The sequence below is a fragment of the Microbacterium sp. NPDC086615 genome, assembly GCF_040686055.1.
Taxonomy (GTDB): domain Bacteria; phylum Actinomycetota; class Actinomycetes; order Actinomycetales; family Microbacteriaceae; genus Microbacterium.
Genome location: NZ_JBFBJJ010000007.1, coordinates 56,249 through 112,347 on the forward strand (window position 1 = coordinate 56,249; position 56,099 = coordinate 112,347).

Genomic DNA, 56,099 nt, shown 5'->3' on the forward strand with positions numbered 1-56,099 from the left:
CGGCTTCGGCTCGCTCTCGACCGTCATGCAGCGGCTGCTCACCCCGAGCGACTTCGACATCCTCTCGGCCCGCCTCTTCGGCAACCTCTCCAACTCGGATGCCGATTACCTGCCGTGGGGTGCCCTGGTCGTCGCCGTGGTGCTCGTGCTCGTCTGGCGCGCGCGACACCGACTGGATGTCCTGGCGCTCGGCCGCGAGGCATCCGTCAATCTGGGACTCGCCTACCGGCGCGAGGTCGTCGCGATGCTCGTGCTCGTGGCCGTGCTCATCTCGGTGTCGACCACGATGGTGGGTCCGATGACGTTCTTCGGCTTCATCGTCGCGACCCTCGCGTACCAGCTCGCGGGCTCGGCGCAGCACCGCGTGGTGCTGCCGTTCGCGGTGCTGCTCGGCATGGCGACCCTGCTCGGCGGCTACTTCGTGCTGCGGCACGTGTTCTACGCCGCCGGGATGCTCTCGATCATCATCGAGTTCGTCGGCGGCCTGTTCTTCCTCGTCTATCTGCTTCGAAAGGGCAGCCTGTGATCTCGCTCACCGATGTCACCATGACCTACGGCGACCTCACCGTCCTCGGCCCCGTGACCCTCGACATCCCCGCCGGTGGGGTCACGGCCCTCGTCGGCCCGAACGGTGCGGGCAAGTCGACCCTCCTCACGATCGTCGGTCGTCTGGCGACGGCGACGAGCGGTCGCGTCACCATCGCCGGTCACGACGTGACGACCACGCCCGGTCGGGCGCTCGCGAAGATCGTGTCGATCCTCCGCCAGGAGAATCACTTCGTCACCCGCCTCACCGTGCGCGAACTCGTCGGCTTCGGACGCTTCCCGCACTCGCAGGGCCGTCTCACCGCCGACGACCACGCGAGGATCGACGAGGCCATCGCCTTCCTCGACCTGACCGAGCTGTCGGGTCGGTACCTCGACCAGCTCTCCGGCGGACAGCGCCAACGGGCCTACGTCGCTATGGTTCTCGCGCAGGACACCGACTACATCCTCCTTGACGAGCCGCTGAACAACCTCGACATGAAGCACGCCGTCGCGATGATGGGCCAGCTCCGGCGGGCTGCCGACGAGCTCGGCAAGACCATCGTCATCGTGGTGCACGACATCAACTTCGCGGCGGCCTACGCCGACCGCATCGTCGCGCTGTCGGACGGGAGGGTCGCGCACGTCGGCACGCCGGACGACCTCATGACCTCATCGACGCTCGAGAACGTCTTCGGCACGCCGGTAGAGGTGCGCCGAGACGGCCCGTACCCCTTGGCGGTGTACTACCGATGAGCCGTCATCGTCACAACTGGATGCCGTTGTCCTCGTCGTTCACGCCGACGTTCCGCCCGCGGCTCGACTCGTACGCGATGAGCCATCCCACCGACACGGCGGCGGCCAGGATCAGGCCGAGCCACACGTTCTGCCACACCAGGCCGAACACGATGCCGACGATGAACAGCACCACGCTGCCGAGGACCCAATACGTGCGTCCGCGCGGCCAACCCGTTCCCGTCTGCGTCATGCGCCCAGCCTAGGGGCAGCCCCCTCCACCCCGACCCGCACGCGAAAGAAGACCATGGCACGAACGAACGCCGCGCAGACGCGGCAGAAGCCCGAGAAGAGCGAACTCCTCACCCTCCGCGTGCGGGAGCGGCGACGCCTCTCGCCCTCGTTCGCTCGCGTGACGGTGATCGGTGACGATCTCGAGCGCTTCTCACCGCTGGGGCGGGACCAGTGGTTCCGGCTGTTCCTCCCCGTGTCCGAGGGCTCGCTCTCGCGCCTGCCGAGCAGGCTCGACACCCTCACGTACTTCCGATATCTCGCGATCGCCAAGACAGAGCGTCCGGTCCTGCGCAACTACACCGTCGCGGGGTTCCGTCCCTCGGGTGAGCACGGCCCGGAGCTCGACATCGACTTCGTGCTGCACGGCTCCGCCGCCGACGGGACCGCCGGCCCCGCGGCGACCTGGGCGGAGACCTGCCGCCCGGGTGACGCGGTCGCGATCCTCGACGAGGGCATCCTCTTCACCCCGGCCGCCGGTCTCACGGGACCCTACGCTCTCGTGGGCGACGAGACGGCGCTCCCCGCGATGGCCGGCATCCTGGCATCCCTCCCCGCTGACGCCACCGGCACCGCGATGATCGAAGTCCCGGATGCAGGGGACGTGCGCGACCTCGTCGCTCCCGCGGGTGTCGAGGTGCGATGGGTCGTTCGCGCGGACCCGCGCGCGACGCCCGGGACCTCGATTCGCGACGAGGCGATCGCGGCGGCTGCGGAAACACCCGCCTACGCGTGGGTGGCGGGGGAGCAGTCGCTCGTGGCCGCGATGCGCCGGCAGTGGGTGCGCGTCGGCGTCGACAAGCGTGCGATCTCGTTCACCGGGTATTGGCGGGCGCCGCGGGGTCACTGACGTCGCCGGGTCCTCGGTTCGCATCGCCCGGGCCCGCCCTTACCTCGCCGATGTCGGTGGGGCACGCGCTCGCTTCTCCCGGCGATACGGAGGCCGAAGCGGTCAGCGGTCGCGATGGTCCTCGGGGTGCAGTCGCGGGCCGCGGCGCGGTTCGAGTGCCGAGCCGAGGTAGATGAGCCGGATCACGCGCTGGCGGTGTCCCGCGAAGGGCTCGAGGAGCTCGAGCATGCCGTCGTCGTCGGTGCGGTGGCCGGTGAGGGCGTATCCCACCTGGTGCGCGAGGTGGTAGTCGCCCACGCTGACGGCATCCGGGTCTCCGAACGCGCGGATGCGGGTTTCGGCACTGGTCCAGATGCCGACCCCGCGAAGGCTGATGAACACGCGGTCGCGCGCTTCGCCGTCGGTGGCGGCGCTCGCCGCGCGCACGACGGACTCGCCGCGTCGCGCCGTCTCGACGATCGTGCGGGACTGCGGAGGCTCGAGCCCCGCGCGATGCCACGCCCACGACGGGACGTGACGCCACCCGTCGATGTCGGGCGGGGCGAACAGCGGCCGCGGGGTGGGACCGGGGGCGCGTTCGCCGTACCAGGTGACGATGCTGCGCCAGGCCGAGAACGCCTGGAGGCTCGTGACCTTCTGCTCCATGATGGCGCTGACCAGCGCGTCGAAGACGAGATCGGTGCGTCCGATGCGGAGGTCGGGGTGCCGCCGGTGCCACTCAGCGACCGAGGGATGCCGCGAGGCATCGAATCCGTCGGGATCGTCGAGCTTGCCGCAGAGCGCCGGCAGCTGGTCGAGCGCCCATTCGGCACCGGGGCCCCACGCCGCCGCGCGCACCGCGCCCCCGATGCTCTGGCGCAGGGCGAGTGTCGCGACGCCGAGCGGGGTGCGGCTGACGCGCCAGACGACGCCGCCGTCGCGCAGCGGCATCGACGAGAAGTAGGTCGGGTCGTTGCGGCCGTGCCGTTGGGCGGCGACGGCGCGACCGATGTCGACGGGCTGCGCGGGACGGTACTCGCCCTCGATCGGGCGATCGGCCGGGACCGGAAGCTCGCGCGGCGTCTGCCGCGTGCGCACCCCGGTCGATCTCATGCCGACACCCTACGTCGCCCCGCCGACATCGCGGCATCCGGGGCTTTTTCGCGCCCGCTGGAACGCGTGAGGTGCGGGGTGATCGATCAGAAGCGGTCGGGCGAGGGGGTGCCGTGACCGTAGCGGATCGAGACGTCGGCGTGACGGTCGAAGCGGTACCCCACGCCGCGCACCGTGCGCACGATGTCTTCGTACGCGCCGAGCTTGGCGCGCAGTCGGCGCACGTGCACGTCGATGGTGCGCTCGCCGGGGGCGTCGTCGTCGGTCGAGCCCTCCCAGAGGGATGCCACGAGCTCGGCGCGTTCGATCGTGCGACCCTCGCGCAGCACGAGGTACTGCAGGAGCTCGAACTCCTTGAAGGTGAACGCGGCCGACTCACCGTCGATGAGCACGCGCTTGCGCGAGATGTCGACGACCACGCCGCCGGGCGCACGGTCCTCTTCGGCGGGCTCGTCCTTGGTGCGGGCGACAGCGGACGGCTCGTGCAGGGCGAGGCGCACCACGTCGACGTCGCGGCCACCGGCTCCGGTCGGGGCGAGGGCGACCGTGGCGTACGTCTCGGCGGCGGGGGCGAGCTCGCCCAACGTGCGGCGCAGTGCCTCGACGAGCGTGCCGAGGCTCACTCCGGCGGCCGCGGCTTTCGCCTCGTCGATGCCGACGTAGAGGGCGAAACCGCGCGGGGCGGAACCCGCGGGGAGCGCGGGGCGGGCGGCCGGGGCGGCGGGGGCGGCTGCGGGGGCGGGCGCCGCGGCAGCCGGGGCCGGTGCGACGGCGGGACGCGCGGCGGGGTTCGCGGCGGGGTTCGCGGCGGCGGGGTGGATGACGGAGGTGGCGGGGCGGTCGAGAACAGCGGAGATCGACATGAGGATGAAGTCCTTGGGTGTGTGAACCCGGGCGTCGTCACGAGGCGGGGTTCTACGGGAGGTGAGAGCCGAGAGGCCGGTGCGCGGTGTCCGGACACGCGTGATCGACGCGCGACGCAGACGACCGGTGGACGATGTCGGCGTTCAGAAGCTCGAGATCGTCGGAGCGAGGGTCGCTGTTAGCGGCACATTCGACAACACATGACAACGCGGCCGGGCATCATCATGCCGGCAGTCCCGTTCGCCTCCCGGGCGGACAGAGAACGCGCATTGACAGTCATGGGGGGATTATGACGCAAGAAGTCCGGCGACGTCAAATCGCCCCCGATGTCGAGACCCGCGCATTCTGCTCAGTCGTGCGGGGTGAAGGTAAGAGCGGACCGTGCATTCTGCGCCAACGACGCCCGCTCCCCGTGGGCGGCGTAGCCTCTCGTCATGGCTGACCTGCTTTTCGCCGACGACAAGGCCGCGTCCCGTTTCACCCTGCATCGGGGCGACGATCTGGTCTCCGTTCTCGACTACCGCGACGACGGTCGCACCATTGCCCTCACCCGGGCGTTCACCATCCCGACCTTCCGCGGACACGGCTACGCCGCCGTCATCACCGAACGGGCTGTCGATGCCATCGAGGCGATGGGCGACCGCGAGATCCTTCCCGTCTGCTGGTACGTGGGGGAGTGGTTCGAAGCCCACCCCGAGCGTGCCGGCATCCTGAAGCAGCGCACCTGACTACGCAGTGCCCCGGCGGGCGTCAACCCCTGCCCGCGTGACGCGCGATGCCGGGATGCTGGAGGCGTCGAAAGGGGAAGTCATGACCGACGACCGCGACCTGCCCGAAGGTGTCATCAACGCCGACCCGCCCGGCGGGTGGGAGAGCGGCGCCGTCGCCGACGGCGAGACCGTAGAGCAGAACGAGAACGCGAAGGGGTCGTCGCGCCTGAACGACGCCGCTCCTTCAGACCCCATCGAGGGGGATGCCGCCAGCCAGGGCATCGACCCCGATATGAGCACGGAGGACTGACATGTCGGACGAGACCCGAGCCCCGGAACCTTCCACCGGCCCCGACGGCGGCGCGTCGCCCGCCGATTCGGTCGGCGGAGCCCTGCACGACGAGGGCAAGCGCGCGGCGCGCCCCGACGAGCAGTCGGAGCCGATCATGGACACGCACGAGACCGACGACGAGGCCCGCATCGCCGGAGTCGTCGTACAGACCCGTGCCGACGTCGGCGGCAAGAGCGACGAGCGCGTCGCCGAGGTGCTGCGTCAGCGCTTCGCACAGATCGGACTCGAACTCGGCGACGACCGCATCCGCGCCCTTGCGGCTGAGGTCAACGCCTCCTGAACCTCCCCCCGACGACGCCCCGGCCGATTCACGCGGCCGGGGCGTCGTCGCATGCGGACGAAAGGCCGTCGGCCCCGTGATTCCGCGGTCGGGGCGTTTGCTGCGAGCCGATGTCGGAGGGTCGACGTACCGTGTCTGCATGCGGATCCTGCACACCTCCGACTGGCACATCGGGCGCTCCTTCCACGGGCATTCGACTCTCGATGCGCTCTCCGGCGTGCTCGACGCCCTCGTCGCGCAGGTGCGCGAGCACGAGGTCGACCTCGTCATCGTCGCAGGCGACGTCTTCGACTCCGCCACACCCGCCGCGGCCTGCTATCCGCTGCTCTCGCGCACGCTCGGGGCGCTCGCCGATGCCGGTGCCCGCGTCGTGGTCACCAGCGGCAACCACGATTCCGCGGCTCGGCTGGGGTTCCAGTCCGCTCTCCTGCGTCCCGAGATCTCGGTCGTGACCGACCCGCTCTCGGTCGGCGTTCCGGTGACGGTGCACGACGAGCACGGTCCCGTCCACGTCTACGGCATCCCGTATCTCGAACCGGCGATCGTGCGCCACGCGTGGGAGGGGGTCGAGCTGCGAAGCCAGGCCCAGACGATGCAGCACGCCCTCGACCTCGTGCGTGCCGATCTCGCCGAGCGGGGCGGGCGATCGGTGGTCGCGGCACACTGCTTCGCCGCGGGCGTCGAATCCACGCCGGGGGTCGAGCGAGAGATCCGTCAGGGCGGGCTCGACGTCGTTCCGCTCCCCGCGTTCGACGGGCCCGACTACGTCGCCCTCGGCCACATCCACGGCCGTCAGCAGCTCTCCGATCACGTGCGCTACGCGGGCGCGCCGCTGCACTACAGCTTCGGCGAAGCGGGGAAGCCGCGGGGGTCGTGGCTCGTCGAGCTCGACGCCGAGGGACTCTCGTCCGTGAGCTGGATCGGCCTGCCCGTGCCGCGCCCGCTGGTGACGCTCCGCGGGCCGCTCGACGACCTGCTGACCGATCCCGCCTTCGACGGGAACGACGAGCACTGGGTGCGCGCCGAATACACCGACAGCACACCGCAGCCCGACCCGATGCGGCGCTTGCAGGCACGGTTCCCCTGGTGCGCCACCGTGGTCCATGCGCCGGCGGCGACGCGGCCCGACGAGGGGATCGGGTACGCCCAGCGGGTGCGCGCAGCGCGTGACGACGCCGAGGTCATCGACGCGTTCCTCGTCCACGTCCGCGAGGGCGAGGGCGCGTCCGAGGCGGAGCGTGAGCTCATCCGCGAGGTTCTCGACGCGCGCGCGCTGTCGGAGGCCCGGTCATGAAGCTTCACCGCCTCGAGCTCGAGGGGTTCGGCCCCTTCCTCGACACGCAAGTCGTCGACTTCGACGCCTTCGCCGACGACGGCATCTTCCTCATCACCGGGCGCACCGGTGCCGGGAAGTCGAGTGTGCTCGACGGTGTCTGTTACGCGCTGTACGGCGGTGTGCCGCGCTACGACGGCGCCGAGCGCCGCTTGCGCAGCGACCATTGCACGCCCGACGACCCCACCCGAGTGACGCTGGAGTTCAGCGCCGAGGGCGAGCGCTGGCGGGTGACGCGGTCGCCGGAGTTCGAGCGGCCCAAGCGTCGGGGCGGTGGCACGACGAAAGAGCCGCACCGCGCACTGCTCGAGGTACGCACCACCGAGGGATGGGAGGGGGTCGCCGCGCGTCCGGTCGATGTCGGCACTCGGCTCGACGAGATCCTCGGCCTCAGCCAGCAGCAGTTCCTGCAGGTGATCCTCCTGGCGCAGAACCGCTTCGCGCGGTTCCTCCTCGCCAAGAACGACGAACGGCTCAGCCTGCTGCGCACCCTCTTCGGAACGCGGTCCTTCGAGGACTACGCCGCGCAGCTCGACGAGAGGCGCAAGCGCTCTCAGGAGCGCCTCGCCGCCGAGGGGGTCGAGGTCTCGACCCTTCTCGACGAGGCGGAGCGCCTCGCGGGCGAGCTCGAGGCCGATCTCGCGGTGTCGCCGGGTCCGCTCTCGGCGGGCGACGAGCGAGCGGGTGAGGAGCCCGGTGGGAGCGAGGCGACGATTCCGGAGGCCCTCGCTCACCCGCCCGCCCCGCCGCCGCCCGTTGGGCCGCCTTCGGTGAGCGAGCGCTTGGCGCACGTCGTCCGGGCCGTCGAACGAGCCGACTACCGCGTCGAGACGCGTGAGCGTGAGCGCGATGCCGCCGACCTGCTGCTCGACAGTGCTCTCGCGGCCGAGCGCGAGGCGCGCACCCTGCGCGATCGCCAGCTCGACCGACTTCGGGTCCGCGAGCAGCTCGCGGCGCTCGAGGCCGAGACGGAGCGCGTCGCCGCGGCTCGTGCCGAGGCGGAGGCCGCCGGCGAGGCCGAAGCCCTGCGCGCAGCCCTCGACGCCGAGAAGCGGACGACGGCTGACCTCGCGGCGGCAGAAGAACGTCTCGCGACGGCGGTCGCTCGGGCGGAGGCCGTCGGTGAAGAGTCGGGCCTCGATGCGGATGCCCTCACGCGTCGCGATGACGAGCTCACAGGGTTGCTGGCCCGCGGGGAGGCGGCACTCGCCGCCGAGACCGCCCTGGCCGAGGCCGACGGCGATCGGGTCCGCGCCGCGACCCGGATCGCGAGCCTCGAGACCGAGCGGGACACCCTCGTGGAGGGGCGCGCCGACGTTCCGGGGCTCCTGAAGGCGCTCGACGATCGGCTCGCCGAGCTGGCGGGGGCGACAGCTCATCGCGAGGCCGCGGAGTCGCGGTGCGCCGAGACGCGGTCTCGCCTCGACGCGGCGCGAGAAGCCGAACGACTGCTCGCTCATCGGGAGCAGGCCGACATGGCGGCGTTGGTGCGCGGGGAGGACATGCGTAACGCGACGGACACGTGGACGGCGCTGTTACGCCGCCGCCTCGCCGGCGCCGCCGCCGAGCTCGCCCACGAGCTGGTCGACGGAGAGCCGTGCGCGGTGTGCGGTTCGCGCGAGCACCCGCACCCCGCGACCGGCGACGACGTCCCGGTCACCGACGAGCAGCTGGCCGCGGCAGAGACGCGCAAGAACACCGCGATCGAAGAAGACCGTCTCGCGTCCGACGCGGCCCGGATCGCCCGGGACGACTATGCCCTGGCCGCGGCTCGGGCCGGTGGAGAGAGCGTGGAAGCCCTGTCCTCCCGCCTCGAGGACGCGGAGCAGGCGCTCATCACGGCGCGGTCCGACGAAGCCGAGTACGCGCGCGTGCAAGCCGAGCGGACCCGTGCGACCGATCTCGATGCCGCGATCGCCGGCCGCCTCGACAAGCTCGCCGCCGACCTCGCTGCCGTTCGTCAAGAGGCGGCTCTGGCGATCCAGAGGGCCGACTCGCTCCGCGATGAGGTCGAGGCCGCGCGCGGCGCGTTCCCCACGGTCGTGGCGCGTCAGGCCGACCTGACCGCTCGCCGCACCGCCGTGCGAGCGCTGACGACCGTCCGCGCCGAGGTCGCGACCGCGACAGCGGCCCATCGGGAGGCCGCCGAGGCTCTGCGCCGCCTCGTGGCCGAAAGTCCGTTCGACACCGTCGACGCCGTCATGGCCGCCCTCCGTCCGGCTCCGGAACGGCGCCGACTCGACGAGACGATCGCCGCGCACGATGCCGCCGTCGCGTCCGCCCGCCAGCGGCTGCTCGACCTGGAGCTGCTCCTCGTCGACGCCGCTGACGAACCCGTCGACATCGCCCCGCTCAGCGCGGCGGTCGCCGCCGCCCGCGAAGACGTGCAGCGGGCCGCCGCCGCACACGCCTCGGCTCTGGCACTCGCCGACCGCCTGCGCGGTCTCGCCCACCGCGCCGACGCGGGGCACTCGGCGGTCGCGACGCTGGCCGACGAACACGCTGTCGTCGCGCGTCTCGCCGACACCCTCGCGGGGCGCGCGCCCAACACCCGGCGGATGACGCTCGAGACGTTCGTGCTCGCCGCCGAGCTCGAAGAGATCGTGGTGGCCGCGAACCTCCGCCTCGAGCAGATGTCGTCCGGGCGCTACCGCCTTCAGCACACCGACGCGCTCGCGGCTCGAGGAGCTGCCAGCGGTCTCGGTCTCGAGGTGATGGACGCGTTCACCGGCCAGTGCCGACCCCCGCAGTCGCTCTCCGGGGGAGAGACGTTCCTCACGTCGCTCTCCCTGGCCCTCGGCCTCGCCGAGGTCGTGACGGCGCGAGCGGGCGGCATCCGACTCGACACGCTGTTCATCGACGAGGGGTTCGGATCGCTCGACGACGAGACTCTCGACCTCGCGATGCGCACCCTTGACGAGCTCCGCCAGGGCGGGCGGACGGTCGGCGTCATCAGTCACGTGGCGTCGATGAAAGACCAACTGCCGGCGCAGCTGCGCGTCGTCGCCACACCGAGGGGGCCGAGCGTGATCACGCAGGATTCCGCGCTGCAGATCGCGTGAGAGCGTCTCCCTCGTCGTCCGCCTAGGCTGGAGACATGCGTAAGAGCACCCTGTGGACCGTCCTCGGTGTCGTCGCTGCCGTCATCATCGCGTGGATCATCGTGAACGTCGTGTTCTCGCTCATCACCTTCGTGTTCCGCGTCGTCGCTGTCGCGGTGGTGGCCGTCATCGTCTTCTTCGTCCTGCGCGCTGTGTTCGCTCGCCGCGACGTCGACTGACGCCGACACACCGAGAGAGCCCCGCCGGCGGCGCATCGTCGCTCTTCGTGCGGTTTACCCTCGACGCGAGCCCGCCACGCAACCCGGCGCGCGTCGCGATCCCGGTCTCCGTGCCGCCCGTTTCGCGCAAGCCCACCCGCGGTGTCCGACGTCAGGAGTAGCGTCGGCCTCGATGCCTGATCACGCACCCTCGTCGAACGCCGCTCATCCCCCCACACGCGACATCGTGCTGTCTCCGAAGCACCGGTGGCGCGCCTACTGGGTCGCGGTCTCGGTCGCCGCGCTCACCATCCTCGACCTCACGAAGGTCAACGTCGCTCTCCCGTCCATCGAGTCCGCCTTGAACGCGGGACCCACCGAGCTGCAGCTCGTCGTGTCGGGTTACATCCTCACGTTCGGCCTCGTGCTCGTGCCGGCGGGGCGTCTGGGTGATCTGCGCTCCCGGCGCGTGCTGTTCCTCGTCGGGCTGTCGCTCTTCCTCGTCACGAGCCTCGTCTGCGCGCTCGCCCCCAACACCACCGTGCTGCTCGTGGCACGCCTCCTGCAGGGCGTGGCGGCCGGCATCCAGATGCCCCAGGTGCTGGGTCTCGTGCAGCAGCTCTTTCAGGGCAAGGAGCGCGGTCGGGCGTTCGGGCTCTTCGGTGCGACCGTGGGCATCGCCACCGCGTTCGGGCCCACCCTCGGAGGGCTGCTGATCGCTCTCGGCGGCGATACCGACGGATGGCGATTGATCTTCTGGATCAACATCCCCCTTGTCGCGATCGTCATCGTTCTTGCCGCGTGGCTCCTGCCGAACACCCGGACCAAGTCGCGCCGTCGGCTCGACCTCGACCCCGTGGGCGTGCTTCTCTTCGCGCTCACGATCCTCGCGCTGATGTGGCCCTTCCTGTTCACCACGGGCTCGCCCGACGACGATCCCCGCCGGTGGTGGTTCCTCGTGGCATCCGTCGTCTTCGCCGCGATCTTCGTGTTCTGGGAGCGCCGCTACGCCGACCTCGGACGCACGCCGCTCATGCCGTTCTCGATCTTCTCGCTGTCGTCGTACCGCAACGGCGTGCTCATCTCGACCGCGTACTTCTCGGCCATTCCGGCGATGTTCCTGCTGGGCACGCTCTTCCTGCAGGGCGGGCTCGGACTCGAACCCGTGTTCGCCGGCATGGTCACGATCGGCTTTGCCGTCGCGTCGGCGTGGAGCTCGTGGATCGGCGGCAACCTCGTCACGCGCCTCGGCCGCCCGCTCGTCGTCTGGGGGATCGTCGGCATGGTCGCCACCGCCGGTGGTCTCGTCCTGGTTGCGCTGTTCACCCCGCCCGAGTGGACCCCGTGGGCGATGGCGGGAGTCATGGTGGTCGGCGGCTTTGCGGGCGGTCTCGTGATCTCGCCCAACCAGACGCTCATGCTGGCCGACATCCCGGTGTCGAGCGGCGGGGTGGCGGGGTCGGTCGGGCAGCTCGGCCAGCGCATCGGCACGGCGGTGGGCACGGCCATCGCCCTCGCGCTCTTCTACGCCACGATCTACCGCGAGCAGGCCGATGTCGACACCGTCGTGGTGTACCACGACGCCTACGCGTCGGGCATGATCACCGTCGGGATCTTCCTCGCGCTCGCCCTCCTCGTGGGCGTCGCTGACCTCGCGGGTCGGGCGCGCTCGGGCTCTCAGACCCCGTAGCGCTCGCGGAACTCCGCGCGCAGCTCGTGGCTGCACCGCTCAACGACGACGTCCCACAGTTCGGTCGCTCCGTCCTGCGCGCGGTCGGAGACGGCGCGCAGGATGCTGATCGGCACGTCGAACTGCTGGGCGACCCAGATGAGCGCGTACGTCTCCATGTCGACGAGACCGGCGCCGAGGCCTCGGATCAGCCGAACCGCGTCGGGGTCGTCGACGAAGTGGTCGCCGGTGGCGATGATCCGCCCCTCGTGGCCGGTGTCGACCCGGGTCGGCAGCGACACGTGCTCGCCGAACGTGCCGTCGAGCCCCTTCACGTCGTGCTGGATCGCCGCGGCGATGTCGTAGATTCCGCCCTCGATCTCGTCGTCGATCGCCCCGGCGGTGCCGACGACGACGATCTCGTCGTACTCGCCCTCGCAAAGCGCGCGCGTGAGCGCGTAGGCCGCGGGGATCTTCCCGACGCCGGTCAGCAGACGCCGGAAACCGGGGATGTCGTCCTCGAAGGCGACGAGTTCGGACGCGTGGGCGGCGACGAGAAGCTTCACCCTCTCATTGTCCCCGATGGTGCGGGCCCGCACGTCCCGGGCGCTCGGGCACGGAACGCCTCGGGGCGAGCGGAGGGCGTGGGATGAGCGGAGGATCGAGCCTCGGCATCCGCCCTCCCTCGGCCCCTGCTCCTCCGCTCGTCACAGAACGCGCGGCGCTGAGTGAGCGCCGTGGCCCCGAGCGCGACTCGGGGCCACGGGACGAGTCAGCTCTGCGCGGCCTCCGAGGCCTGCGACAGACGCGCGATCTCGTCGGCGCTGAGCTCGAGCGAGGTGCTGGCGAGCAGATCGGCGACCTGTTCGACCTTCGACGCGCTCGCGATGGGGGCGGCCACGGTGGGCTGAGCGCGCAGCCACGCGAGAGCGGTCGTGGCGATCGAGGCGCCGTGCGCCTGACCGATCTCGTCGAGGGCGTCGATCAGCGCGATGCCCGCGGGCGTCGCGAGCTTCGCGGCCCCCTCGGCGCGCGGCGAGTCGCCGGCGGCATCCGGAGTGCGGTACTTGCCCGTGAGGAAGCCGCTCGCGAGGGCGTAGTACGGCACGAGCGACATGCCGTACTGCTCGGCGACGGGGACGATGTCGCGCTCCACCTCGGTGCGGTGGACGAGGTTGTAGTGCGGCTGGATGGCGACGGGGAGGTCGAAGCCTCCGGCTTCGGCCAGCGATATCCACTCGCGGATGCGCTCGGCGGTGTAGTTCGACACGGCCACGTATCGCACGAGTCCGTCGGAGACGAGATCGGCGAAGCCCGCGACGGTCTCTTCGAGAGGCGTGTCGGCGTCGTCGAAGTGCGCGTAGTACAGGTCGATCGCGTCGACGCCGAGACGCGTCAGCGACGCTTCCGCGGCGGCGCGGACGTTCTTCGCGCTGAGCCCGCGGAATTCGGGGTGCTGGCTGACCTTCGTGGCCACGACGACGTTCTCGGGCTTGCGCGAAGCGAGCCACTCGCCGATGAGAGTCTCGCTCTCACCGCCCGAGTTGCCGGGCACCCAGGCGCTGTAGGCGTCTGCGGTGTCGATGAAGTTTCCGCCGCCCGCGTGGAAGGCGTCGAGCACGGCGAACGAGGTGTCGCGGTCGGCTGTCCATCCGAAGACGTTGCCGCCGAGCGAGAGGGGGACGATGTCGAGGTCGCTGCGTCCGATGCGCGTCATGAGAGCCCTTCCGTTGTGGTGTGGTACCTCAGGGTCAACGACGGGTCTCGGCTCGCATTCCCGCGACGCGCGCGTCGCATGTTCGTCCGCACTCCGCGCGGGGGAGTTTTGCCCGAACGCTGGGACGTGGTGACGTCGGCGTGGGTCAGGATCCCCCGGACAGGATGCCGATGAGCCCGCTGATCAAGAACCACAGGCCGATGCCGGCTCCGGCGATCCAGATCACGACCGTTCCGGCGGGGTACTTCTTCTTGCCGTTCGGGTCCTTGCCGTCGGCGTTCTCGCCACTGGGCCCGTTGGGCGCGGTCACGAACGCACCATCATGACGATCGAGGCGATGAGCACGGCGAGACCTCCGACGACGGCGATGGCGGCGATGATGGGCCCCCCGCCCGTGAGGAAGGCGACGACGCCGAGAGCGATGAAAAGGACACCGACGACGATGCCGACCACCTGGTACACGCGATATCGCGCCGTACCCTCTCGGACTTCCTGTTCGCTCACGACGACCCCCTCCCTCCAACCTAGCGAAAAGCTGGGTGTCTCCTGAGACAGTCAGTGCACGATCAGATCTCGATCCGAGGACGTTCTGCGCGGCGTAGCGTAAGCGCATGGCACGCCCCGATCCCGACCCCGTCCGCCCCGGCCAGGAGTCCGTCTGGGGCTATCCGCGGCCTCCCCGCGTCGAGCGCGTCCGGAAAAGGGCGCAGATCGACTTCGGCGGTGTCCGCATCGCCGACACCGACGACGTCGTCCGCGTGCTCGAGACGAGTCACCCGCCGGTGTACTACCTGCCGATCACCGCGTTCGGCGACGCGCTGACCCTCGGTGAGGGGGCGTCGTTCTGCGAGTTCAAGGGTGGCGCCCGCTACTTCGACGTCCACGGCGGCGGGGGAGCGGTGGCCCCGCGTGCGGCCTGGAACTATCCGAGCCCCATGCCGGGTTACGAGGTGCTTGCCGACCGTGTGGCGGTGTACGCCGGCCCGATGGATCGCGTGATCCTGGGCGGCGAGACCGTCGAGCCACAGCCGGGCGGCTTCTACGGGGGCTGGGTCACGAGCGACCTCGCCGGTCCCTTCAAGGGTGTGCCGGGGTCGATGGGCTGGTGAGTGCGCGGAACCCCGCGTGCCGGGCGGCCGCGTCAGCTGTGTGTCGCCTCGCCGAACGCCTCCGGGACGGCCGCGTGCAGGTCGGCCAACCAAACGCGAGCGTTTCCGTCCGATGGCGCGCGCCAATCTCCGCGCGGTGACAGTGAGCCCGCCGGCGACACCTTCGGTCCGTTGGGGATGGCCGTGCGCTTGAACTGCGCGAACCCGAAGAACCGCTGCAGGAAGACCTCGAGCCACCTTGCCACGGTGACGAGGTCGTACGAGGGTCTTTCATCCTCGGGGTAACCCGGCGGCCAGGCCCCGGCATCCGGATCCGACCAGGCGTGCGCGGCGAGGAAGGCGATCTTGGACGGGCGGAAGCCGAACCGCAGCACGTGATAGAGCGTGAAATCGTGCAGGTTGTAGGGGCCGATGCGGTCCTCGGTGGACTGCATACGCCCGTCTTGGCCGGCGGGCACGAGCTCGGGGCTGATCTCGGTGTCGAGCACCGCCTGCAGCACCTCGACGGTGTCGGCGCTGAGCTCGTCCGAGGCGATCACCCAACGGATGACGTGCTGGATGAGCGTCTTCGGCACGCCGGGGTTCACCGAATAGTGGCTCATCTGGTCGCCCACGCCGTAGGTCGACCATCCGAGCGCGATCTCGGACAGATCGCCCGTGCCGACGACGATGCCGCCGTTCTTGTTCGCGAGGCGGAAGAGATAGTCGGTGCGCAGCCCCGCCTGCACGTTCTCGAACGTCACGTCGTGCACCGGCTCGCCCGCCGCGAAGGGGTGACCCATGCGGACGAGCATCTCGGATGCCGCGGGCCGGATGTCGATCTCCTCGATCGACGCGCCGACGGCTTCGGCCAGAGCAATCGCGTTGCGCTTCGTTCTCTCGCTCGTGGCGAAGCCGGGCAGGGTGTACGTGAGGATGTCGCTGCGCGGACGGCCCATGCGATCCATGGCGCGCGCGATCACGAGCAGGGCGTGGGTGGAGTCGAGGCCTCCGCTCACCCCGAGGACCGGCTTCGGGTTGCCGATCGCCTGGAGGCGCTGAACCAGCCCCGACACCTGGATGTTGAACGCCTCGTAGCAGTCCTGCGCGAGACGGGCGGGGTCGTCGGGGACGAAGGGGAAGCGGTCGAGGGCGCGGCGCAGCCCGATGTCGCTCGCCGGCGGGGCGAGTTCGAACGGCACCGTGCGGAAGGACGGCGCCGTCGTTCGGCGGTTGTCGTCGAAGGTGCCCTGGCGGATCCGGTCTTGCCGCAGACGATCGAGATCGACATCGGCGACGCTGCGGCGCGGGCCGTCGGGGAAGCGCTCGGTCGTGTCGAGGAGCTGCCCGCCCTCGTAGATCATCGTCTGGCCGTCCCACGAGACGTCGTTCGTCGACTCGCCCTGACCAGCGGCCGCGTAGATGTAGGCCGCGAGGCATCGCATCGACTGCGACTGCGAGAGCAGGTTCCGGTCGTCGGCGCGCCCGATCGTGATCGGACTGCCCGACAGGTTCGCCAGCACGGTCGCACCGGCCAGGGCCGCACCCGATGACGGGGGGATCGGCACCCAGACGTCTTCGCAGACCTCGGCGTGCAGCGTGAGCCCGGGCACGTCGACGGCGTCGAACAGCAGGTCGGGACCGAAGGGCACGGTCTCGCCACCGATGAGGATGTGCTGACCCGCCTGGTCGTCGCCGCGCGCGTACCAGCGGTGCTCGTAGAACTCGCGGTAGGTCGGCAGGTGCGCCTTGGGCGCCACCCCGAGAACGCGCCCTCGATGGACGACGACGGCGCAGTTGTAGAGGCGGTTGCCGTGCCGGAGCGGAGCCCCCACGAGCAGCACGGGAAGAAGATCGACGGATGCCGCGACCAGACGCTCGATGCCGGCCTCGACCGCGTCCAGCAGGGGGTCCTGCATGACGAGATCATCGATCGCGTACCCCGTGAGGCACAGCTCGGGGAAGACGGCGATCGCGACGCCCTCCGCGTCGCACGCGCGGGCGGACTCGAGCACGGCGTCGACGTTGATCAGGGGGTCGGCGATCGCGACGGGAATCGTGCACGCGGCGACGCGCGCGAAGCCGTGCCGGTAGACGCTCTCGAACGGCAGGTCGGTGATCACCCCTCCAGTCTGGCAGGCCCCTCCGACACCGGGCAGTCGGATCGCGAACCGGGGTCGGCCTGTGGATGGCCACCCGGCGATGTCGGGGGTCCCGGTTAGCGTGGAGGCATGCGGTACATCGAGCGCGACGCGCGCATCGTCTGGAGCGCCAGCGACCTCAAGGCCGCGGCCGAGTGCGAGTTCGCGTGGCTGCGCGCCATCGACGCGAAGATCGGGCGCATCGCCGCAGTCGACGATCCCGAAGACGCGACTCTCGAGCGGGCCGCGCGCCTGGGCACCGCTCACGAGCTCCGCGTGCTCGACGACTACCGCGCGCTCTTCGGCGCCGCCGTTCGCGAGATCCCCGCGGCCCGCTCCTCTGACGCCGCAGCGCTCGCCGAGGCCGTGCGCCTGACCGACGAGGCGCTCGCCGACCCCGAGGCCGAGGTGGTCTACCAGGCCGCGTTCGCCACTGCCGAGTTCGTGGGGTTCGCCGACTTCCTCGTGCGCGAGAAAGAGGCACGCATCGATGGGTCCCGTCCCTGGATCGTGCAAGACACCAAGCTCGCCCGCCGGGCCCGCGTCACCGCGCTCATGCAGCTGGCGGCCTACGTCGACCAGCTCGACCGACTCGGCGTGCCGCGGTCGGGCGAGGTCCAGCTTCTCCTGGGTGACGGAACGACGAGCACGCATCGCGTCGACGATCTCCTGCCCGTCTTCGGTCTACGTCGCTCGCGGTTGCGCTCGCTGATCGCCGACCGCCGGGTCGACCTCCGGGTCGCGGGACCGGTGATCGCGTGGGGCGACGCGCGTGGCGACCTCGACGTCGTCGCGTGCGGGCGCTGCGCCACGTGCGAGATCGAGGTCATCGCTCATCGCGACCTGCTTCTCGTCGCAGGCATGCGGCCGGTGCAGCGCGATCGACTGCGGGCGGGCGGCATCCTGACGATCGACGATCTCGCGCGATCATCCGAGGCGCCCCCCTCGATGAGCGCCGACACCTTCGCGTCGCTGCGCACCCAAGCGCGGCTGCAGCTCGACAGCCCCGCCGGTGTGCCCTCCGACGACGCGCCCGCCCACGCCGTCCCCACCTTCGAGGTGGTGGCACCCAAGTCCCTCGGCGTGCTGCCCCGCCCCGACCACGGCGACCTGTTCTTCGACTTCGAGGGCGATCCGCTGTACACCGAGGGCGTCGGCGAGCACTGGGGGATCGACTACCTCTTCGGCTGGGTCGACACGAGAGAGACCTACGGCGCGATCTGGGCCCACACCTTCGCCGAGGAGCGTGTCGCCCTCGAGCGCTTCCTCGACATGGTGGCTCTGCGTCGCCAGCAGTACCCCGGCATGCACATCTACCACTACGCCCCGTACGAACCGACGCACCTTCTGACGATGGCCGCGCGTTACGGCGTGCGCGAGGCCGACGTCGACCGCCTCCTGCGCGACGGCGTCTTCGTCGACCTCTACCCGGTGGTGCGGCGTGCGCTCCGCGTCGGCTCCCGCTCGTACTCGATCAAGAAGCTCGAGCCGTTGTACATGGGCGACGAGGTCCGCACGAGCGACGTGCAACGCGGAGACGACTCGATCGTGAAGTACGTCGAGGCCCGGGCGCTCGCCGCCGACGGCGAAGCCGAGGCCGCTCAGCGCGTGCTCGACGATCTGGCCGACTACAACCGGTACGACTGCGTGTCGACCCGGCGACTGCGCGACTGGCTGGTCGACCGCGCACGCGAGGCCGGGGCCGTGCCCGCGCGCGGAGCAGAGCCCGACGAGCAGTCGTACGAGCCGTCGCCGCGCGCGACGGCCCTGCAGCGGTGGGCGGCGGATGCGCCCGAACCCGACGCCACCGCGCTCCGCCTCGCCGCCGCCGCGATCGACTACTACCCGCGCGAAGAGAAGACCTACTGGGCGATGCACTTCCTGCGCCTGCGCGAGCCGGTGTCGGTGTGGGAAGAGACGCGCGACGTCGTGGTCGTCGACGCCGCACGATCGCGGGTCGTGGCAGATTGGCACATCCCCGAGTCGGGGCGCGGCTCCGAGCGCCGCCTGGTTGAGCTGCGCGGCGAGCTCGCTCCCGGTACGCGCCTGAGTCCGGATGCCGAGCCCTTCGCCGTCTACGATCTGCCGGCGCCGTTCCCGCTCGAGACCCGTCCGCGGTGGATCCACGGCGCACGCCGGGTCACGGTGCGCGAGGTGCTCGACGACGGAGCGATCGTCGAGGAGATCGCCGCAGACGGCGTCACCTGGGACGAGCTGCCGCTCGCCCTCACTCCTCCCGCGCCGCCCCGCGCCGGTAACCAGCAGAAAGCGATCGATGCGTGGGCCGACGCCGTCCTGGCGTCGGCCCCGACGATGCCGTCCGGCCCCGCCGCCGACATCCTGCGCCGCGTTCCGCCGCGCACCCGTTCGGGGGCGCTCGCGCCCGTGACCGCCGTCGACGGCAGTCCGGGCGATGACGAGGTCACCGCGATCGCACGCAGCGTCGCCGACCTCGAGCACAGCTACCTCGCCGTCCAGGGCCCTCCCGGGACGGGCAAGACGTACGTGGGCTCCCACGTCATCGCCCGGCTGGTCGCCGAACGCGGCTACCGGATCGGGGTGGTCGCTCAGTCGCACGCGACGATCGAGCACATGCTCGACCAGGTCATCGCGGCCGGGGTCCCGGCATCCCGTGTCGGTAAGGCGCCCAAAGACCCGAGCGCTCCGCACGCGTTCACGGTGCTGCCGAAGAACGGGGTGGCCGCCTTCACCGCCGAGAACGCCGCCCACGGATTCGTCGTCGGCGGCACCGCGTGGGACTTCAGTCACGAGACCCGCGTTCCACGCGGCAGCCTCGATCTCCTCGTCATCGACGAGGCGGGGCAGTTCTCGCTCGCGTCGACCATCGCCGTCTCGCTCTCGGCGCAGCGGTTGTTGCTCCTGGGCGATCCGCAGCAGCTGCCGCAGGTGAGTCAGGGCACGCATCCTGAGCCGGTCGACACCTCGGCGCTCGGGTGGATCATCGACGGAGCCGAGGTCGTGCCCCCCGAGCTCGGCTACTTCCTCGCCCGTACGCGGCGGATGCATCCCGCGGTGGCGGGCCCGGTGTCGCGGCTGTCGTACGAGGGCCGGCTCGCGGCGCACCCCTCGACCGCGCTGCGTCGGCTCGACGGTGTCGAGCCCGGTGTGCACGTGGTGCCGGTGCGGCACCGAGGCAACTCGACCTGCTCGAACGAAGAGGCGGCCGAGGTCGCGCGTCTCGTGGGCGACCTCGTCGGACGCGAGTGGACCGGTGCCGAGGGGGGAGCGGGCGACTCCGCGACCGTGCACGAGCCGCGACCCCTGCGGGCGCAAGACATCATCGTCATCACCCCGTACAACGCTCAGCAGGTCGCGGTCGAAGAAGCCCTCGCCACGGCTGGTTTCGGCGACGTGCCCGTCGGGACGGTCGACCGCTTCCAAGGGAAGGAGGCCGTCGTCGCCATCCTCACCCTCGCCGCGTCCTCCGGGCGCGAGGCTCCGCGCGGCCTGGAGTTCCTGCTGTTGCGCAACCGCATCAACGTCGCGATCTCACGCGCGATGCAGACGGCGTACGTCGTGTACTCGCCGTCGCTGCTCGACGACCTTCCCCGCACACCCGAGGGGGTGGCTCGGCTCAGCGGCTTCGCGCGGCTGGTCGCCGAGGCCGATTGAGCCCGAAGCCGGCCTGTCGTGCGGGGTCTGGGGCGCGGGTTTCCGTTCGGGGCGCGGTTTTTCACGCCCCAAACGCGGAATGGCGCCCCAACCGTGAGATCGGGCCCCGGCCCTGGGCGGGACCGCGCCGCCCGAGGGTGTGGCGCGGCTCAGCGGCTTCGCGCGGCTGGTCGCCGAGGCCGATTGAGCCCGAAGCCGGCCTGTCGTGCGGGGTTTGGGGCGTGGGTTTCCGTTCGGGGCGCGGTTTTTCACGCCCCAAACGCGGAATGGCGCCCCAAACCGTGAGATCAGGCCCTTGCCGCGGGGGTGCGGTCCTGCCGCGGGTGCGGCCCCGCCGCGGGCGTGACCCCGCGTCAGGCGGTGCCGTACAGGCGGTCGCCCGCGTCGCCGAGACCGGGCACGATGTAGCCCTTCTCGTTGAGGCGCTCGTCGAGAGCACCCAGCACGAGCGTGACGTCGTGGCCCTCGACCTGCTTCTCGATCGCCGCGACGCCCTCGGGGGCGCCGAGCAGGCAGATGGCGGTGACGTCCTGCGCGCCGCGCGCGAACAGGAACTTGATTGCGGCACCGAGCGACCCGCCGGTGGCGAGCATCGGGTCGAGCACGAAGCACTGACGGTCGCTCAGGTCGTCGGGCAGGCGCTCGGCGTACGTGGTGGGCTGGAACGTCTCCTCGTCGCGCACCATGCCGAGGAAGCCGACCTCGGCGGTGGGAAGGAGCTTCACCATGCCCTCGAGCATGCCGAGACCGGCGCGCAGGATCGGCACGACGATGGGGCGGGGCTCGCTGATCTTGACGCCCTCGGTGAGGGTCACCGGGGTCTTGATCTCGATCGTCTCGACCCGGACGTTGCGCGTCGCCTCGTAGGCCAGCAGGGTCACGAGCTCTTCGGTCAGCTGACGGAAGACGGGCGACGAGGTCTGCTCGTCGCGCAGCACGGTCAGCTTGTGGGTGATGAGCGGGTGATCGGCGACGTGGACACGCATAGGCTCAAGGCTAGTCGCTCGATCGCGACGACTCCGCCTGCAAAATCCGGAAGCCCGCGTGATCCCCACCGCCCTCGACATCTCGGCCATGCGCCGCGCACTGGTGCTCGCCGACGCCGCCGCCGCCGAGGGCGACGTCCCGGTCGGTGCCGTCGTGATGGACGCATCGGGGACCGTGCGCGGGGAGGGCCGGAATCTCCGCGAGGCGACCCACGACCCGACCGCCCACGCCGAGGTGGTCGCGCTGCGCCGCGCGGCGGAGGCCCTCGGCACCTGGCACCTTGCGGGCTGCACGCTCGTCGTCACCCTCGAACCCTGCGTCATGTGCGCGGGAGCCGTGCTGCAGGCGCGCGTTCCGAGGGTCGTTTTCGGAGCGTGGGATGCCAAGGCCGGCGCCGCCGGATCCATGTACGACGTCCTGCGCGACAGGCGTCTGCCGCACCGGGTCGAGGTGGTCGGCGGGGTTGCCGAGCGGGAGGCATCCGAGCGCCTGCAGTCCTTCTTCGACGTGCGGCGCGACGCCGACGGACGCGTCGACTGACGCCCTGGCTGACGCGGCCGCCCGGGCGTCAGCGCGGAAGATGCGGGACGACGTCGGTGCCGATCTGATCGGCGTGATCGACGTCGCGGAGGTCGAGCAGCTGGAAGTACACGCGGCTCGCTCCGAGCTCGCGGAGACGGCCGACCTTCTCGATCACCGCGTCCGGCGTCCCGATGATGTTCGCCCCGTTGTCGAACTGCTCCCGGGACTGGCCGATCGCCGCCAACCGTCGCTCGATCTCGGCGTCGTCCGCCCCGACGATCGTGGGCAGCGCGACCGACAGCTTGAGCGACGCGGGGTCGCGATCGATGTCCTCGCACGCGGCGCGGACCACCGTGAACTTCTCGGCGACGACGTCCTCGGCGACGAAGCCGATGTTGAACTCGGTCGCGTAGCGCGCCGCGAGCGCCGGCGTGCGCTTCGGCCCGCCGCCGCCGACGATCACGGGCACCCGCTCCTGCACGGGCTTCGGCAGGGCAGGCGCCTCATCGAGGCGGTAGTGCTCACCCTCGAAGGTGAAGGTCTCGGCATCCGGAGTCGCCCACAGGCCCGTGACGATCGCGAGCTGCTCCTCGAGCAGATCGAACCGCTTGGCGGGGAAAGGGATGCCGTACGCGGCATGCTCGCGCTCGAACCACCCCGTGCCGAGCCCCAGCTCGGCTCGTCCGTCCGACATCGCGTCGACCTGCGCGACCTGGATCGCGAGGATCCCGGGGACCCGGTAGGTCACCGACGACACCAGGGTTCCGAGCCGGATGCGCGAGGTCTCGCGCGCGAGACCGGCGAGCGTCGTCCAGGCATCGGTGGGACCGGGACGCGGGTCGCCGTCACCCATGCGGAGGTAGTGGTCGGACCGGAAGAACCCGTCCAGGCCGTGCGTCTCCGCGGAACGCGCGAAAGCGAGCTGGTCCTCGTACGAGAAGCCCTGCTGGGGTTCGGTGAACAGGCAGTATTCCACGGTGGCCTTTCGGGGCGAGTGTCAGTCGGCGGAGCGCAGGATGATCGCCTCGGTGGGAGGCGCGGGGTCGGCGGGGCGCCCGACGTAGCCGATGTGCGTCAGCAGGGCTTGGCGGAACGCGGCCGGGCGCTCGAGGTGGGCGGCGTGACCGGCTCCCTCCACCGGAACCTCGGTGACCTCTCCGCCCTTGGCGGCGTACGCGGCGAGCACGTCGCGGGTCTGCGACACCATCGGCTGCGCGGGGGCGACGTCTTCGCCGGGCCAGTCGGGGATGACACCGAGGGCGCCCAGGTGGTTGAGGTCGTAGAACGACGCGTCGGAGACGATGGCATCCGCGGTGCCGTAGATCCAGAGGATCGGCGGCTTCCGGGCGAGGTCGACGATTCCCGACACGTCGAAGTAGCGGGGGGCCATGGTGTTGAGCACGCCGATGGTCCCGGGGGCGAACCCCGGCCAGTTCGGACTCGCCACGGCATCGCCGGGGTAGTTGCCGCCGGCGGTCGAGGTCGACAGCATCGACTCGATCCACACGTCCTCGTTCTCGCTCGCGTAGCCCGCAGCGACGTATCCCGACCGGAACACCGACCGCGGCGATGTGGGTGCCTCGTCGGTGGTGTCGCGGTCGGTCAGGCGCTGGACGAAGTCGGGGTTGGCGCCGCCCGCACCGGTGCCGGCGTCGTCGTCGGTGAGACGCGAGCCGTCGCGGCGCGTGCCGCCGAAGCCGAACGGCGAGACGGGGGACTGCAGCGTCAGCGACAGCACGGGGTGGTCGAGCGCGTACTGCATCACCACTCCGCCGCCCATCGACCATCCGACGAGGTGCGCGGTGGGGATGCCGAGGGCCTCGAGGGCGGCGTGGACGTCGTCGCTGAAGTCGCGGACGCCGCGCGTGGCGTCGACGGGCATGTGCTCGGTGCCGCCGAACCCGCGCAGGTCGATCGCGAGCACGCGCAGGTCGCTGGGGAGGTCCTGCATGATCTCCTGCCAGAACAGCGACGACGACACGTTTCCGTGCACGAACACGACCGTGTGCTCGGGCGACGTCGCGGGGTCGTCGCCGGTCCTCTCGAGCACGTTCACGCTGAGGCGGTCGGTGTCGACGAGACGCGCGCTGATGCCGTCGAAGAGTGTCATGAGAGGGTCCTCCGTGTCGCTCGCGGGTGCCCCGGTACGCCCGCGATCCGACTCTAACGCCCGCCCCTCTCGGTCGCACTCGGGGTTGCCTGGGAGCGGATCGACGCCCTTCGTAGACTGTCGGACATGACGGATGCCACGACCTCTCTGCCCCCGACCGCGATCCTCGGCGCCGGCTCGATGGGAGGAGCGATCCTCCGCGGTCTCGTCGCGGCCGGGCTGACGGGCGGTGGCGTCACCGCGACGAACCGCTCGATCGCGAAGGCCGCGGAGCTCGCCGAGCTCGAGGGGGTCACGAGTGTCGCCCTCGAGGCGGCTCCGGGTGGCAACACCGCGGCCGTGGCATCCGCCGACATCGTCCTCATCGGCGTGAAGCCGGTCATGGTCCCCGACCTGCTCGACGAGATCGCTCCTCACCTCCGTCCGGGCGCCGTGGTGGTCAGCCTCGCCGCCGGGGTCACTCTCAACACGTTCGCGAAGCACCTCGGCGCCGAGGTGGCCACGCTGCGCTCGATGCCGAACACGCCGTCGCTCGTGGGGAAAGGCGTCACCGGCCTCGCTGCCGGCCCGGCGGCATCCGCCGACGACGTCGCCGTCGTCCGCGCGCTGTTCGAGACGGTGGGGGCCGTGCTCGAGGTTCCCGAGGCGCAGATCGACGCTCTGTCGACGATCTCGGGCTCCGGGCCCGCCTACGTCTTCCTCCTCGTCGAGGAGTTCACGAGGGCAGCCGTTCGCATGGGGTTCGACGACGCCCAGGCGCGGATGCTCGCCGAAGAGACCTTCATCGGAGCCACCGCGCTGATGGCCGCGTCGGATGTCGATCCCGCTGAACTCCGCCGCCGCGTGACGAGTCCCAAGGGCACGACGGAACGGGCCATCGCGGTGCTGCACGACGCGAGGCTCGACGACACCTTCACGACGGCGGCCGAAGCGGCGCTCGCTCGTGCGAAAGAGCTCGCGGCGGGCAACTGACGCGCGATAAACACCGTTCGCTCACAGAAACGCGTGCAGCACGTGTTTCTGTGAGCGGCGAGCGTTTATGTGTGGGGGTGGGGCGTCGTCGCGGCGCGGACCGGCCGCGCCGTTGCGCCCTCGCTCCCGCCGCGTTTACGACGCCGGAGCGTCAGCGGTCGAGCGCGGCGAAGCGCTCGATGTCGGAGTTCGTCCCCGACACGATCACGAGGTCATGGTTGGTGACGACGGTGTCGGCCTCGGCGTAGCGGAACGGGCGGCCGGGACTCTTCACCCCGACGACCGTCACGTTGTACTTCGTGCGGACACCGGACTGATTGAGACCGACGCCGCGGATGAGCTTGGGCGGGTACATCTTGGCGAGGACGAAGTCGTCGTCGAAGCGGATGAAGTCGAGCATGCGTCCGCTCACCAGGTGCGCGACGCGCTCGCCGGCCTCTGCCTCGGGGTAGATGACGTGGTTCGCGCCCACGCGAGCGAGGATCTTGCCGTGCGACTGCGAAACGGCCTTCGCCCAGATCTGCGGAACCTTCAGGTCGACGAGGTTCGCGGTGATGAGGACGGATGCCTCGATGAGCGAGCCCACGGCGACGACCGCCACCTGGAAGTCCTGCGCACCGATCTGACGCAGCGCGTCGATGTTGCGGGCATCGGCCTGGACCGCGTGGGTCACGCGCTCCGACCACTTCTGCACGAGCTCGAGGTTGCCGTCGACCGCGAGCACCTCGCGGTCCAGGCGATCGAGCTCTCCGGCGCACGCGGCACCGAAGCGCCCGAGCCCGATCACCAGGACGGGGGCGTCACTGCGGATGCGTTCAACCAACGATGGGCCTTTCGACGGGCAGCGCGTACAGCTGCGATCGAGACGAGGCCGCGACCGCGGCGGCGAGTGTCACAGTACCAATGCGTCCCATGAACATGGTCACGGCGAGAACGTAGACGGCGGGGTCGGGAAGCTCGGCGGTCAGGCCCGTCGACAGGCCCACCGTGGCGAACCCCGAGATCACATCGAAGAGCACGTGCTCGATCGGCGCGTCGGTGATCCGGCTGATCGTCACCGTCGAGACCGCGACGATCGTCGCCCCCCACGCCACGACCGAGAGGGCGACCCGCTGCACATCGCTGGGGATGCGTCGACCGAAGGCCTGCACCGAGGGACGTCCCTTGGCCTCGGAGAACACCGCGAGGGCGAGGACCGCGAGGGTCGTGACCTTGATTCCGCCGGCGGTGGATGCCGAGCCCCCGCCGACGAACATGAGCATCGATCCGACGACCAGGGTCGACCCGTTCAGGTCGCCGATGTCGATGACCGAGAAGCCGCCGGACCGCGTCATCGCGGAGAGGAAGAACGCCTGGAACGTCGTGTCCCACGCGTCCATGCTCCCGAAGGTCAGCGGGTTGTCGTATTCCAGCAGCAGAATGACGCCGGCCCCGGCGAAGAAGAGGATGACCGTGGTGATGATCGTGAGCTTCGCGTGCAGCGACCACAGTCGGAACCGCCAGTAGTGACGCCAGAGCGTGAAGATGACGGGGAAGCCGATCGATCCGAGGAAGACGCCCAGCATCAGCACGGTGAGCAGGAAGTAGTCCTGGGCGAACGGCGTGAGTCCGTCCGCATTCGGGACGAACCCCGTGTTGGTGAAGGCCATCGCCGCGTAATACGGCGCCTCCCACAGGGCGACGAAGGGGTCGATGCCGCCGATCACGAGTGACGGGTAGATGAGGACCGTGAGCCCCGCCTCGATCACGAGGGTCGACAGGGCGACGGTCCGCAGCAGCTGGCCGACCTCGCCGAGGCGAACCGTCTGGCCCTCGTTGACCGGGCCGCCGTGGGCACGCAGTGGGTTGCTGTCGCCCGCGGCGATCAGCTTCGCCCGCAGGCCCAGCCGCTTCGAGATCACCAGACCCAGGATCGACGCGAGGGTGAGGACACCCAACGCACCGACGTTCACGCCGATGTACGTGATGACGTGGCCGAGCGGCGACCAGTGCGTGTACATGTTCACCGTCGACAGGCCGGTCACGCAGATCGTCGAGACCGCGGTGAACAGGGCATCGGCGAACGGCGTGCGCTGTCCGCTCGCCGAGGCCTGGGGGAGCGAGAACAGCGCGGTGAAGAGAAGGATGAGCGCGACGAAGACCAGGACCGCGAATCGCGCCGGCGATGACGTCGTCAGATTCCGCAGCCGGTCCCATGCCTCGGCCGCCATGCGTCGAGCGCGCACGGACAGGCGCACCTCATTCGGCGTCGCTGCCATGCGCCGCTCCCTTCGGTGCCCGAACCCGAATCATGGTACTCGGGCGGGGGCGCGGCTAACCTAATGCCATGGCGGACATCTTCGACGTGATCGCTGACGGAACGCGTCGCGACATCCTTCAGCTGCTCCTGGAGCGGGCGACCGGTGGCGAGCGCGGAACGAGCGTGTCGCAGATCGTGTCGGCGCTCGGCGTGAGCCAGCCGACCGTCTCGAAGCACCTGAAGGTGCTCCGCGAGGCGCAGCTCGTCACGGTTCGCGAAGAGGGGCAGCACCGGTACTACAGCCTGGCCGTCGCCCCGCTCGACGAGGTAGACGACTGGCTGGTGCCGTTCTTCTCGGTGGATGCCGAGAATGAGCCGGCTCTTCCGGAATCGGCGATGCACTACGCCGAGGTCGTGGGCCGCGCGGCCGCCTCGGTGAAGCACTCGGTGACGACCGCATTCCGCAAACTGCCCGGACGGTGATTCGCATACGCTAGTCACAGTGGTCACATAGGTTTACAGCCGTCGCACCCAGACCCTAGAGTGTCCAGCATCGAAGGGTGAGTCCACCCTGGACGAAGGGTGAACGATGGCAGAGCTTCCCGACATGCGCTTCCTCACGGTCGCGGAGGTCGCCGAGCTCATGCGCGTCTCGAAGATGACGGTCTACCGCCTGGTTCACGCCGGCGAACTGCCCGCCGTGCGCTTCGGACGCAGTTATCGTGTGCCGGAGTCGGCGGTCGCCGAGGCCGTGCAACGCCCGGTGTCCGACGTCGGCTAGACTGATCCGAGGCTTTTTTCCAACGCCTGCTGTTCCCGGGGGCCGACATCGGCACCCAGACCCCGACTTAGTGAGGTTTTCCGTGGGTTCTGTCATCAAGAAGCGCCGTAAGCGCATGGCGAAGAAGAAGCACCGCAAGCTGCTTCGCAAGACTCGTCACCAGCGCCGCAACAAGAAGTAAGCGGCCACCACACCGAGCGCCTGTCCGATGCGACGGGCGCTTCGTGTATGCGCCCGCCAGATCCGCTCTTCGGAGGAAAGCATGCAGTCCATCACCATCGCCGAGCTGCGCGCCGGTCGCGATCGTCCGCTCATCGACGTGCGCGAGGAGCACGAGTTCGCCGCGGGACACGTCCCCGGTGCCGTGAACATCCCCATGTCGACGCTGGGTGACCACCTCGACGAGATCCCCGCCGAGCCGTTCGACGTCATCTGCCAGGCGGGCGGGCGCTCCGCGCGCGTGGTCGAGGCTCTCTCGGCGCGTGGCCACGACGCCACCAACGTCGAGGGTGGCACGGGCGAGTGGATCGCCGCGGGTTACGACGTCGAGGTCTGATCTCACCTTTCGTTCTCCTAGGATGAAGACGTGACGACCCTCACGTTGATCGGTAAGCCCGACTGCCACCTCTGCGAGGTCGCCGAGCAGATCGTCGAGACGGTCGTCGCCGAGCTCCCCTCCGACGTGGCGGACCGCGTGGTCATCGACCGTGCCTCCATCGCGGATGACGCCGCGCTCTACGAGAAGTGGTGGGAGAAGATCCCCGTCGTCCTCATCGACGGAGAGCTTCACGCGCACTGGCGCGTCTCGGCCGACCGACTGCGCACCACCCTGTTGGCTGCCGACACCGAAGGAACCCGCGCGTGAGCATCCGACACATCGTCCTCTGGAAGTTGGCCGCCGACGACGCCGACACGCGTGCGCTGCACGCCGAGCAGATCGAAGAACGCCTGCTCGGGCTGCGCGACGTCATCGACGAGATCGAGCACCTCGAGATCGGGCGCAACGTGGTCTCCCCGCAGACCAACTGGGACGTCGCCCTCGTCAGCCAGTTCGCGGATGCCGAGGCCCTCGAGCGCTACCAGGTGCACCCCGCACACCAAGAGGTTGTCGGCTTCGTGCGTTCCGTCGTCGCCGAGCGCGCCTGCGTCGACTACCCCGCCTAGAGCTCGAGCGCTCAGGGCGCGGCCGGTCGTCGAGAGCCGGGTTTCAGCCGATCGGTCGGATCGTCGCGGGCGCCGGGGCGAGAGCGACGCGGATGTGATCTTCCGGGTCCAAGCGGAGCTCGGACGGGTGCTCGACGACGACCTGCACGCCGTCGGAGGTGCGGACGGTGGATCGCCGCGCGCTGCCGAGGAACGTCGTCGCCTCGACGACGGCATCCATCCCGGGGTCGTCCGATCCGATGACCAGGACGTTCTCGGGGCGCACGATGACCTCGCAGTGACCGTCGGCAGCGGGGCGGGCGAGGGGCACCTCTCGGCCCCAGACCTCGACGATCGAGCCATCGACGATACCCGGCACAGCGTTGACGGGGCCGAGTACCTCGGCGACCACGGCGTCGTCGACGCGCGTGTAGAGCTCGTCCGGAGACCCCGCGGCGATGACGCGGCCTCGATCCATGACGACCAGGCGATCGGCCACGGCCGCGGCCTCGGCCGTGTCGCGCGTGACCCAGAGCGTCGTCACCCGGCGCGCGCGGAGCTCGTGCACGACCCGGTCGCGCGTCTCGGCCCGCGCCGCGGTCGGAAGCGCGGCGAGAGGATCGTCGAGCGCGAGGGCTCCGGGACCGGTCGCCAGAGCACGTGCGAGAGCCCAACGCTGGCGGTCGCCGTGCGCGAGCCGGTGCACGAGCTTGTCCAGCGCCCCGAGACCCACGACCTGCGCCAGGCGGGTCGCCTCGGCCTCGGCATCCGGTCGTCCCACTCGCCGCGCCATGGCGGCGATCGAGGTGCCCACGCGGCCGAATCGCGCGACGGGGGTGCGGTCACGGACCTCCGGTATCCGCGGAGCCGCCGCCCCCGCGCGCCCGTCGACGGTGATGACTCCGGCGTCGGGACGCTCGGCGCCCGTCACCGCGCGCAGCAGCGTCGAGGCTCCGCACCCGATCGGGCCGACGAAGGCAATGATCTCGCCCGGCCGTATCTCGAGGTCGATGTCACCCAGCACGGGGTTGCCCGCGCGGGAACGGCTCACGCCCCGCAGCGAGATCGCCCACCCCGCCCGCGCGGAGTCGCCGGTCGAGGGCGGCGGGTCCACGGAGCGCACGGTGGTCATGCGCCGACGGTACGAGCCCCCTATGACGTGACGACGCCCGGGGAGTGAACCCCGGGCGTCGGTCGCTCGAACCTTACGGGGCGAGGCGGGTCGGGCCGCGGAACAGGTAGGTGACCTCGCGGATCGAGGATTCGCCGAGCAGGAGCATCAGCACGCGCGCGAGACCCATGCCGAAACCGCCGTGTGGCGGGGCGCCGAAGCGGAAGAAGTCGAGGTAGAAGTCGAGGTGCTCGGGGTCGAGACCCTTCTCTTTCGCCTGCTCGATGAGCACGTCGACGCGGTGCTCGCGCTGCGCGCCGGTGGTGATCTCGACGCCGTTGAAGAGCAGGTCGTACGACTTGGTCAGCCCGGTCTCTTCGTCGCGCATGTGGTAGAACGCGCGGATCTCGGGGTGGTAGTCGGTGATGAACACGAACTGGTGCCCGTACGTCTCGGCCACGTGGGCCGCGATCTGGCGCTCGCCCTCGGGGTCGAGGTCGCCGTCGGTGCGGGGGATCTCGTAGCCGCGAGCCGCGACGATCTCGCGCGCCTCGGCGAGCGGGATGCGCGGGAAGGGCAGCGTCGGCACCTGGACCTCGACGCCGAACAGCTCCTGGATCTCGGCGCCGTGCTTGTCGGCGACGGCCTGGAAGGCCGTGTGCAGGAGTTCCTCCTGCATGCGCGCGACGTCTTCGTGCGAGTCGATCCAGCTGATCTCGGCGTCGATCGAGGTGAACTCGGTCGCGTGACGACTGGTGAAGGACGGGTCGGCGCGGAAGGCGGGAGCGATCTCGAAGATCTTGCCGAAGCCGGCGACCTGCGCCATCTGCTTGAAGAACTGCGGGCTCTGCGCGAGGTAGGCCGTCTTGTCTTCGAAGTAGGGCACCTCGAACAGCTCCGCGTTCGACTCCGAGGGGGATGCCATGAGCTTGGGGGAGTGCACCTCGATGTAGTCGCGCTCGACCCAGTACGTGCGCATGGCGTGCTCGAGCGTCGTCTGCACGCGGAAGATGAGGTTGTTGCGGCGCTGACGCAGGTCGATGAAGCGCCAGTCCATGCGCTTGTCGGGGCTGCTGTCGGCGGCGATGGGGGTCTCGGGGTTGGCCGCGGCGGCGATGACCAGCTCGCCGACCTTGATCTCGACGCCGCCGAGCTTGACGCGCTCGTCGTGCTTCAGCTCACCGCGCACGGTGAGGAACGTGCCGGTCGCGAGGGCGCCGATCATCTCGGTGAGCGCGAGGGCGGCGGCATCCTGATCCGTGGCGTCCTCGGACGGGCGGGTGGCCGGGTTGACCAGCTGCACGGCACCCGTCTCGTCGCGGAGCACGACGAACTGCACCTTCTTCTGATCGCGCACGGTTTCGACCCATCCCGACACCTCGACGGCGCCGGCGGGGAGGGATTTCAGCTGGTTGACCAGGACGCGTTCGCTCACGATCGACAAGTCTACGTGTGGGGTGAGAGCGCCCGCGCTCAGCGGCCGGAGCCGGCGGTCAGCCCCGCCTTGACGTGACGCTGCGCCGCGAGGATGACCACGAGAGCGGGCACGCTGGCGATGAGCGATGCCGCCATGGTCGCCGCCCACGTGTTCAGGTTCGAGTTCGACAGCGCGAGGATCAGCACCGAGATGGGGTACATCTCGTTGCGGTTCACCAGCGTCAGGCCGAAGAGCAGATCGCCCCAGCTGAAGAGGAACGCGAACACGCCGGCCGTGACGATCGCGTTGCGCGACAGCGGCACGACGATGCGCCACAGCGTGCCCACAGGCCCGAGGCCGTCGACGGTGGCCGCCTCGATCACCTCGGTGTCGAGGCGCAGCATGAACGCGCGCATGACGATCACCGCGAAGGGCACTCCGGCGGTGGAGTTGGCGAGGATGAGTCCGATGAACGTGTTGAGCAGACCCCACGAGTTGAACATCGCGTAGAAGGAGGTCGCCAGCACGACGCTCGGGATCATCTGTGCCAGCAGCAGGAGGATCAGCGCGATGCTCACGGCCCGAGACCTCAGCCGGCTGAGCGCGTACGCCGCGGGGATCGCGACGAGCAGGGTCACGAGCACCGAGCCCAGCGAGACCAGGATCGACACCCGCAGGCCACCGATCCCCGCATCGTCCAGGGCCATCTGGTACCCGCCGAGACCGGGCGCGGCGGGGAACCACGCGGTGTCGGCCGAGTTCGCCTGCGGCTGGAGGGATGCCGAGACCATCCAGTAGACGGGGAAGAGATACACCGCGAGCACCGCGACCGTGACGATCGTCCACGTCCAGCCACGACGGCGGCGGCGCCTCGAGACAGCGGAGGTCGTGATCGGTGCCGCGTCGACGGTAGGCGCGGCGGGCAGGGTCGCGGTCATTCCTCACGCTCCCGACGGATCGACATCACGGTGTACGCGATGGCGAAGAGGATGCTGATGCCGAGCAGCAGCATGCCGTAGGCACCGCCCTGCCCGAACTGGAACTGCTGGAACGCCTGCCGGTACGACAGGAGGCCGAGCGTGACCGTGCTGTTCGCGGGACCGCCCGCGGTCAGCACGAGCACGAGGTCGACGATGAGCAGCGTGTAGACGACGCTCATCACCACGAGCACCGAGACGACGGGCCAGATCGTGGGGAGCACGATCGCGGTGAGTCGACGCCAGGCGCCGGCGCCGTCGAGCTGCGCCGCCTCGAGCTGCTCGGCGGGCACCTGCTTGAGGGCGGCCCCGAGAATGGTCGCCCAGTACGGCAGGCTCGCCCAGACCGCGACCACGATCACGGCGGGCAGCGCCGTCGCCGGGTTGGCGAGCCACGCCTCGACGGGGATGCCGAGCGCACCCAGGACGTCGTTGATCGGACCGTCGCCGGCCAGGAGCGATTTCCACACGGTGGCGACGACGACGGCGGGGAGCAGCCACGGCAGGAGGATGAGGGTGGGCAACCACCGACTGCCCGGGAAGGTGCGCGCGAACAGCAGCGCGAGAAGGAGTCCCAGGACGAGCTCGAGCGCGACCGCCACGACCGTGATCGTCACGGTGTTCGTCAGCGCGCGGAAGGTGATGGGCTCGGCGAGGATCGCTTCGAAGTTGGCCGTGCCGACGAACGGCGCGCGTCCGGTGATGAAGGTGCCCGTCGTGTAGTTCGTCGTGCTCATGTACACGCCGTACCCGAGCGGGAAGAGGAAGAAGACGACGAAGAAGACGATGGCGGGGGTGAGGAACCCCCACAGCTCACCGCGCTGACGCGCCGCCAGCGAACGCCGGAACCGGCCGGGAGCGCGAACCCCCGACCGGCCGGTCGTCGTCAGCGTGTCCGCTGTCACTTGCCGCTGGCCTGCTCCAGAGCGGCCTGTGCGGTCTGCCCGCCGACGGTCGCGGCCTGGATCGCGTCGACGTACTGCTGCTGCAGGGTGTTCCACTCGGTGCCGAGCTGTGCGGAGTTGTAGGCGCCGTCCACCGCGTCCACGAACGGAGCGGCCGCGGGGACCTTCTCGACGAAAGTGGCCTGCGCGCTGGTGAGAGCGGGGATGTAGCCGCCCTGGACGGCGGTGTCGACCTGGTTCTCCTCGGATGCGCGGCACTTCACCAGGGCTGCGGCGGCGGCTTCCTTCTGGGCATCCGCATTGGCGGCGACGCCGTAGGCGTAGCCGAGCAGGTTCACCTTCGGGGACTCGCCGGACGTCGCGGTGGGAAAGGGGAACGTGCCCCACTCGAAGGGGATCGAGGTGTCGACGAGGTTCCAGGGGCCCGAGACGGTCAGCGCGGCCTTCTGCGAGGTCCACTGGTCGATCGACTCCCAGCCCCAATTCACGAACTCGGGGGACAGCGAGCCGTTCGCCACGAGGTTCTTGTACAGGTCGACCGCCGCGACGGCACCGGCGCCGGTCGGGTCGGCGGGGTCGCCGCCGGCCGAGAGCAGGAACGGGAGGAAGTAGACGGGAGTCGAGCCGTCACCGCCGATGCCGGGCAGCACGATGCCCTTCTGGTCGGCGGTGGTGAGGGAGCCGGCGAGCTTGACGAGGTCGTCGAACGTCTTCGGAGCCGTCTCGGGGACACCGGCCGCGGCGAAGGCCGCCTTGTTGTAGAAGATCGCGTAGTCCTCGACCTGCACCGGGAGGCCGTAGAGGGTGTCCTGGTAGGTGCCGAGACCGGCGACGCTGTCGGCCAGACCGTCGGTGCTGACGTCGTACTGACCGAGGTCGGCGAGGACTCCCTGCGAGGCGAGCTGCGGGAGCTGCGTGTCCGTGGAGAGCAGGGCCACATCGGGCAGCGACTTGGCTCCCGCCGCCTGCAGGAGCTTCGTCGTGTAGTCGCCGGACTGCGTCTGGACGTCGACCGTGATGCCGAGCTCGGACGCGCAGTCCTCGAAGTACTTCTTCTGCAGGCCCTGATAGGGCTCGAAGTCGATGTTGTTCCACACCGTGAGCGAGACGCCGTCGAAGCCGTCGGTCTGGGCGGGCGCGGCCTGGCCGCCCCCGGAGCAGGCCGTGAGGGCGAGAGCGGCGGTGAGGCCGACGGCGGGAAGAGCGACGCGTCGAAGTCGCTGAGACGTGGATGCCATGGGTGTGTCCGTTCCCGACGACGCCGTCGGCGCCGATCGACATGTGCTGTGGGGGTGACAGGCGGAGTCCGCCCGCGTCATCCCTCACTCTGGGGTGTTCACGTGACGAACAGGGAACGAACGTGTCACGCGGTGTAACACCGGGCCGTGTCGGAGGCACCGAGCGGGCAGGGTGAAGGCATGGCATCCCCTTCTTCTTCTTCCGTCTCTCGCCGCGTGCTCGTCGACACCGACACCGGTCTCGACGACGCCCACTCGCTCATGTATCTGCTGGCACAGCCCGATGTCGAGATCGAGGCGATCACCACGATCTACGGCAACACGCCGGTCGAAGACTCCGCGCGCAACGTCCGCACCGTCCTCCGGCTCGCCGGGCGCGAGGACATCCCGATCCACCTCGGCGAGGCCGCCCCCATCGAGGGTGAGGCGTCGATCGCCGACTTCGTGCACGGCACCGATGGGCTCGGCGACCGCTTCGAGCGTGCCGAGCTGCGCGTCGAGGACGAGAGTGCGGTGGATGCCATCGTCCGCATCGCCGCGGAGAACCCGGGCGAGGTCGACCTCCACCCGCTCGGACCGCTCACGAATATCGCCCGGGCACTCGAGCGCGACCCGGAGCTCTTCCTGAAGTTCCGCTCGGTGGTCATCATGGGCGGCGCCGGCGCCTACCCGCCGCCCGGTGGGGCGACCCTGACGGATGCCAACACGGCCAACGACAGACGAGCGGCCGAGATCGTCTTCGGTGCGCGCAACAACGGCAACGTCGTCATGGTGGGTGTGAACGTGACCGCCCAGGCGATCCTCGACGAGCACGTGCTCACCGTCTTGCGAGGGGTCGGCACCCCGTGGGCGACGTTCGCGGGCGAGGTGCTCGACGCCTACAACGACTTCTACCAGTACAAGTGGGGTCGCCGGATCTCCTCGGCGCACGACGGACTGGCGACGGTCGTGCTGCACCGCCCCGACATCGTCACGGCGTGGACCGAGGGACCCGTCGACTTCACGCCCTACGGCGGTTCGCTCGCGACGCGCGTCGCGCTGACGCACGACGGTCTGCCGCTGGTGTGGGGGACGCCGGAAGGGCCGAGCATCCGCGCGGTCACCGCGTTCGACGGCGACCTCTTCCGCCGCCTGTTCGTCCACGCGCTCGCGACGGGTCCCGCGACGCGCTGACCCGCACCCGCGAGCTCGCGCTCCGCGTCGGTGATCTCGGCCCGCGCCCGCGTCCCGCCCCCGCGGGCGTCAGCGCACGCCGGTGCGCGCGGGGTGATCGTCCGCGAGCCGGTCGCGCCGGTCGGAGCGCAGGCGGGAACGGAACGTGCCGTCCTTCGGGAAGCCGCCGTACAGCCCACGCTCGGTGAGGGCGGGGACGAGCATCTCGGCGAAGTCCTCGACCGACGCGGGCGACAGGAACGGGTGCAGCAGGAAGCCGTCGACCCCCGACTCCTCCACGAAAGCTCCGATCGCGTCAGCCACGGCGTCGGGGGTGCCGAGGAACCTGTCGTCGGCGAACGCGGTGACTCTCGAGAACTGCCGGCGCACATCGCCCGCGGTCAGCGTGGGCGCGTCGGCGCGGGTCTCCTTCGTCTGCGTGGCGTTGGTGGCGCGCTTGACCAGCGGCTCGTCGTCGGCGTACCGCGAGAAGTCGATGCCGCCCCACCCGGCGTAGGCGGCGAGCTGCGCCTCGGAAGAGTAGTGCGCCTGTAGCGAGTCGATCTTCTCCTGCACCGCGATGTCGGTCGGTGCCACCACGAGGTTCATGCCGACCACGGCGCGGATCTGCGTGGCATCCCGACCCAGTTCTTCTGCGCGACAACGGATGCCGGCCAGCCCCTCGCGGATCGCCACGGGGTCGCTGTCGCCGACGAAGATCAGCTCGGCGTGACGCGCGGCGAACTCGCGGCCGCGGGATGACCATCCGGCCTGGATGATGACCGGTGTGCGCTGCGGAGACGGGGTGCTCAGGTGGGGACCCGCGACACGGAAGTGCTCGCCCTCGTGGTCGATGCGATGCACCTTCGCGGGATCGGCGAAGCGCCCCGTGGCCTTGTCGCCGATGAACGCGTCGTCTTCCCAGCTGCGTTCCCAGAGCGCGTACGCGACCTCGAGGAACTCATCGGCGCGGTCGTAGCGCTGATCGTGCGCGAGAACGTCGAGGCCGAAGTTCGCAGCGGCCCCCGGGAGGTACGAGGTCACGACGTTCCAGCCGATGCGTCCGTCGGTGAGGTGGTCGAGGGTCGAGAACCGGCGCGCGTGGGCGAACGGGTGCTCGTACGTCGTCGAGACGGTCGTGCCGAACGCGAGGTTCTCGGTGACCGCGGCGAGCGCGGGGATGTGCAGCATCGGGTCGAGCGCGGGCAGTTCGACGCCGGTCTCGATCGCCGTCGCCGCCGACCCGCGGTAGGTGTCGTACATGCCGAGCACGTCACCGAAGAAGAACAGATCCATGCCGGCCGCCTCGACGCGGCGGGCCTGGTCGGTCCAGTAGCGCAACGACGTGGCCGAGAGGCGGTCGTCGGCGGGGTGCGTCCACATGCTCGCCGCCGAGGAGCCGTTGCCCACGCAGGCCTGCTCGTACAGACCGAAGAGCAGGGGGCGGGGGTCAGACATTCGCGGTGGTCCGTTCTTCTCGAGCGGGGGTGCGCCAGCGGACGTGTCCGCCGACGACGGTGAGCGAGGCTTCGCCGGGCCCGGACTCGACGAGCTCCACGAGCGCGTCCTCGGGGGTCGTCGCGTCAACCGGGAACACCGCGAGGTCGGCGCGGGCGCCGACCTTCAGGATGCCGGTCGGGTCACTGGCATCCAGACCCAGGGCGTGCGCCCCTCCGGCGGTGGCGGCGTGGAAGAGGCGGGCGTGCAGATCGACGTCGTCGTACCCCTGGGAGCGTGCGAGGCGGTACAGTTCGGCGACGTCGTCCCAGAGCGACAGGCTCGGCGACGACGACAGCGAGTCGGTGCCGACGGCGATCGCGTTCCCCTCGTGCAGGTAGGCCGCGATCGGGGGAGCGTCGAGCCCGATGACCGCGTTGGATCGGGGGCACAGGGCGACGCTCACCCCGCGTTCGCGGAGCAGCCGGCGATCATCGGCGTCGACGTAGATGCCGTGCGCGAGGTGCGTGGTCGGCCCGAGCGCACCCAGCGAATCGAGATACGGGATGACGCCCGTGCCGATGCCCCCGTCTCGCAGCAGCGCGAACTCGCCTCGACCGTTCGCGCGCCACCGCTCGGCGAGATCGCCGGTGCCGGTGCGGACGTACGCGTCCTCCCAGGCGGACTCGGCCGCGTGGATGTGCTGACGCACGCCCCACTCCGCGGCCAGACGGGACAGGTCGCGGATGACCTCGGTGTCGAGCGAGTAGATCGCGTGCGGCGAGATGCCCACCGCCGGGGGAGTGGGCAGGGCGCCCAGCTGCGCGCGGACGGTGTCGGGGCCCCCGAGGCGCCAGGCGCTCTCGGTCCACCCGAGCACCTCCCAGAAGGCGATCCCGTGCAGCCCCGCCGCGTGCACAGCGCTCCCGGCCTCGGCATCCGTGACGATCTCGGCCACCGCGGTCGTCCCGGACCGCAGGCACAGGGCGGCCCCGGCCGCGGCCGACGCGCTCCAGTCGCGGGGGAGGGGGTAGAGCTCCATGAAGGCGCTCATCCACGACTCAAAGCCCTCGTGCGAGGCGCGTCCGACCGCGGCCATGTCGGTGTACTGCAGGTGCGTGTGCGCGTTCACGAGCCCCGGAGTCAGGGCGCCGTCCCACTCGTGGACCTCCGGGGCGTCGAACTCGCGGACGACCTCGTCGAAGCCGCCGACCGCCGCGAGACGACCGTCGCGCACGGCGACCGCTCCGTCGGTCAGAGCCGGCGATCCCGGCGACAGCACGGTGCGGGCGCGGTGCACGACCACGCTCACTCGTCGTCTCCCTCTGCGGCGATCCACGAGGCGAGGAACTCCCGCTGCGCCGCCGAGCCGGTGTCGACCGTGCCCCCGAAAGAGGCGAGCGCGATCGCCGCGACCTCGTCGTCCGCGCCGCGCGGGAGTTCGTGCACAGCGGCGCCGAGCCCGGGGGTGGTGAGCAGGTACTCCACCGAGGCGAGCTGCACCCCGAACGACAGGTCCATGATCTGCACCGGGTTGCCCTCGGCCGCGCTGACGTTGAGGCAGTTGCCGTCGTCGAGGACGTGCACGAGCGAACCACTCGGCATCCGGAGGGTCGACACCGCCCCCTCGCGCGCGGTCTCGGTCGCTCCGGCCGCACGCGCGGCATCCAGGGCGATCTCTTGAGACACCCCGCCGCCCACGGCCACGATCGCCCCGGTGGGCACGGCGTCGAGATGGGCGACGTCGATGGTGTGCCGGATGCCGGTCGCCGAGATCACGATGTCGGCCTCGGGCGCGGCCTGAGCGAGGGTGCGCACCGGGAAGCCCGCGAACGCCGCTTGCAGGGCCGCCACGGGATCCGTCTCCGTGACGATCACGCGCGCACCGAGGGAAGCGGCGTGCTCGGCGATGCCGGAACCGACGCGTCCGTAGCCCACGACGACGACGGTCGCTCCGCGCAGCGAGCGGTTCGCGACGTCGGCGACCGCGAAGACGACCGACTGGCCCGTGCCGTGCCGGTTGTCGAACAGCGACTTCGACCGTGCGTCGTTGGCGGCGATCACGGGGATGCGCAGCGCACCCTCGGCGTGCATGCGTCGCAGGGGTCGGACGCCGCTCGTGGTCTGCTCGGTCGCGCCGCGCATCTCGGCGACGACGTCGGGACGCTCGAGGTGCACCAGGCGGATCGTCGAGGCGCCGTCGTCGACGATCACCTCGGGCCGGTGGTCGAGCAGGGCGAGCGCGTTCTCGCGGTCCTCGGAGCGCCCGGCATCCGCCCGCGCGTACACCGCGAGGCCGGCGTGCGCGAGGGCGGCGGCCACCTCGTCGTCGGTGTTGCGGCCCGCCGAGGTGACGGTGACCTCGGCGCCCGCTTCGGCGAGAGCGAGGGCGACGGCGGCGGTCTTCGGCTCGAGCACGTCGGACACGCCGATCCGCACTCCGGCGACGGTTCCCGCGCGGCGCAGTCGCTCGGCGAGAACCACGGTGACCGGCATGTGCGCGCGCGCCCAGTCGATGCGGTCCGCTCCCGCGCGCCAGAGCGAGGGGTCGGCGATGCGTCCGATCACGGGGTCACCTCCCGGGCGAAGCGGTCGTCGTCTCCGTCGAGGAGGATGAGGGCGATCAGGGCGTCGAGGAGCAGCCACGGGGTCGCGGCCGGAGGGGCGTCCTCTTCCGGCAGCGGCGACGGCATCTCGACGAGGAAGGCCTTCCCCGCCTGCCCGACGAGCGGGCGCGACGAGGGCGACGTGTGCACGCCCGCGGTCGCCGTCCCCGCGGGGGAGGCGTCGGCGACGAGCCCCTCGAGGGCATCGACGGGAAGGATGCCGTGCCCCTCACCGGTCAGCAGCGTGAGGTGCACGGGAGTGTCGCGGGAGGCGAGGGCGTCGAGCGCTCGCACGCGGTATCCGTCGAGGCGTGCGGCGAGGGCCACCACGGGTGCGTCCGTCGCGCGGATCACCGCGGCTCCCAGCGTGCGGAGCGAGGTCGCGAGCGCCTCGGCGAGCAGCCCGTCGCCCACGACGGTCACGGTCGTCCCCGCGATCGTGAGATTGGTGCGCGACGAGACGGCGCGGAGCACCTGTTCCGCACGAAGCCGGGAGTACAGGATGCCGAACGCCGGCGACCCGAACGGATCGACGCCGTCGTCGGCGCGGGAGAGATCGATCCCGGCCGCCTCACGCAGGAGCGCGAGCACAGACGGGGGGAGGGGAGGGAGGGCACCGCCGTACGACAGGGTCACGAGCGCGCTGCGCCACTCCCGGTGGAGGCGGAGGGAAACGGGGAGCAGCGCGTCGATCCTGTCGGGCGTGAGAGACCGGAAGGACGACACGTCTCGACGGTACGGTGCGCGGGCACCGGATCGCCACTTCGTGACGGTGCGTGGCGTGGCGTGGTGCGGCGTGGCGTGGTGCGGCATCGTGCCGAGCGGCGGTGGCCGTGGCATCCATAGGATGGCGGGCGTGACCTATTCGATGCCTCCGGAGTCGTTCCGGACGCTCCGGCCCGAGCCCGTGCATCGGTCTTCGCGCACGTGGGACATCGTGCTCACGATCGTCTTCCTCGTGCTGCTGCCGCTCGCCGCGCTCGCCGCGTCGTACGCGGGTCTGTTCCTGGCCTTCGCGTCGGACGCCTGCGGGGTGCAGAACTGCAACAGCGACCTCATGAACCTCGGGCTCTGGTCGGCCGTGATCTCCCCGTGGGTGGTGCTCCTGATCGGCGTCGTCGTCTCGATCGTGCTCCTGGTCAAGCGACGGCTGGCCTTCTGGGTGCCGCTGGCCGCGATGGCGCTCATGACGGCGCTGTGGTTCGTCGCCGCAGCCATCGTGAGCCTCGGGGTCTCGGCATCCTGAATCCGAGAACCCGCTCGGGGGCAACCCCCAGGATTCGCCTCTGACCGGGCCGTAGCCTGGAACGGGCGCCCGGACGGGCGGCCGATCACCGAGCGCGAAGGCACCCGATGACCGACATGACCCTTTCCGTCGCACCCGCGGCAGCCCCCTCCGCGGAGGAGGGGCAGTCCTGGCTGACCTCGCTCGCCGACTGGACCGTCTCGCTCATGGAGGTCATCGGCCCCGTGGGGGCGGGGGTCGCCATCGCCCTCGAGAACCTGTTCCCGCCGCTGCCGAGCGAGGTCGTGCTGCCGATGGCGGGTCTGACCGCGAGCCGCGGTTCGTTCACCCTCTTCGAGGCGTTGCTGTGGACGACCGTCGGATCCGTGGTCGGGGCGTTCATGCTCTACGGCCTCGGCCGCTGGCTCGGGGCAGCCCGCCTGCGCCGCTTCGCCGAGAAGATGCCCCTGTTGCATCCCGAAGACGTCGATCGCACCGTGGCCTGGTTCGAGCGCCACGGCGGCAAGGCGGTGTTCTTCGGACGCATGATCCCGATCTTCCGCAGTCTCATCTCGATCCCCGCGGGCGTCTCGAAGATGCCGATGTGGCGTTTCGGTCTGCTCACGGGTGCGGGCAGCCTCATCTGGAACACGATCTTCGTGCTCTCGGGCTACCTGCTGGGCGAGAACTGGCACATCGTCGAGGAGTACGCCTCGATCCTGCAGTACGTCGTCATCGCGGCCGTCGCGATCGGGGTGGCGTGGTTCCTGTACAGCCGCGTCCGGTCGCTGCTCGCCTCGCGGCACAGCGAGGTGTGAGACCACGCCGGTCCCTTCGACGGGCTCAGGGACCTCGGGCCGGCGTCTTGGCGGTGGCTGAGCCTGTCGAAGCCTCCGAACCACCGCGATCGTCGGTATCTCCACGTCGAAACAACCGCCCCGCTCGCTCAGTCAGACCACAGAACCCGCCCGTAGACTGATCCGGTGCCCGCGGATCGCCTTCATCTCGTGCGCCACGGGGAGGTTCACAACCCCCGTCGCGTGCTCTACGGTCGGCTCCCCGGGTTCGGTCTGAGCGTCGACGGCCGGCACATGGCACGCCAGGCCGCCGAGTACGTCCGCGGGCTCGATCGGCCCGTGTCGGCCCTCATCGCCTCACCGCTGCAGCGCACGCGCGAGTCGGCCGAACCGTTCGTCTCGCTCTTCGGCATCGAGCCCGTGATCGACGAGCGCGTGATCGAGCCGACGAACGTGTTCGAGGGGCGCCGCATGAAGCAGGCGCTCGCGAACCCGGTCAACTGGCGGCACCTGCGCCGGCCCGCCGTGCCGAGCTGGGGCGAGCCGTACGCCCAGGTGGTCGCGCGGATGACGGCCGCCATGACCGATGCCTGGGACCGCGTGCCCTCGGGCGATGTCGTCATCGTCTCGCACCAGCTCCCGATCTGGGTGACCCATCTCGCCCTCTCCCTCCAGCCCACCCGCCACGATCCCCGGAAGCGCCGCTGCGCGCTGTCGAGCGTGACGAGCTTCGAACGGCGCGACGACGCCGACGGCTCCCGCTGCTGGGTCGAAGTGGCCTACGCGGAACCGGCGAGCACCGCCGGGGCCGTCGACGTAGGAGCCGTGTGATGCGCCGAATCCTGTCCGCCGCCGTGGTCGCGGTCCTTGCCGTGAGCCTGGCCGCCTGCACCACCGACCCGCTGGCCGAGCAGTACCGCTCGGGCGACAACAAGGGGTACATCGCGGGGGACTTCCAGACCCAGGAGATCGCCCCCGACCGGCGGGGGGAGCCCGTCGACTTCGCGGGCACCCTCGACAACGGCTCGCCCGTGTCGAGCGACGACTTCGCGGGCAAGGTGCTCGTCGTCAACTTCTGGTACGCGACGTGCGGCCCCTGCATCATCGAGGCGCCGCGACTCGAGCAGGCGTACCAGTCGTTCCAGGGCCAGGACGTCGCGTTCCTCGGCATCAACACGTACGACCAGGGTCCGACCGCGCTGTCGTTCGCGCGCGACAACAAGGTGTCGTACTCCAGCGCCCTCGCCGTGAACGACGCCGAGCTCAAGCTCGCCTTCAACGACAAGACGCCCCTGAACGCCACCCCCACCACCCTCGTGCTCGACAAGCAGGGACGCGTGGCGGCCCGCATCATCGGCGAGCTGCCCGAGGCGTCGATCCTCGAGTCCATGGTGCGTACCGTGCTCGAGGAGAACGCGTGAATCCGGGCGCTCTCGTCTTCGACGGGGCACTCTGGCTCGCGATCCCCATCGCCCTCGCCGCGGGACTGATCTCGTTCCTCTCGCCCTGCGTGCTGCCGCTGGTACCCGGATACCTCGGCTTCATCGGCGGCGCCGTCGCACCGCGGGGGAGCTCGGCATCCACCGCCGGCCGGGGCCGCCTGCTCGGCGGGACGCTGCTTTTCATCGCGGGCTTCACCGTCGTCTTCATGGCACTGAACGTGCTCGGCGGAGCCGCGGGGGCCTTCTTCACGCGCTACGGCGACGTCATCACGCGCGTCGTGGGCGTCGTCATCATCCTCATGGGCCTCGTCTTCATCGGGCTCTTCGGCATCGCCCAGCGCTCCGTGCGGATGCAGGCGCGCGGCAACCTCGGCCTCATCGGCGCGCCGCTGCTCGGCATCGCCCTCGGCGTCGGCTGGACCCCGTGCATCGGCCCGACGCTCACCGCGATCATCTCGGTGTCGTATATCGTCGGCGACCCCTGGCGGGCAGCGATGCTGGGGCTGGCGTACTCGCTGGGCCTCGGCATCCCGTTCATCCTGTTGGCCCTCGGCTTCGGCTGGGCGACACGGTCCGTGGCGTTCATCCGCAAGCACATCCGCCTGGTCAACCTCATCGGCGGGGCGCTGCTGATCGTGCTCGGCCTGCTGATGGTCGTCGGCGTCTGGGGAACGTGGATGTCGACGCTGCAGGGGGTGATGCTCAATGTCCAGCTCCCGCTCTGATCGAGAGGGCGTGCTGCGCCCGTCCGATCACGCCGACTCCACGCCCTCCGGCGACGGGGGCGACGACGTCACGCAACCGCGCCTGGGCGTCATCGGCTGGATGCGATGGGGCTGGCGACAGCTCACGAGCATGCGCACCGCGCTCGTGCTGCTGCTGCTCCTCGCGATCGCGGCCGTGCCCGGATCGATCGTCCCGCAGCGCAGCGCCGACCCCAACGGCGTGACGCAGTACTTCACCGACAACCCCGACCTCGCGCCGGTGCTCGACAAGCTGAGCATGTTCGACGTGTACACGTCGCCGTGGTTCTCGGCGATCTACATCCTGCTGTTCATCTCGCTGATCGGGTGCGTCCTTCCGCGCACCAAGCACCACTGGAAGGCGCTGCGCTCGCAGCCTCCGCGCACGCCCGCGCGGCTCGGTCGCCTCGACGATCACCGCGACGTGACCGTGCCGGTGCCGGAGGGACAGGATGCCGCTGCCGTCGCCGCCGCGGCCGTCGACAGCGCCGCCGCGCAGTTGAAGAAGAGCGGCTACCGCGTCGCCCGATACGACGGGCGGGGAACGTTCTCGGTCTCGGCCGAGCGCGGGTATCTGCGCGAGACCGGAAACCTCGTCTTCCACGCGGCCCTGGTCGGAGTGCTGATCGCCGTCGGCGTCGGCGGAGGCTTCACCTACACGGGCCAGCGCGTGCTCGTCGAGGGACAGGCGTTCGCGAACAGCCTGCTCGACTACTCGTCCTTCAACCCCGGACGTTTCGTCAGCGGCGACACCCTCACGCCGTACTCGATGACGCTCGACAAGTTCGACGTGAACTACGTCGCCCCCGGGCAGCCCGGTGGCGGGCAGGCCGGCGACTTCGTCGCGCACATGACCACGCAGGCACCCGGCGGCACCCCGCAGGACGGCGAGATCCGCGTCAACCACCCGCTCGATGTGCAGGGCGACCGCGTCTACCTCCTCGGCAACGGCTACGCGCCCACCGTCACCATCCGCAACGCCCAGGGCGAAGAGGTCTTCCACGACTCGGTCGCGTTCCTCCCGCAGGACTCCAACATGACCTCGCTCGGTGTGATCAAAGTCGCCGACGGCATGCCGGAGCAGCTCGGCCTCATCGGCTTCTTCTACCCGACGATGAACGTGCTCGACTCGGGCGCTCTGACCTCGACCTACGGTGCTCTCGAGTACCCCGTGCTGACCCTGCGCGTCTACGCGGGAGACCTCGGCATCGACGACGGCACGCCCCGTTCGGTCTACACGCTCGACCCGACCAACATGACGCAGCTCGCCGGTGGCGACAGCGGCACCCCCGCGATCCGGCTCATGCCCGGCGAGACCCAGGACCTGCCCAACGGGCTCGGCACCATCACCTTCGACAACGCCGCGCCGGCGGGCGCTTCGGGATACGACGGTTCGGTCAAGCGCTTCGTGTCGCTGTCGATCCACCGTGACCTCGCCGGTCCGTGGGTGCTCGCTTTCGCCCTGCTGGCCCTGTTCGGCCTGCTCGCCGCCCTGTTCGTTCCGCGTCGACGCATGTGGGTCAAGGCGACGCCGCGCGGCGGGGCGGTGCTCGTGGAGTACGCCGGTCTCGCCCGCGGCGAAGACCCGACACTCGCTGCGGCCGTCGATCAGATGGTCGAGAAGCATCGGGGGTCGCTTCCCGCGGCTGCTCCTGTTTCTGACGCTGCCGCTGCCGCGTCTGCGGCTTCGACCTCCGCGGGGGATGCCCCGAGTGACCCCGCGAACGGTGCCGAATCCGCTCCGACCGACCCGTCCCACCCCGACACCGGAAAAGTAGACTGAGACCATGCCCGGACCGAACTCGCTCCTCCTCGACGAGATCTCCCTTCTCCTGGTGTGGACGGCGGTCGGCGTCTATGTGCTGGCGTTCATCGCCTACGCCATCGACCTCGCGCGCCGTTCCGACCTCGCTGTGAAGGCGAAGGACCAGGTCGTCGCTCGCGAGCTCGTCACGGCCGGTGGCGGGGGCGTCATCGACGCCTCGGCCGGGGGTGTGGCATCCGGTCCCTCGTTCACCGACAAGCCGCGCTATCTGTGGGCGCGCATGGGGACGGCGCTGACCGCGCTCGGGTTCCTCTTCCACCTCGCGGCGACCGTGCTGCGCGGCTTCGCCGCCGGTCGCGTGCCGTGGTCGAACATGTACGAGTTCGCCCTGACCGGCCTGCTCCTCATCGTGATGGTCTACCTCGCGTCGCTGACGCGGTACGACCTGCGCTTCCTGGGGTCGTTCATCACCGGCCTCGCAATCGTGCTGTTGGGCGGCGCGACCCTGGCGTACCACGTCGACGTCACGCCGCTCGCCGATCCGCTCAAGTCGGTGTGGCTCGTCATCCACGTCTTCGTCGCGATCCTCGCGACCTCGCTGTTCGCGCTGGCCTTCGGGCTCTCGGTCGTGCAGCTGCTGCAGACGCGGCGCGAGCGCAAGCTCGTTGGTGCGCCGGTGGATGCCGCCGGCCGCCGCAGCTTCCTGCGCACGCTCCCGTCGGCCGACGCTCTCGAGTCGCTCGCCTACCGCTTCGCGATCGTCGGGTTCATCTTCTGGACCTTCACGCTCATCGCGGGCGCGATCTGGGCCAACGACGCCTGGGGTCGCTTCTGGGGCTTCGACACCAAGGAAGTCTGGACGTTCGTCATCTGGGTGCTGTACGCCGGGTACATCCACGCCCGCGCGACCCGCGGCTGGCGCGGCACCCGCTCGGCCTGGCTGTCGATCATCGGTTTCTCGGCCGTGCTGTTCAACTTCACGATCGTGAACGTCTTCTTCAAGGGCCTGCACGCGTACAGCGGTCTGACGCAGTAGGCACGCGGGGCGGCGCGCCGGGGTGCGGCCGCGCGCCCGCGCGTCCGCCGCGCCCCGCGCGCCCGCCCACCCGTTGAGTGTCCAAAACACGCCGTAACTCGAGTCGGAGTTGCGGCGTGTTTTGGACACTGAACCGGATGCCGCGGCTCACGGGCGCCAACCGGCGGCGCGGAGCGCGGCCACAACGGGAGCCACAACATCGCGTTCCGGGAAGTCGAGGTGGTGGGCGACGATGCGGACAAGGGTCCAGCCCTGCGCGGCGATAGCGCGCCAGCGGTCGGCATCCTTTCGAAACTGCTCAGCGTCGGCGTGCTGTCGTCCGTCGTACTCGACCGCCACACGGTGATCTCGGTAGGCCATATCGAGCCGGGCAACAAATGCGCCAGACGGATCGCGGAGCGTCCAGTTCAGGTCGGGTTCGGGGAGCCCCGCCTGGACGAGAATGAGTCGAACGCGCGACTCGCGCGGGGATTCGGAGCCGGGACGCGCGAGGCCCGCGGCCGAACGTAGCGCGACGATGCCCCGGTGGCGGTGCCTTCCCGCGGCCGCCGCGAGCGCAGCTGGCGGAACGTCGTGGGCGAGGAGCCAATCCCCGATCGCCACGAGGTCGGCCTCGCTGACGACCGTGGCGAGGTGCGCCCACGTCGCGACCTTCGCTGTCACGGGTAAGCCATCGAGCGTCGCGATCTCGTCAGACGAGAGGGTGAGGCGATGACCCATGACGCCCTTCGTGCGGGGCTCTCTTGCGGGAGGGACGGCGCTGACGTGTATGACCGCGTCGTGTCGGCAGGCCAACGGCATTCCCCAGAGCCGTGCCGCTGTCGCGTGGCTGAAGAACTGGCCGGGGTGCAGTCGTGGGAGATATGTCCGGCAGCGCTCGAGAACGGAATCGACGGGCACGTCAGCCGACGCGCGCACGCCGTGAAAAGGCGCGTTCAGGTCGCGCGCTATCAGCCGACGACGCGGGACGTGCAGTTCGTCGGCATCCTGCACATGAAACGCCGCGCCGAGGTTTGCGGGCAAGGGCCGGGGAGGTCGCATCGCGCCATCTCACCGGACTTCCGTCCGGCGTTTCGCTGTCCCCTCTCGTCTGTGGAGAGAACACCGCCCTGTGCAGAAGGAGTCGCCGCGTCTGCTCCCATCGCGTCGTGGACGGCCGCACCCCGTCGAGTGTCCAAGACACGCCGTTATGAAGGTGGCGGTTACGGCGTGTTTTGGACACTCAACGAAGGAGAAGGGATGCGGCGCCGCGCCCCGCCTACGCCGCGGCGAGCACCGCGGCGGCGCGAGCCGACGTCGTGCGGCGCCGAACGACCACCAGCGTTGTCACGATCAGCGCGAGCACGCCCCAGACCGCCAGCCCGGCGACACCGGCCCCGACTCCGCCTGCAGACGACAGGGCGCCGAGCATCGCGTCGTACGCGGGGGAGGTGGGCAGGAGCGACGCGATGCCGGCGAGTACGGGCGGAACCGTCGAGACGATCGTCGCGGCGAGGGCCAGGCTGCCGACGATCGCGGCGATCCATCTCCCGGCTCCACCGAACAGCGCGACGAGCGCCTGGTGCACCGCGGCGAAGGCGACACCCGCGGCGACGCACACGAGCGCGAACAGGGCCCAGTCGCCCCAGTCGTACTTGGATGCCACCTGCACCACCCCCGCGACCAGCAGACCCTGCACGGCGCCGACGAGCGCCGCGGGCGCGAAGCCGCGGAGGGCAACGAGCGCCGACGGGCGACGGCTGGTGAGCGCGCGGGCCGAGACGGCCTGGAACGCGACGAACGACGCCAGACCCCCGAACCACAGCACCGCCATCGCGAGCAGGGGGACGGCTGCGGCTCCGAAGAGCGAGTCGCTCGTCCCGGTCGCCGAGACGGGGTCGGCGACCACGTCGGCGAGGGTCGTCGCCTGCGCATCCGTGTACTTCGGCAGCTGTGCCACGGCGCTGTCGAGGCCGGAGGCCAACGACGAGGTTCCGGATGCCACCTGGCTCACGCCGTCGGCGAGCTGGCCGGCACCGTCCTCGGCGCCCTGGGCTCCGTCCGCGAGCTTCGCGGCGCCTCCCGCGGCGCTGTCCGCACCGCTGACGAGCTGACCTGCACCGTCGGCGGCCGTGCGCGCCCCGGTCGCAAGCTGCCCGGCACCGCCGGCCGCGGCCTGAGCGCCGTCGGCCAGCTGCGTCGCACCCGAGCCGAGCTGCGAGGCACCCGCGCCGAGCTGTCGCGCGCCGTTGCCGAGGTCGCTCGCACCGCCGGCTACTCCGTCGATTCCGCCCGCGATCGTGTTCAACCCCGTCTCCGCATCGCGCGCCCCGGATGCCAGTCCTTCGGCACCGTCCGCGAGCTTCGCATTGGCGTCGGCGATCGCGCGGACGCCCGCCGGCAGCTCGGCCGCCTGCCCGGCGATCTTGCCGATGTCGGTCACGGTCTGCTGGGCGTTCGGCAATTCGGCGTTCGCGCGGTCAGACGCGGCGCGCAGCTGCGTGCACAGGTCGGGGGTCTTCGCGGGGTCGCACGAGTCGGCGAGACGTTCGAGGTCTCCGGCCGCGGTGCCCAGCGCCTCGTTCACCTTCGGCGCTGCCGCGGCGACCTCCTTGGCGGTGTCCTCGAAGCCCGGGGGGATGGCATCCGCGATCTGACCGACTTGCGTGGCCAGCTGCCGATTGCCGTCCGCGATCCCGTCGGCACCCGTCGCGAGCTTGCCGACACCGGAGGCCGCGTCGCGGGTGCCGTTCGCGAGACTCGTCGCTCCCGCTGACAGCTTGTCGGCCCCGCCCGCGAGGCCGTCGAGTCCGCCGGAGAGCTGGCCCGCACCGTTCGCGAGATCGCCGGCGCCCGCGGCGAGCTTGCCCGTCCCGTCAGCGAGTTGGTCGGCGCCCGTGGCGAGCTGGCCGACGCCGCCGGAGAGCGAGCCGACACCGGTGGCCAGCTGACCGAGACCCGTCGAGAGGTCACCCGCTCCGTTCGACAGCTGCCCCAGGCCGTCTCGCAGGCCGTTCGCGCCCGTCGCGGCCTGGCCCGCGCCGTCGGCGAGCTGGTGCGCGCCGCTCGCGGCGCTGCCGAGCTGGTCGCTCAGGGTCGTGAAGCCGAGGAAGACGTTCTTCAGGTACTGCGACGACAGTTCGGTGCCGAAGACCGAAGAGGCGGTGGATGCCAGGGTCGCGGTGATCGCGCCGTCCACGACGCGCGCGTTGGGCGCGGTGGCGACGTCGATCGTGGCCTTCTCGGGCGTCTCTCCGGGGCGGGTCGACAGCGAGGCAGCCGTGAAGTTCTCGGGGATCGTGACGACCGCCGTGTAGGTGCCGTCCTTCAGGCCCGCCGCCGCGTCCTCGTCGTTCGAGATGACCCAGTCGATGTTGCTCGCCTGGTCATCGGCTCCCTTGACGAGTCCGCCGGTGAGCTGACGACCGAGCGGCACCAGCTGCCCATTGAGCTCGACGGCCTTGTCGTCGTTGACGATCGCGGCGGTCATGTTCTCGAGTCGGTCGGTCGGGTTGTACAGCGCGCCGACCAGGATGCCGCCGATGACGGCGGGCAGCAGGAGCACACCGACGAGGGTGCGCCAGGTCACGGGGCGGCGGGAGCGGGAGCGCTCGACGGGGAGAGTCATGCGAACACCTCGGAGAGATCGGCGAAGGTTTCGGGTTCGGTGTGATGCCGGCGCGGTGTCGGAAGGGCGAGGGATGCCACATCGGGGCGCAGCGCCTCGGACAGGAGCGCGAGGGCCCGGCGTTCGTCGCGCGCCGAGACGATGAGCGTGAGCGGGGACGACGCGTCGCCGGAGCGTTCGCGTGCCTCGGTTGCGGCGCGCCGCAGCACGCGCGCCACCTCGTCGCGGGCGTCGTCGTCGAGACGATCGACGTCCGAGACGACCACGATGCGCGTGCCTCGACCCACGGCGTCGGCCACGGTGCGTGCCGCGTCGGCCGTGTCGTCGAGCAGGGCCACCCCGACACGGGCTCTGACGGCCCCCGCGCGCTCGGGGACGAGCAGACCGTCGACGCGCAACCGCCCCTCGATCCCGCCGAGGCGTCCCGACAGGGCGAGCAGGAGCGTGCGGGTCGTCCGACTCTCACCGGTGACCAGGAGGGTTCCGCCGTATCCGAGGCGCAGGGAGATGTCGCGGAACACCGGCTGGTCGGCATCCGAGGATCCGACGGCGGTCAGCTCGTCGGCGGCGACGGCGATGGCGGGTTCGCTCGGCCAGTCGGCGAGCCGCACCTCGCGCTCGACCGCCTCGCCCTCGACGTCGAGCTTCGGCAGCAGACGGTCGAGCCAGCGCGGCATCCACCAGGCCTTGTCGCCGAGCAGGGCGAGAACCGCCGGGACGAGTGTCATGCGAACCAGGAACGCGTCGACGGCGACGCCGACGGCGAGGCCCAGGGCGATCGGTTTGAGGCTCGAGTCCCCCTCGGGGACGAATGCGACGAAGACGGCGAACATGATGACGGCGGCGGCGACGACCACGCGAGCCGAGCCCACGAACCCGCTGCGGACGGCACCGAGCGCGACCTCGCGCGGCGTGCGACCCTCGCGGTTCGCGTGGACGTAGTCCTCTCTCATGCGCGAGACGAGGAACACCTGGTAGTCCATCGCGAGGCCGAAGAGCACGCCCATCACGACGATCGGCATGAAGCTGATGATCGGGCCGACCTTCGCGACGTGCAGGGTGTCGGCGAACCAGCCCCACTCGAAGACCGCGGCGACCACGCCGAACGACGCGGCGACCGAGAGCAGGTATCCGCCCGCGGCGGTCAGGGGAACCCAGATCGAGCGGAAGACGATCATCAGCAGGATCAGCGAGAGGCCGACGACGAAGATCCCGAACGGGAGGAGGGCGGCGCCGAGCTGGTCGGAGATGTCGATCGTGACCGCGGTGTAGCCGGTGACGAGAAGGCGCACGCCGAACTCGTCGTACAGCCGCTGCTCCTGCGAGCGCAGCTCGCGCACGAGATCGGCGGTGCGCGGATCGTCGGGGGCCGTCTCGGGAATGATCTGGACGATCCCGGTGTCGGCGGTCTGGTTCGGGGTGGCGAGGGCGACCTCGGCGACGCCGGGGATCTTGGCGATCTCGTCGCCGATGTCCTTCATGAGGTTGAGCGGATCGTTCGAGGTCACGATCGTCCCGGTCATGATCAGCGGGCCGTTGGCGCCGGGGCCGAAGTACTCGTCCGTGAGTTCGTACGCGACGCGCGCGGGGTTGCCGACGGGCAGCTGTCCGGCGTTCGGGAGGGTGAGGGCGAGGCTTGCGGCGGGAATCGCGGTGACCCCCAGCAGACCGATGATCGCGACGGTCGTGACGACGGGATGCCGGGTCACCAGGCCCACCCACCGGCGCGCGGGGCCGTTGCGCTGGGCGCGGATCGACGCGGTCTCCGCCTTCTTCTCGCGCTCGGCAGCGTCCGCCGCAGCGGCCGCGGCGACCGTGGCGTCGTCGGCGGGCCCGGTGGCCGCGCGGGCACGGCGGGAGGGCTCCTTCGGCCTCTTGAAGCCCCACCCGACCACACGGTGTCCGGCGAAGCCGAGGAAGGCTGGGGTGAGCGTGAGCCCGACGCACACGGCGATGGCCACGGCGACGGACGCCGCGATGCCCATCGTGGTCAGGAACGGGATGTTCGCGAAGCCCAGACCGATGAGGGCGATGAGAACGGTGATCCCGGCGAACACGACGGCCGAGCCGGCGGTGCCCACGGCGCGGGCGGTGGACTCCTCGGGGTCCATGCCCGCGCGGGTCTGATCCTGATGTCGCGACACGATGAACAGCGCGTAGTCGATGCCGACCGCGAGTCCCAGCATCACCGCCAGCAGGGGAGTGGTCGATGAAACCGTCGCGAAACCGGTGGCGATGAAGATCAGCGCCACAGAGAGGGCCACGCCGAGCAGGGCGGTGGCCAGCGGCATCCCGGCCACGAGGAACGAACGGAACGTCACCATCAGCACGAGGGCGGCGATCACGACGCCCAGGGCCTCGGTGAGGGACGCTCCGGGGATCTCGGTGGCGAAGAGCTGTCCGCCGAGGATGGCCTGCGCGCCGGACGGGAGCGCGGAGCCGAGCGCCGTCGTCGCCTCGTGCAGAGCGTCCTCCGTCGCCTGAGGGACGGAGGACGCCTCGCCCGCGAACTGGATGCGCACGATCGCGGCGCGGTTGTCGTCGGCGATGCTGCCGGAGATGTTCGCGTCGTAGGGGTCGGTGACGGCCTCGACGAAGTCGAGCGTGCCGATGTCGGTGGTCGTCTTCTGGATGGCGTCCTGGTACGCCTGATCGCGCACGCTCGCGCCGTCGGCCGCGACGACGATGATCTCGGCGCTGGCCCCGCTGACCTGGGGGAAGGTGCGGTCGAGCATCTCGAGACCGGCCTGCGACTCGGTGCCCGGGATGGTGAAGGTGTTGTCGGTTCCTTTCGCGAGCAGCGCGACGCCGCCGCCCGCGAGCACGAGGATGAGCAGCCACGCGCTCAGGACCCGCCACGGGTGACGGAACGACCAGCGGCCCAGGGTGTACAGGAAAGTTGACACGGTGGCGGCTCCCACGATCGGCGGACAGTCGATACATCACCGTATCGGATACAACAATGTATCGTATTCGCGGGGAGAGGACTCGAACCTGAGTCTCGGGTGTGAGCAGGAGGATGTGGATGACGGATACGGCACCGGCGCCGTCGCGTCGACGGGAGAACACGCGCACGCGTCTCATGGATGCCGCGGCCGAGATGTTCGCGGAAGTCGGCATCGAGGCCGCCTCGGTCGAGGCGATCTGCGAGCGAGCGGGATTCACGCGCGGTGCCTTCTACTCGAACTTCGCCTCGAAGGAGGAACTGTTCCTCGCGCTGTGCGCGCGCTCCGCCGAGACGACCATCGCGTCGGTCCGCGCGCGCGTGACCTCGATCGAGGATCGGGGGCTGAACGGGGCGGGCGATGTCATGCAACTCGTCCAGGAGGTGCTCGAGGCGACCGGCGAGGACCGCCTCGATGTGCTCCTCGGCGCCGAGACACGTCTGCAGGCCCTGCGCAATCCCGAGTTCGCCGAGGCCTATCTGACGCTGAACCAGGGGCTCGGCGAGAGCGTCACGCAGCTCGTGCGCGACATCGCCGACGCGCGGGGGCTGGCGTTGCGGGTCCCCGCCGAGGTGGCGACGGAGCTCCTGCTCGCGGTGTGGATCTCGACGTCCGAGACCGCTCTGCTGACCAATCAGGCGGTGACCGTGTCGCGCGTCCAGCTGGCCGAGCGTCTGTCGCAGGTCGTGGGCCTCATCCTCGAGTGAGCTCGAGCGCGGCGTGACAGCGCCGCAGCCGGTCCAGCCACCAGTCGCGACGATCGTCGTTCGCCGCGACGCGATCGAGATCAGCGGTCGTCGGGCGCGGGCGCTCAACGGGCAGGACTCCGCCCCGGGCGCGGAGCGGGGATGCCACCACGTCGGCCGTGAAGAGCGACGCGGTGCCGAGCCCGCAGTCGTAGTCGAGCGCGGGGAGCGCCGCGGCCAGGGCGACGCCCATCGAGAGGCCGATCGACGTGTCGAGAGCGCTCGAGACCACCGCGGGCAGTCCCGCCTGCGCGACGATGTCGAGCGCCGCGCGCACGCCGCCGAGCGGTTGGGCCTTGACGACGAGCAGATCGGCCGCTCCCATCCGCGCCACCCTCAGCGGATCGTCGGCCTTGCGCACGCTCTCGTCGGCGGCGATCGGGATGTCGAGGTACGCGATGCGCTCGCGCAGCTGCGCGAGTTCGTCGACCTCGGAGCAGGGCTGTTCGACGTACTCCAGGTCGAACTCGGCGAGGGCGTGCACGGCCCGTTCCGCCTCATCGACGTTCCAGGCGCCGTTCGCATCGACGCGCACACGACCCTCGGGACCCATCGCCGACCGGACCGCCCGCACCCGCGCGACATCGTCGTCGAGCACCTGCCCCGCCTCGGCGACCTTGACCTTGACCGTCCGGCATCCGTCGTACCGGGCCAGGATTCCCGGGACCTCGGATGCCGCCACGGCGGGCATCGTGGCGTTGACGGGGACCGTATCGCGCCGGGCCGTCGGTGCGGGGTTCCAGCCGAAGTCGAGCGCGGCCGCGAGCCAGGTCGTCGCCTCGGCGTCGGAGTACTCCACGAACGGCGAGAACTCCGTCCATCCCTCCGGCCCCTCGAACACGACCGCCTCGCGGGTCTCGACGCCGCGGAAGCGAGCGGCCAGCGGCAGGGCGACGACCCGCGCCGTGGCGAGGACGTCGTCGAGCGGGGGGAGGGCAGCGGTGCTCATCCCTCCATCCTGGCCCCCGGGTCGGCGGCCGGGAATAGGCTGGCGCCATGCTCTTCGACACTCCGGTCCGCCTCGGCGTCCAGATCCAGCCGCAGCACGTCCAGTACTCCGACATCCGCGATGCCGTCTTCCGTCTGGAAGAGATGGGCGTCGACATCCTCTTCAACTGGGATCACTTCTTCCCCCTCTACGGAGACCCCGACGGCGAGCACTTCGAGTCGTGGACCATGCTCGCGGCGTGGGCCGAGCAGACCGAGCGCGTCGAGTTCGGCGCGCTGGTGAACTGCAACAGCTACCGGAACGCCGACCTGCAGGCCGACATGGCCCGCACCGTCGACCACATCAGCAAGAAGGGTGGCGACGCCGGCCGCTTCATCTTCGGCACCGGCTCGGGCTGGTTCGAGCGCGACTACGACGAGTACGGCTACGAGTTCGGCACGGCGGGCTCGCGCCTGAACGCGCTCGCGACCGACCTCGACCGGATCGTCGACCGCTGGGGCAAGCTCAACCCCGCCCCCACCCGCAAGATCCCCGTGATGATCGGCGGCAAGGGCGAGCAGAAGACGCTGCGCATCGTCGCGAAGCACGCCGACATCTGGCACAGCTTCGTCACGCCCGAAGAGCTGCCCCACAAGCTCGGTGTCATCGAGAAATGGGCTGAGACCGAGGGTCGTGACCTCTCCGGCCTCATCGTCTCGAACGAGCTCA

Annotated in this window: 56 protein-coding genes (2 of these 56 running past the window's edge); 30 read left to right on the forward strand and 26 right to left on the reverse strand. The window is 70.5% G+C overall.

What is annotated here, in order from left to right:
- On the forward strand, positions 1–526 hold the 3' portion of the coding sequence (locus tag AB0O24_RS08860) for an iron chelate uptake ABC transporter family permease subunit (protein ID WP_363374217.1). 485 nt of this gene lie to the left of the window's left edge; the window shows 526 of its 1,011 coding nt (coding positions 486–1,011); the start codon falls outside the window, past its left edge; it ends in the stop codon at positions 524–526.
- Positions 523–1,281, forward strand: a complete 759-nt coding sequence (locus AB0O24_RS08865; protein ID WP_275801790.1) for an ATP-binding cassette domain-containing protein — start codon at positions 523–525, stop codon at positions 1,279–1,281. Before AB0O24_RS08860 ends, AB0O24_RS08865 begins: the two co-directional genes overlap by 4 nt.
- 10 nt (positions 1,282–1,291) lie before the next feature.
- Here AB0O24_RS08865 and AB0O24_RS08870 read toward each other — a convergent pair whose 3' ends face one another.
- On the reverse strand, positions 1,292–1,513 hold the full coding sequence (locus AB0O24_RS08870) for a hypothetical protein (RefSeq protein ID WP_275801789.1): 222 nt from the start codon (positions 1,511–1,513) through the stop codon (positions 1,292–1,294).
- 54 nt (positions 1,514–1,567) lie between these two features.
- Between AB0O24_RS08870 and AB0O24_RS08875 the strand changes: the two genes are divergently transcribed.
- Positions 1,568–2,401: a siderophore-interacting protein gene (locus tag AB0O24_RS08875; RefSeq protein ID WP_363374221.1), complete on the forward strand. Its 834-nt coding sequence runs from the start codon at positions 1,568–1,570 to the stop codon at positions 2,399–2,401.
- Between the two features lie 102 nt (positions 2,402–2,503).
- Here the strand turns inward: AB0O24_RS08875 and AB0O24_RS08880 are convergent, their stop codons facing one another.
- Both AB0O24_RS08880 and AB0O24_RS08885 read right to left on the reverse strand, forming a co-directional pair.
- Positions 2,504–3,493: a DNA-3-methyladenine glycosylase 2 family protein gene (locus tag AB0O24_RS08880; protein ID WP_363374223.1), complete on the reverse strand. Its 990-nt coding sequence runs from the start codon at positions 3,491–3,493 to the stop codon at positions 2,504–2,506.
- Between the two features lie 86 nt (positions 3,494–3,579).
- Positions 3,580–4,356, reverse strand: a complete 777-nt coding sequence (locus tag AB0O24_RS08885) for a winged helix-turn-helix domain-containing protein (RefSeq protein ID WP_363374226.1) — start codon at positions 4,354–4,356, stop codon at positions 3,580–3,582.
- A 435-nt stretch (positions 4,357–4,791) separates the two neighbouring features.
- On the opposite strand from AB0O24_RS08885, the gene AB0O24_RS08890 reads away from it, so the two are divergent.
- The 7 genes from AB0O24_RS08890 to AB0O24_RS08920 all read left to right on the forward strand — a co-directional run bounded on the left by AB0O24_RS08890 (position 4,792) and on the right by AB0O24_RS08920 (position 11,981).
- Positions 4,792–5,085 carry a GNAT family N-acetyltransferase gene (locus tag AB0O24_RS08890; RefSeq protein WP_275801784.1) on the forward strand — a complete coding sequence of 98 codons (294 nt, stop codon included), beginning with the start codon at positions 4,792–4,794 and terminating at the stop codon, positions 5,083–5,085.
- Positions 5,086–5,167: 82 nt separating this feature from the next.
- A complete protein-coding gene (locus tag AB0O24_RS08895; RefSeq protein ID WP_275801783.1) occupies positions 5,168–5,377 on the forward strand; it encodes a hypothetical protein in 210 nt (69 codons plus the stop codon).
- A 1-nt stretch (position 5,378) separates the two neighbouring features.
- Complete coding sequence (locus tag AB0O24_RS08900) at positions 5,379–5,699, forward strand: hypothetical protein (RefSeq protein WP_275801782.1); 321 nt, start codon at positions 5,379–5,381, stop codon at positions 5,697–5,699.
- Positions 5,700–5,838: 139 nt separating this feature from the next.
- Entirely contained in the window at positions 5,839–6,993 is a 1,155-nt protein-coding gene (locus AB0O24_RS08905) for an exonuclease SbcCD subunit D (RefSeq protein ID WP_275800533.1), read from the forward strand.
- Positions 6,990–10,094 (forward strand): SMC family ATPase, encoded by a 3,105-nt coding sequence (locus AB0O24_RS08910; RefSeq protein ID WP_275800532.1) that lies wholly within the window; start codon positions 6,990–6,992, stop codon positions 10,092–10,094. Before AB0O24_RS08905 ends, AB0O24_RS08910 begins: the two co-directional genes overlap by 4 nt.
- A 35-nt stretch (positions 10,095–10,129) precedes the next feature.
- Positions 10,130–10,312: a hypothetical protein gene (locus AB0O24_RS08915; protein ID WP_275800531.1), complete on the forward strand. Its 183-nt coding sequence runs from the start codon at positions 10,130–10,132 to the stop codon at positions 10,310–10,312.
- A gap of 172 nt (positions 10,313–10,484) precedes the next feature.
- Positions 10,485–11,981 (forward strand): MFS transporter, encoded by a 1,497-nt coding sequence (locus AB0O24_RS08920; RefSeq protein WP_241492276.1) that lies wholly within the window; start codon positions 10,485–10,487, stop codon positions 11,979–11,981.
- Here AB0O24_RS08920 and AB0O24_RS08925 read toward each other — a convergent pair.
- The 4 genes from AB0O24_RS08925 to AB0O24_RS08940 all read right to left on the reverse strand — a co-directional run bounded on the left by AB0O24_RS08925 (position 11,969) and on the right by AB0O24_RS08940 (position 14,181).
- The gene (locus AB0O24_RS08925) at positions 11,969–12,526 is read right to left on the reverse strand and encodes a nucleoside phosphorylase (protein WP_275800530.1); all 558 of its coding nucleotides are present in this window, start codon (positions 12,524–12,526) and stop codon (positions 11,969–11,971) included. The two genes, AB0O24_RS08920 and AB0O24_RS08925, sit on opposite strands and share 13 nt — an antisense overlap.
- A gap of 206 nt (positions 12,527–12,732) precedes the next feature.
- Positions 12,733–13,677, reverse strand: a complete 945-nt coding sequence (locus AB0O24_RS08930) for an aldo/keto reductase (protein ID WP_363374232.1) — start codon at positions 13,675–13,677, stop codon at positions 12,733–12,735.
- 145 nt (positions 13,678–13,822) lie between these two features.
- Complete coding sequence (locus AB0O24_RS08935; protein ID WP_193751326.1) at positions 13,823–13,987, reverse strand: hypothetical protein; 165 nt, start codon at positions 13,985–13,987, stop codon at positions 13,823–13,825.
- A complete protein-coding gene (locus AB0O24_RS08940; protein WP_275800528.1) occupies positions 13,984–14,181 on the reverse strand; it encodes a hypothetical protein in 198 nt (65 codons plus the stop codon). The genes AB0O24_RS08935 and AB0O24_RS08940 overlap by 4 nt, the downstream gene beginning before the upstream one ends.
- Positions 14,182–14,288: 107 nt before the next feature.
- Here AB0O24_RS08940 and AB0O24_RS08945 point away from each other — a divergent pair, with 107 nt between their 5' ends.
- Entirely contained in the window at positions 14,289–14,786 is a 498-nt protein-coding gene (locus AB0O24_RS08945; protein ID WP_275800526.1) for a DUF427 domain-containing protein, read from the forward strand.
- A 32-nt stretch (positions 14,787–14,818) separates the two neighbouring features.
- On the opposite strand, the gene AB0O24_RS08950 is transcribed toward AB0O24_RS08945, so the two are convergent.
- Entirely contained in the window at positions 14,819–16,888 is a 2,070-nt protein-coding gene (locus AB0O24_RS08950) for an NAD(+) synthase (RefSeq protein ID WP_275800525.1), read from the reverse strand.
- Positions 16,889–16,996: 108 nt separating this feature from the next.
- Here AB0O24_RS08950 and AB0O24_RS08955 point away from each other — a divergent pair, with 108 nt between their 5' ends.
- Positions 16,997–20,539 (forward strand): TM0106 family RecB-like putative nuclease, encoded by a 3,543-nt coding sequence (locus AB0O24_RS08955; protein ID WP_363374236.1) that lies wholly within the window; start codon positions 16,997–16,999, stop codon positions 20,537–20,539.
- 353 nt (positions 20,540–20,892) lie between these two features.
- Here AB0O24_RS08955 and upp read toward each other — a convergent pair whose 3' ends face one another.
- Complete coding sequence (gene upp / locus AB0O24_RS08960) at positions 20,893–21,525, reverse strand: uracil phosphoribosyltransferase (RefSeq protein ID WP_013585398.1); 633 nt, start codon at positions 21,523–21,525, stop codon at positions 20,893–20,895.
- 88 nt (positions 21,526–21,613) lie between these two features.
- Between upp and tadA the strand changes: the two genes are divergently transcribed.
- Complete coding sequence (tadA, locus tag AB0O24_RS08965) at positions 21,614–22,066, forward strand: tRNA adenosine(34) deaminase TadA (protein ID WP_363374397.1); 453 nt, start codon at positions 21,614–21,616, stop codon at positions 22,064–22,066.
- Positions 22,067–22,094: 28 nt separating this feature from the next.
- Here the strand turns inward: tadA and AB0O24_RS08970 are convergent, their stop codons facing one another.
- Both AB0O24_RS08970 and AB0O24_RS08975 read right to left on the reverse strand, forming a co-directional pair.
- Positions 22,095–23,024, reverse strand: coding sequence for an LLM class F420-dependent oxidoreductase (locus AB0O24_RS08970; RefSeq protein WP_363374238.1), 930 nt, complete (start codon positions 23,022–23,024; stop codon positions 22,095–22,097).
- Positions 23,025–23,045: 21 nt separating this feature from the next.
- A complete protein-coding gene (locus tag AB0O24_RS08975) occupies positions 23,046–24,158 on the reverse strand; it encodes an alpha/beta hydrolase (RefSeq protein WP_275801716.1) in 1,113 nt (370 codons plus the stop codon).
- Positions 24,159–24,284: 126 nt separating this feature from the next.
- Between AB0O24_RS08975 and proC the strand changes: the two genes are divergently transcribed.
- Positions 24,285–25,130, forward strand: coding sequence for a pyrroline-5-carboxylate reductase (gene proC / locus AB0O24_RS08980; protein WP_363374241.1), 846 nt, complete (start codon positions 24,285–24,287; stop codon positions 25,128–25,130).
- A 151-nt stretch (positions 25,131–25,281) separates the two neighbouring features.
- On the opposite strand, the gene AB0O24_RS08985 is transcribed toward proC, so the two are convergent.
- Both AB0O24_RS08985 and AB0O24_RS08990 read right to left on the reverse strand, forming a co-directional pair.
- Positions 25,282–25,953: a TrkA family potassium uptake protein gene (locus AB0O24_RS08985; protein ID WP_013585403.1), complete on the reverse strand. Its 672-nt coding sequence runs from the start codon at positions 25,951–25,953 to the stop codon at positions 25,282–25,284.
- Entirely contained in the window at positions 25,946–27,340 is a 1,395-nt protein-coding gene (locus AB0O24_RS08990) for a potassium transporter TrkG (RefSeq protein WP_363374400.1), read from the reverse strand. The genes AB0O24_RS08985 and AB0O24_RS08990 overlap by 8 nt, the downstream gene beginning before the upstream one ends.
- Positions 27,341–27,456: 116 nt before the next feature.
- On the opposite strand from AB0O24_RS08990, the gene AB0O24_RS08995 reads away from it, so the two are divergent.
- From AB0O24_RS08995 to AB0O24_RS09020, 6 genes are all read left to right on the forward strand, one after another.
- Positions 27,457–27,852 carry a metalloregulator ArsR/SmtB family transcription factor gene (locus tag AB0O24_RS08995; RefSeq protein WP_275801713.1) on the forward strand — a complete coding sequence of 132 codons (396 nt, stop codon included), beginning with the start codon at positions 27,457–27,459 and terminating at the stop codon, positions 27,850–27,852.
- Positions 27,853–27,958: 106 nt separating this feature from the next.
- A complete protein-coding gene (locus AB0O24_RS09000) occupies positions 27,959–28,150 on the forward strand; it encodes a helix-turn-helix domain-containing protein (protein ID WP_013585406.1) in 192 nt (63 codons plus the stop codon).
- Positions 28,151–28,232: 82 nt separating this feature from the next.
- A complete protein-coding gene (locus AB0O24_RS09005; RefSeq protein WP_003792170.1) occupies positions 28,233–28,331 on the forward strand; it encodes an AURKAIP1/COX24 domain-containing protein in 99 nt (32 codons plus the stop codon).
- Positions 28,332–28,412: 81 nt separating this feature from the next.
- Positions 28,413–28,706 carry a rhodanese-like domain-containing protein gene (locus AB0O24_RS09010; RefSeq protein ID WP_058613839.1) on the forward strand — a complete coding sequence of 98 codons (294 nt, stop codon included), beginning with the start codon at positions 28,413–28,415 and terminating at the stop codon, positions 28,704–28,706.
- A gap of 30 nt (positions 28,707–28,736) precedes the next feature.
- Positions 28,737–29,015, forward strand: a complete 279-nt coding sequence (locus tag AB0O24_RS09015; protein WP_275801711.1) for a glutaredoxin family protein — start codon at positions 28,737–28,739, stop codon at positions 29,013–29,015.
- Positions 29,012–29,314, forward strand: coding sequence for a Dabb family protein (locus AB0O24_RS09020; RefSeq protein ID WP_275801710.1), 303 nt, complete (start codon positions 29,012–29,014; stop codon positions 29,312–29,314). Before AB0O24_RS09015 ends, AB0O24_RS09020 begins: the two co-directional genes overlap by 4 nt.
- Before the next feature lie 43 nt (positions 29,315–29,357).
- Here the strand turns inward: AB0O24_RS09020 and AB0O24_RS09025 are convergent, their stop codons facing one another.
- The 5 genes from AB0O24_RS09025 to AB0O24_RS09045 form a co-directional block, all read right to left on the reverse strand.
- Positions 29,358–30,425, reverse strand: a complete 1,068-nt coding sequence (locus AB0O24_RS09025) for an ABC transporter ATP-binding protein (protein WP_275801708.1) — start codon at positions 30,423–30,425, stop codon at positions 29,358–29,360.
- Between the two features lie 73 nt (positions 30,426–30,498).
- Positions 30,499–31,839: an aspartate--tRNA(Asn) ligase gene (aspS, locus tag AB0O24_RS09030; RefSeq protein ID WP_275801707.1), complete on the reverse strand. Its 1,341-nt coding sequence runs from the start codon at positions 31,837–31,839 to the stop codon at positions 30,499–30,501.
- Positions 31,840–31,877: 38 nt separating this feature from the next.
- Positions 31,878–32,759, reverse strand: coding sequence for a carbohydrate ABC transporter permease (locus tag AB0O24_RS09035; protein ID WP_275801706.1), 882 nt, complete (start codon positions 32,757–32,759; stop codon positions 31,878–31,880).
- On the reverse strand, positions 32,756–33,703 hold the full coding sequence (locus AB0O24_RS09040) for a sugar ABC transporter permease (protein ID WP_275801704.1): 948 nt from the start codon (positions 33,701–33,703) through the stop codon (positions 32,756–32,758). The genes AB0O24_RS09035 and AB0O24_RS09040 overlap by 4 nt, the downstream gene beginning before the upstream one ends.
- Entirely contained in the window at positions 33,700–34,941 is a 1,242-nt protein-coding gene (locus AB0O24_RS09045) for an extracellular solute-binding protein (RefSeq protein ID WP_275801703.1), read from the reverse strand. Before AB0O24_RS09045 ends, AB0O24_RS09040 begins: the two co-directional genes overlap by 4 nt.
- Positions 34,942–35,121: 180 nt before the next feature.
- Between AB0O24_RS09045 and AB0O24_RS09050 the strand changes: the two genes are divergently transcribed.
- On the forward strand, positions 35,122–36,114 hold the full coding sequence (locus AB0O24_RS09050; protein WP_275801701.1) for a nucleoside hydrolase: 993 nt from the start codon (positions 35,122–35,124) through the stop codon (positions 36,112–36,114).
- Between the two features lie 69 nt (positions 36,115–36,183).
- Here AB0O24_RS09050 and AB0O24_RS09055 read toward each other — a convergent pair whose 3' ends face one another.
- The 4 genes from AB0O24_RS09055 to AB0O24_RS09070 are packed head-to-tail and all read right to left on the reverse strand — an operon-like array spanning position 36,184 to position 40,862.
- Entirely contained in the window at positions 36,184–37,551 is a 1,368-nt protein-coding gene (locus AB0O24_RS09055) for an NtaA/DmoA family FMN-dependent monooxygenase (protein ID WP_363374248.1), read from the reverse strand.
- Entirely contained in the window at positions 37,544–38,842 is a 1,299-nt protein-coding gene (locus AB0O24_RS09060; protein WP_363374249.1) for an amidohydrolase family protein, read from the reverse strand. Before AB0O24_RS09060 ends, AB0O24_RS09055 begins: the two co-directional genes overlap by 8 nt.
- The gene (locus AB0O24_RS09065; RefSeq protein WP_363374251.1) at positions 38,839–40,098 is read right to left on the reverse strand and encodes an adenosylhomocysteinase; all 1,260 of its coding nucleotides are present in this window, start codon (positions 40,096–40,098) and stop codon (positions 38,839–38,841) included. Before AB0O24_RS09065 ends, AB0O24_RS09060 begins: the two co-directional genes overlap by 4 nt.
- Positions 40,095–40,862 (reverse strand): hypothetical protein, encoded by a 768-nt coding sequence (locus tag AB0O24_RS09070; protein WP_307385077.1) that lies wholly within the window; start codon positions 40,860–40,862, stop codon positions 40,095–40,097. The genes AB0O24_RS09065 and AB0O24_RS09070 overlap by 4 nt, the downstream gene beginning before the upstream one ends.
- 130 nt (positions 40,863–40,992) lie before the next feature.
- Between AB0O24_RS09070 and AB0O24_RS09075 the strand changes: the two genes are divergently transcribed.
- The 7 genes from AB0O24_RS09075 (at position 40,993) to ccsB (ending at position 47,144) form a co-directional block, all read left to right on the forward strand.
- Entirely contained in the window at positions 40,993–41,382 is a 390-nt protein-coding gene (locus AB0O24_RS09075; RefSeq protein WP_307385079.1) for a DUF6264 family protein, read from the forward strand.
- Between the two features lie 107 nt (positions 41,383–41,489).
- Positions 41,490–42,179, forward strand: coding sequence for a DedA family protein (locus AB0O24_RS09080; protein WP_363374255.1), 690 nt, complete (start codon positions 41,490–41,492; stop codon positions 42,177–42,179).
- Positions 42,180–42,344: 165 nt separating this feature from the next.
- A complete protein-coding gene (locus AB0O24_RS09085; RefSeq protein ID WP_363374258.1) occupies positions 42,345–42,989 on the forward strand; it encodes a histidine phosphatase family protein in 645 nt (214 codons plus the stop codon).
- Complete coding sequence (locus AB0O24_RS09090) at positions 42,989–43,579, forward strand: TlpA disulfide reductase family protein (protein WP_363374260.1); 591 nt, start codon at positions 42,989–42,991, stop codon at positions 43,577–43,579. The genes AB0O24_RS09085 and AB0O24_RS09090 overlap by 1 nt, the downstream gene beginning before the upstream one ends.
- Entirely contained in the window at positions 43,576–44,325 is a 750-nt protein-coding gene (locus tag AB0O24_RS09095) for a cytochrome c biogenesis protein CcdA (protein WP_363374263.1), read from the forward strand. The genes AB0O24_RS09090 and AB0O24_RS09095 overlap by 4 nt, the downstream gene beginning before the upstream one ends.
- Positions 44,306–46,126: a cytochrome c biogenesis protein ResB gene (locus tag AB0O24_RS09100; protein WP_363374265.1), complete on the forward strand. Its 1,821-nt coding sequence runs from the start codon at positions 44,306–44,308 to the stop codon at positions 46,124–46,126. Before AB0O24_RS09095 ends, AB0O24_RS09100 begins: the two co-directional genes overlap by 20 nt.
- A gap of 4 nt (positions 46,127–46,130) precedes the next feature.
- Positions 46,131–47,144 carry a c-type cytochrome biogenesis protein CcsB gene (gene ccsB, locus AB0O24_RS09105; RefSeq protein WP_275801689.1) on the forward strand — a complete coding sequence of 338 codons (1,014 nt, stop codon included), beginning with the start codon at positions 46,131–46,133 and terminating at the stop codon, positions 47,142–47,144.
- Between the two features lie 147 nt (positions 47,145–47,291).
- Here the strand turns inward: ccsB and AB0O24_RS09110 are convergent, their stop codons facing one another.
- The 3 genes from AB0O24_RS09110 to AB0O24_RS09120 all read right to left on the reverse strand — a co-directional run bounded on the left by AB0O24_RS09110 (position 47,292) and on the right by AB0O24_RS09120 (position 53,657).
- Positions 47,292–47,864, reverse strand: coding sequence for a DUF559 domain-containing protein (locus tag AB0O24_RS09110; protein WP_363374268.1), 573 nt, complete (start codon positions 47,862–47,864; stop codon positions 47,292–47,294).
- Between the two features lie 538 nt (positions 47,865–48,402).
- Positions 48,403–50,751 (reverse strand): YhgE/Pip domain-containing protein, encoded by a 2,349-nt coding sequence (locus AB0O24_RS09115; RefSeq protein ID WP_363374271.1) that lies wholly within the window; start codon positions 50,749–50,751, stop codon positions 48,403–48,405.
- Positions 50,748–53,657, reverse strand: coding sequence for an MMPL family transporter (locus tag AB0O24_RS09120; RefSeq protein WP_363374273.1), 2,910 nt, complete (start codon positions 53,655–53,657; stop codon positions 50,748–50,750). The genes AB0O24_RS09115 and AB0O24_RS09120 overlap by 4 nt, the downstream gene beginning before the upstream one ends.
- 119 nt (positions 53,658–53,776) lie before the next feature.
- Here AB0O24_RS09120 and AB0O24_RS09125 point away from each other — a divergent pair, with 119 nt between their 5' ends.
- Positions 53,777–54,403 (forward strand): TetR/AcrR family transcriptional regulator, encoded by a 627-nt coding sequence (locus AB0O24_RS09125; protein ID WP_275799472.1) that lies wholly within the window; start codon positions 53,777–53,779, stop codon positions 54,401–54,403.
- On the opposite strand, the gene AB0O24_RS09130 is transcribed toward AB0O24_RS09125, so the two are convergent.
- Positions 54,390–55,391: an o-succinylbenzoate synthase gene (locus tag AB0O24_RS09130; protein WP_363374276.1), complete on the reverse strand. Its 1,002-nt coding sequence runs from the start codon at positions 55,389–55,391 to the stop codon at positions 54,390–54,392. The genes AB0O24_RS09125 and AB0O24_RS09130 overlap by 14 nt on opposite strands.
- Before the next feature lie 47 nt (positions 55,392–55,438).
- On the opposite strand from AB0O24_RS09130, the gene AB0O24_RS09135 reads away from it, so the two are divergent.
- A protein-coding gene (locus AB0O24_RS09135; protein WP_363374279.1) for an LLM class F420-dependent oxidoreductase crosses the window boundary here: on the forward strand, positions 55,439–56,099 show its 5' portion. 137 nt of this gene lie beyond the right edge of the window; 661 of the gene's 798 nt are visible here — the first part of the coding sequence; it begins with the start codon at positions 55,439–55,441; its stop codon lies beyond the right edge, outside the window.

Excerpts from the sequence above, each read along its gene's own strand:
- AB0O24_RS08920 (WP_241492276.1), top strand. The coding sequence starts at position 10,485 with ATGCCTGATCACGCACCCTCGTCGAACGCCGCTCATCCCCCCACACGC.
- AB0O24_RS09130 (WP_363374276.1), bottom strand. The coding sequence starts at position 55,391 with ATGAGCACCGCTGCCCTCCCCCCGCTCGACGACGTCCTCGCCACGGCG.
- AB0O24_RS09100 (WP_363374265.1), top strand. The coding sequence starts at position 44,306 with ATGTCCAGCTCCCGCTCTGATCGAGAGGGCGTGCTGCGCCCGTCCGAT.
- AB0O24_RS08875 (WP_363374221.1), top strand. The coding sequence starts at position 1,568 with ATGGCACGAACGAACGCCGCGCAGACGCGGCAGAAGCCCGAGAAGAGC.
- AB0O24_RS09080 (WP_363374255.1), top strand. The coding sequence starts at position 41,490 with ATGACCGACATGACCCTTTCCGTCGCACCCGCGGCAGCCCCCTCCGCG.
- AB0O24_RS08995 (WP_275801713.1), top strand. The coding sequence starts at position 27,457 with ATGGCGGACATCTTCGACGTGATCGCTGACGGAACGCGTCGCGACATC.
- AB0O24_RS09010 (WP_058613839.1), top strand. The coding sequence starts at position 28,413 with ATGCAGTCCATCACCATCGCCGAGCTGCGCGCCGGTCGCGATCGTCCG.
- ccsB (WP_275801689.1), top strand. The coding sequence starts at position 46,131 with ATGCCCGGACCGAACTCGCTCCTCCTCGACGAGATCTCCCTTCTCCTG.
- AB0O24_RS08915 (WP_275800531.1), top strand. The coding sequence starts at position 10,130 with ATGCGTAAGAGCACCCTGTGGACCGTCCTCGGTGTCGTCGCTGCCGTC.
- AB0O24_RS08900 (WP_275801782.1), top strand. The coding sequence starts at position 5,379 with ATGTCGGACGAGACCCGAGCCCCGGAACCTTCCACCGGCCCCGACGGC.
- AB0O24_RS08885 (WP_363374226.1), bottom strand. The coding sequence starts at position 4,356 with ATGTCGATCTCCGCTGTTCTCGACCGCCCCGCCACCTCCGTCATCCAC.
- AB0O24_RS09000 (WP_013585406.1), top strand. The coding sequence starts at position 27,959 with ATGGCAGAGCTTCCCGACATGCGCTTCCTCACGGTCGCGGAGGTCGCC.
- AB0O24_RS09125 (WP_275799472.1), top strand. The coding sequence starts at position 53,777 with ATGACGGATACGGCACCGGCGCCGTCGCGTCGACGGGAGAACACGCGC.
- AB0O24_RS09035 (WP_275801706.1), bottom strand. The coding sequence starts at position 32,759 with ATGACCGCGACCCTGCCCGCCGCGCCTACCGTCGACGCGGCACCGATC.
- AB0O24_RS08975 (WP_275801716.1), bottom strand. The coding sequence starts at position 24,158 with ATGACACTCTTCGACGGCATCAGCGCGCGTCTCGTCGACACCGACCGC.
- AB0O24_RS09025 (WP_275801708.1), bottom strand. The coding sequence starts at position 30,425 with ATGACCACCGTGCGCTCCGTGGACCCGCCGCCCTCGACCGGCGACTCC.
- AB0O24_RS09045 (WP_275801703.1), bottom strand. The coding sequence starts at position 34,941 with ATGGCATCCACGTCTCAGCGACTTCGACGCGTCGCTCTTCCCGCCGTC.
- AB0O24_RS09090 (WP_363374260.1), top strand. The coding sequence starts at position 42,989 with ATGCGCCGAATCCTGTCCGCCGCCGTGGTCGCGGTCCTTGCCGTGAGC.
- AB0O24_RS08910 (WP_275800532.1), top strand. The coding sequence starts at position 6,990 with ATGAAGCTTCACCGCCTCGAGCTCGAGGGGTTCGGCCCCTTCCTCGAC.
- AB0O24_RS08955 (WP_363374236.1), top strand. The coding sequence starts at position 16,997 with ATGCGGTACATCGAGCGCGACGCGCGCATCGTCTGGAGCGCCAGCGAC.
- tadA (WP_363374397.1), top strand. The coding sequence starts at position 21,614 with ATGCGCCGCGCACTGGTGCTCGCCGACGCCGCCGCCGCCGAGGGCGAC.
- AB0O24_RS08990 (WP_363374400.1), bottom strand. The coding sequence starts at position 27,340 with ATGGCGGCCGAGGCATGGGACCGGCTGCGGAATCTGACGACGTCATCG.
- AB0O24_RS08890 (WP_275801784.1), top strand. The coding sequence starts at position 4,792 with ATGGCTGACCTGCTTTTCGCCGACGACAAGGCCGCGTCCCGTTTCACC.
- AB0O24_RS09115 (WP_363374271.1), bottom strand. The coding sequence starts at position 50,751 with ATGACTCTCCCCGTCGAGCGCTCCCGCTCCCGCCGCCCCGTGACCTGG.
- AB0O24_RS08880 (WP_363374223.1), bottom strand. The coding sequence starts at position 3,493 with ATGAGATCGACCGGGGTGCGCACGCGGCAGACGCCGCGCGAGCTTCCG.
- AB0O24_RS08905 (WP_275800533.1), top strand. The coding sequence starts at position 5,839 with ATGCGGATCCTGCACACCTCCGACTGGCACATCGGGCGCTCCTTCCAC.
- AB0O24_RS09110 (WP_363374268.1), bottom strand. The coding sequence starts at position 47,864 with ATGGGTCATCGCCTCACCCTCTCGTCTGACGAGATCGCGACGCTCGAT.
- proC (WP_363374241.1), top strand. The coding sequence starts at position 24,285 with ATGACGGATGCCACGACCTCTCTGCCCCCGACCGCGATCCTCGGCGCC.
- AB0O24_RS08870 (WP_275801789.1), bottom strand. The coding sequence starts at position 1,513 with ATGACGCAGACGGGAACGGGTTGGCCGCGCGGACGCACGTATTGGGTC.
- upp (WP_013585398.1), bottom strand. The coding sequence starts at position 21,525 with ATGCGTGTCCACGTCGCCGATCACCCGCTCATCACCCACAAGCTGACC.
- AB0O24_RS08945 (WP_275800526.1), top strand. The coding sequence starts at position 14,289 with ATGGCACGCCCCGATCCCGACCCCGTCCGCCCCGGCCAGGAGTCCGTC.
- AB0O24_RS09055 (WP_363374248.1), bottom strand. The coding sequence starts at position 37,551 with ATGTCTGACCCCCGCCCCCTGCTCTTCGGTCTGTACGAGCAGGCCTGC.
- AB0O24_RS08895 (WP_275801783.1), top strand. The coding sequence starts at position 5,168 with ATGACCGACGACCGCGACCTGCCCGAAGGTGTCATCAACGCCGACCCG.
- AB0O24_RS08930 (WP_363374232.1), bottom strand. The coding sequence starts at position 13,677 with ATGACGCGCATCGGACGCAGCGACCTCGACATCGTCCCCCTCTCGCTC.
- AB0O24_RS09050 (WP_275801701.1), top strand. The coding sequence starts at position 35,122 with ATGGCATCCCCTTCTTCTTCTTCCGTCTCTCGCCGCGTGCTCGTCGAC.